This is a genomic window from Enorma massiliensis phI (assembly GCF_000311845.1).
GTDB lineage: Bacteria > Actinomycetota > Coriobacteriia > Coriobacteriales > Coriobacteriaceae > Enorma > Enorma massiliensis.
This window is the reverse complement of record NZ_HE978574.1, coordinates 1,078,919-1,136,589: the sequence shown is the minus strand read 5'-3', so window position 1 is coordinate 1,136,589 and position 57,671 is coordinate 1,078,919. Positions and strand designations below refer to the sequence as shown.

Genomic DNA, 57,671 nt, shown 5'->3' with positions numbered 1-57,671 from the left:
CCGTGCTCGTTCTAAACGCCCCGATATTGTTCAGCACCGCTTTGATGCATCAACACGTACATGCAAAGCGGGCTGCGTTAGGATTCGCAGCCCGCTTCAAAAAGATATGCAATACCTCATCGAATTGATGCACTACCAAGACCTGGCCACGCTCCAGCCATCCGACGCTTCAAGCTGCCTTGAAACGACACGGACAGGCTTGGCCGCCGGCACCCCCTTACGAGGAAGGCTCATCCTCACGCGGGCGCCTCTCTGCAAAGGGGGCGGGCGCAAGCTCCTCATGGCGCTCACGGAACCTGCGAGGACGCCGGTATGAGGCGCTTTCAAAGTCGACGTATTCGACCGAAGCAACTAGGCGGTCGATCATCTCATCGTGGTCGAAGGCCTCCCACGCTTCATGCACCTCATCAATGCGCGCATGGGTCTCGGGTGCGCGCGGCATGAAGAGGGTGCAGCAGTCTGGCGCGGTTTCGCACGAGATATCGTAGGTGCCGATTTGCTCGGCGCGCTCGATGATCTCCTGCTTGTCCGAACCGATGAGCGGACGGAGCACAGGCAGCGACACCACCTCGTTGACAGCAGCGATGTTCTCGAGCGTCTGCGACGCGACCTGGCCGAGCGATTCGCCCGTCACGATCGCCTTGGCACCTTCGATGCGCGCGATGCGCTCAGCGACCGCGTACATGATGCGGCGATATATGATGACCCGAAGTTTCCCGGGGCATTTGATTGATATCTCGCGCTGGGCATCGCCGAACGGGACCACGTAGAGCCTCCCGATCTGCACCGACGGGGCCAGCGCACGGATAATGTCCTGGCAAAGGTACTCGCTGGTATCGGCTGTCTGCGGTCGCCCGGAAAAATGAACCGGAACGCAGACGGCTCCGCGACGGGAAAGAAGCCACGTCGCTACCGGTGAATCGATACCCGAAGAGAGCAGCGTCACCACCTTACCGGCGCTTCCAACAGGAAGCCCGCCCACGCCGCGCTCAGAGCGCGCGTAGACGTAGACGCTCCCCTGCACGACGAGCACGTGAACGACGACGTCGGGATGATGCATTTGGACGCGCTTCTGAGGGAACGCTCCACAAAGCACCTCGCCCACCTGCGCGTTGAGCTCGAGCGAGCCGAGGGCGTAGTCGGTATTCGACCTCTTGGCTGCAACCTTGAAACTCTCGAATTCACCCGCCTCGCGAAGTGCCAAGACCGCGGCCCGGCAATACTCATCGGGATCGCGGTTGGTATGGAAGGCGAGCGACACCCGGGCGACGCCGGGGACGCGGCGAATCACGTCGAAGGCCCGCTCGGCCTCTCCCGGCACGGAAAACGTCACGAGAATATGGCCAGAGATGCGGGTGCAGCTCGCCAACGAAAAGGCGGCACAGGCCGCCTTGATGGAATCAATGAGGATGCGCTCAAAATGAGCCCGGTTCTTACCCTTCAGACCGACTTCGTGGTAATGAACGAGGCAAACGCGGCTCGCCATTCGCTAGTCCGAAAGCGAAATCGACTGGTAGGCCGTCGGCTGATGGCCCAGCGCATCATGATACTTCTCGTGGTCGAAGGAGATATCGCCGTTCACGATCTCCTCCATGGCCATGGAGATGGTGTCCTTGCCGGAAAGGGCGATCGTGATGTCGTCCACATCCTGAACGGCAAGGACGCGGCTGTGCTGGCCGCGGAGCATGTTGTTGATATCGCACGCGCGCTTAGACGCGAGCGAGGCGAGAAGGAACCGGTTGTTATCGGTCTTCTCGAGCAGATCATCGATATGAGGCTTAACGACAGACACGGGACCTCAGTTCCTTTCATACTTCTCGATGATGCCGACGAGCTCGGAGGTGGCGCGATCGAGGTCGTCGTTGACGATGACCTCATCGTATCTATCCGCAAGCTCAAGTTCCTGGCGAGCGTTTGCGAGGCGCAGCTCAAGCGACTCGGCAGACTCGGTTCCACGGTGAACCAAACGCTCGCGCAGAACATCGAGCGACGGCGGCTTGATGAACACGAGCACGGCATCGGGGTAGTGCTCGCGAACCTGCAAAGCGCCCTGGACATCGATTTCTAGGATGAGCGATGAACCAGAAGCGAGGTTGCGCTCAACCTCGCTCGCAAGCGTACCGTAGCAATGGCCATGAACGTGAGCCCATTCCACGAACTCCCCCGCCTGCACCTTGCGGTCGAACTCATCCTGCGAGAGAAAATAATAGCTCTTGCCGTCCACCTCACCCGCGCGCGGGGAACGCGTGGTAGCGGAAACCGTCAGGCCCAGGCGGGGCAACCGGTCACGCACCAACGCGACCATGGTACCCTTGCCCGCGCCTGACGGCCCGGAAACAACAAAGAGCTTTGCTACGCTGCAGCCCACTATTTGGTGAGCGCCTCGAGGAGCTGCTCGCGCTGACGGACGCCGAGGCCCTGAACGCGACGAGTAGCGGAGATGCCCAGCTCGTCCATGATCTTGGCGGCCTTGGCCTTGCCATAGCCGGGGAGCGACTCGATGAGGGTGGAGACCTTCATGCGGGACGCGATGGGATCATCGGAGTTCAGGACGGACTCGAGGGAAACCTCGCCCTTCTTGATCTTCTCACGAAGCTCGGCACGGGCGTGACGGGCCGCAGCGGCCTTCTCGAGAGCGGCCTTGCGCTGCTCGTCAGTGAGCTGGGGAAGCGCCATTAGAACCTCCTAGTAGTTAGGTTTCGACAACAAACGATTCGACGCATGCCGGTTTACCTCAGGAAATGATGACCGGCGATAAGTCCATTGCGATAGGTTAGTCGATACTGCTGCAAAGTTCAAGGGAATCAACCGAAAGTTTGTGGCCGTAAGCTGGTAATTCACAGAACGACCTCGAACGATGGCGGCATCGCAAGGGGCGGCAAGCGCTGGTTTACGCGCACATGAGGGTGCCGCCCCGTTCAGAAAACGATCTCTATGCGTCGCGCACAAGCTCTTCTACGATTGCCTCGTACGACGCCACGGGATCTAGGGCCCCCGTGATGGGACGACCGATGACCAGGTGGCTTGCGCCCGCGGAGATTGCCGCTGCGGGCGTGGCCACACGGCTCTGGTCTCCGAGCTCGGCACCGGCGGGGCGAACACCAGGGGTCACGATGAGCGCATCGGAACCCAGAAGTTCGCGCATCTCGGCAGCCTCGCGCGGCGAGCACACGATGCCATCGATGCCGCTCCCCTTTGCGAGCGCCGCAAGACGAGCGGCTTCATCCGCAATCGGGCAGGTAAGCCCAATCTGCTCCATAGCAGCCTCGTCCATGCTAGTGAGCACTGTGATAGCGACGAGCTTGGCGCGCTCGGCACCCATCGCCTCAGCCGCCTCCTCAGCGCCCTCGCGCGCCGCTTTAAGCATGGCACCGGCACCTAGGCCATGCACGGATAGAAGGTCCGCGCCCGCGCCAGCCGCAGAGCGCGCGGCCCCGCGCACCTGATGGGGAATGTCGTGGAATTTAAGGTCAAGGAACACCTTGAACCCGCGCTCCTTGAATTCCCGCACGATCGAGGGGCCTTCGGCATAGTAGAGCGTCATGCCCACCTTGAGCCACTTGGCATGCCCGGAGAGGGCATTCGCCAGCGAAAGCGCCTCCTCGCGGTCGCAATCGAGGGCTACAATCACGCGCTCGCGCGCCTCTGCATCTAGCATTCGAAGGCTCCGATCAGCTCGTTGATGCTCGAGACGCCCTGGGACTCGGCCCACTCCTCGAGCTCATGCAGGATACGAACGGAAGCGGCGGGATCGACGAAGCTCGCCATGCCGACCGCGACGGAGGTCGCACCCGCCAGGATGAACTCAGCGGCATCCTCACCGGTCATCACGCCGCCGACGCCGCAAACCGGGATATCGACCGCCTGGCAGACCTCCCACACCATGCGGACCGCGATGGGATGCAGCAAGGGGCCGGAGAGGCCGCCGGTCGGCCGGCTGATCTTTGAGCGGCGCGTGTGCACGTCGATCGCCATGCCAGGAATGGAGTTAATGACGGTAAGGCCGTCGGCACCCTCCGCCTCGAGGGCGCGGGCGATTTCGGGCAGGCGCACGGGAGCCATCTTGACGAGCAGAGGCTTCTTGGTCACTGGGCGGCACGCGCGCATGACCTCGGCCGCACCCTCAGGCGTGGAGCCCATGGCAGCGCCGCCGGCGGAGATGTTCGGACAGCTCACGTTAATCTCGAACGCCGCGGCCCATGGACAGAGCTCATCGAAGAGCTCGAGCGCAGCCACGTACTCCTCGACGGAATGGCCGGCTACCTGGCAGATGACCGCGGTACCTTTATCTGTGAGGTCGGCGAGATACGGGCCCGACTCCTCGGCGAACGCGCGAACGCCCGGGTTCTGCAGGCCCACGGAGTTCATCATGCCTCCGGGCACCTCAGTCATGCGAGGCTTGGGATTGCCAGGCCACGGCTCCGCCGCACAGCCCTTCGTGGTGATGGCGCCCAGCTCGGACACGTCCATGAAGTTCGTGAACTGCCAGCCCTGGCCAAAGGTGCCGGCAGCGGTGTTGATGGGGTTCTTGAGCTTGATGCCGGCGAAATCGACGGCCATGGATACCTTGCCCATTACCACACGACCTCCTCTGCATTGAAGACGGGGCCGCACATGCAGGCGCCCTTCATACCGCTCGTCGTCTCGACCGCGCAGGTGCTGCAGGCACCGAAGCCGCAGCTCATCATGCGCTCAAGCGAGACCTCGCACGGAACGCCCGCCTTTGCGGCAGCAGCGGCAACCTTAGCCATCATGGGCTCGGGGCCGCAAGCCGCCACATAGTCGAACTCCCCGCCCTCGAGCTCAAGCACCTGCTCAGCTGCAGCGGTGCAGAAGCCATGATAGCCGTAGGAACCATCGTCGGTAGAAACCGAAATGACAGGGGCCCCAGCCGCCTCGAATTCGTCTTCGCCCACGAGGCATCCCTTCGAGGCCGCACCGATGCTCACGGTGTAGGGAATGCCCCGGGCGGCGAGCTCGCGTGCCAGGCAGAGCACCGGCGGCACACCGATACCGCCCGCCACGAGCAGGGCGCGGCGACAGCCCTCGGGAATCGTCCAGCCGTTGCCGCCAGGGCCCAAAAGGTCAGTCTTGGCACCTGGCTTCATCTGTGAGAGGCGCTCGGTACCATCGCCCACCACGGCATACCAGATCTCGACGGTACCGGCCTCAGCATCGGCCGAGGCATAGCTGAGCGGGATGCGCAGCAAGCTCATGGCGTTGCCGGGAACCGCGATGTTCACGAACTGGCCGGGCTTAATGGTCTGCGCCAGCTTCGGCGCATTGATAACGAGCGCGTACACGCCGTCGGCGATGGGCTCGTTTGACACGACGGTCACATCGTGCATCCGAGCCGGTGAAGGTGTTGGCATAAGGCTCCTCTCGACGAGCAGGTGCTAGCTGCGTGGCAGCGTCATTCCTATTGTAGGAGAAACTGACGATGGGGACGGGTTCATATGGCAGAACCCGCCCCCATCACGTGCGACGGGCCAGGCACGACCCATCAACGTAGCGTTTTTAGCAAACGACGCCGTCGGCGAGTTTGCGCACGCCGGCAACGAAGACGTCAGTCGCGCAGCCGGTGAGCTCGGTACCCTCGAAGGCGCAGTTCACAGCCTTGGACTCATAGCCCTCGGCACCCACGGTCCAGGTGGCCTCGGGATCGATGATGGTAAGGTCGGCGATGGAGCCCACCTCAACCTTGACGGGGTCCAGGCCCAGGATCTCGCGCGGCTTCACGGCCATGAGCTCGACCATGCGGCCGAGGTCAATCTTCTCAGTCTTCACGAGATTCGTGAGCACGAGGCCAAGCGCGCACTCGATGCCGGTGGTGCCGAAGGGCGCCAGCTCGAACTCACGCGCCTTCTCCCACTCAGCGTGCGGGGCGTGGTCGGTCGCGATAGCGTCCACGGTACCGTCGATGACACCCTGGATGAGCGCCTCCGCATCCGCGGCAGTGCGCAGCGGCGGGTTCATCTTGAGGCGGGTGTCATAGGTGCCGTCGAGCGCATCCTCGGTAAGGAAGAGATGGTGCGGCGTGACCTCGCAGGTCACGGGCAGGCCCTCCGCCTTGGCGGCGCGCACCAGTTCAAGGCCGCGCGCGGTGGAGATGTGCTGGATGTGGAGCTTCGCACCGGTGAGGCGCGCAAGCGCGATGTCGCGAGCGATCTGCAGCTCCTCGCCCTCCGCGGGCCAGCCGAGAAGCCCCAGGCGGGTGGAGACGACACCCTCGTTCACCTGGCCGTCGCCCACGAGGTCCTCGTCCTGGCAATGGGAGAGGAAGGTCTTGTTGAACATCTTGCCGTAGTCCATGCAGCGGCGCATCATGCCCGCGCCCTGGATGCCGCGGCCGTCGTCGGTGAAGGCGACGGCGCCGTGCGCCACCATATCGCCCATCTCGGCGATGATCTCGCCCTTGAGGCCCTTGGAGCAAGCGCCCGCCGGGTACACGTGGCAGTGGCCCTCTCGGGCGGCCACGGACTTCACGTATTCGACCACGGTGCCGTTATCGGTCACAGGATCGGTGTTGGGCATAGAGCAGACGCCGGTGAAGCCGCCCTTCACAGCGGCGCGGGTTTCGCTCTCGATGGTGCCCTTGTGCTCGTAGCCGGGCTCGCGCAGGTGCACATGCATGTCCACGAGGCCGGGAACGAGGTACTTACCAGCAAGATCGATGGCTTCGCAACCGTCGGAGGATAGGTTCTCCCCCACCTCGACGATCGTATCGCCGTCGATTTTCACGTCAAAGCGCATACCGGTATGGGTCTGCGGGTCGACGACGTGTCCGTTCTTAAGCAGCAAGGCCATTATCGGCACCTCCAAGCAGCAGATACAAGGCAGCCATGCGCACGCAGATACCCGCGTACACCTGGTCGAGAATCACGGAGCGCTCCGGATGGTCGGCCATATAGGAATCGAACTCCACACCGCGGTTGATGGGACCGGGGTGGCAGATGATCGCATCGGGCTTCATGAGCTTCTCGCGCTTCTTGGTAAGACCGAAGAGCTCATGGTACTCGCGAAGGCTCGGGAAGGGCGCACCCTCCAAGCGCTCGCGCTGGATGCGAAGCATGTAGACCACATCGAGCTCGGGCAGGACGTCGTCCAGGCAATAGCTAACAAGGTCGGCGCCGAGCACCTCGGGCGCTGCGGGGATGAGCGTACCGGGGGCAACGACCGTGACCTCGGCGCCCATGATCTTGAGCGCAGGGATGAGCGAACCGCAGACGCGCGAGTGGGCAATGTCGCCCACGATGCCCACCTTGAGGCCGTTGAAGTCCTGCTTGCGCTCCCAAATGGAATACAGGTCGAGCAGGGCCTGGGTAGGATGGCCATGCTTGCCATCGCCGGCATCGATGACGACCGCAGGGCTCGCCTGGCTCACGATGTAGGGAGCTCCGGCGTGCTTGTCGCGCACAACGATGCAGTCGATCTTGTACGCATCGAGCGTCATGACGGTATCGATGAGGCTCTCGCCCTTCACCGTGGAGGTGGAAGAGCCGCCGAAGTTGAGCGTATCAGCGGAAAGACGCTTCTCAGCGAGCTCGAACGAGCTGCGTGTACGGGTAGACGGCTCGTTGAACATGTTGACGATCGTTTTACCCTTGAGCGTGGGGACCTTCTTGATTGCGCGCTCGTTGACCGAGGAGAAGGCCTTAGCGGTGGTGAGGATCGTCATGAGCTCGGAATCGGAATACTCCGAGATGTCGATCAGGTGCTTGTGGTTGTTGAACATGGGCTACTCGCCTCCCAGCGGCGCGGAGCCCACACGGGCGCCCGGCTCGACGTCGAAGATCTCGACGGTGCTGCGCCCGTCGACTTCCTGCAGATACAGGCGGACATTCTCCTCATGCGAGGAAGGAACGTTCTTACCCACGAAATCGGGGCAGATGGGGAGCTCTCGATGACCGCGATCGACGAGGACCGCGAGCTCGACGCGGCTCGGCCGACCAAGGTCCATGATGGCATCAAGCGCGGCGCGAATGGTGCGGCCGGTGTAAAGGATGTCGTCCACCAGTACGATGCGCTTACCGTCAACATCGAAGTCGATCCTGCTGGCATGGACTTCCGGCGCAAACGTGGCGAAGTCGTCGCGATAGAAGCTGATGTCGAGGCTACCGAGCGGAACCCTCACGCCCTCGATCTCCTCGATCTTGTCGACAAGCTGCTTTGCGAGCAGGTCGCCGCGTGTCACGATGCCCACGAGCGCAAGGTTGTCGCAACCCTCGTTGCGCTCGAGGATCTCGTGCGCGATGCGCGTGAGCGCGCGGTTGATGGCAGTCTCATCCATGATGACCGCCTTAGGCTTGGTGCCCATCGCTCTCCTTCCTCGGTCGATGCCACGTAAGCCCGAAGCGGGCACGCGCGGCAACAAAAAAGATGCCTGACCGCGGCGCGGCAAGACATCTGCAAGAAAGGCTGCGGAAATGCAGCTGTATGTTCACGTCCTTGCGAGTATCTCGTACCGCGCTTAAAGGTCGTGCTTAGTTTATCACGAGGACGCACGCACTCGGTCCATTCCCTCAATAGACGTCAAACATGTATGAAACTTCTTCGTTTCTGCATATTCAAAACGAAAGGGCACAGAATGCACCCGCGTGCGACGGAAAAGAGCCTAGCCGAACTGGCCCCGGTACGCCTCGCAAACCTCGGCAACGGGACCATCCATGCGAAGGTCGCCCTTCTCAATCCAGATAGCGCGCTGGCAAATACGCTCGACCTGCTCGATAGAATGGCTCACAAAGAGAACCGTCACATCACCGTTCTTGATGAAATGCTGGATGCGGTCTTCGCACTTCTGCTGGAAGAACACGTCACCAACCGAAAGCGTCTCGTCTACGATGAGGATATCGGGCTCAGTTACCGTCGCGATGGCAAATGCGATGCGGGCAACCATACCGCTGGAATAATTTTTGAGCGGCATATCGACAAAGTCGCGCAGCTCAGCGAACTCGACGATCTCATCGAAGTGGTCGTCGATGAACTGCTTGGTATAGCCCAGAAGCGCACCGTTGAGATAGATGTTCTCGCGTGCCGTAAGCTCCATATCAAAACCCGCACCGAGCTCGATGAGCGGCGCGATATTGCCTCGTACGATGCACTCGCCTTCGCTCGCCTCGAGAACGCCGGCGATGATTTTAAGCATGGTCGACTTGCCCGAGCCGTTGGTGCCCACGAGTCCTACGACCTCGCCTCGCCGCACCTTGAACGAGATATGCTTGAGCGCTCGAAACTCACTGAAGAAGAGCTCGTGGCGCATGATTTTAATGAAGTATTCCTTGAGGTTGTTCAACTGCTCCGATGCCATGTTGAAGATCATGGTCACATCATTGACCTCGATGGCGTATTCAGGCGTTGAAGTTGCGGTCCCTGCCATGGCGTTTGTCCTTCGCATGCGGCGTGCAGCGCGAACTGATGCGCCGCGACGCTTCGGTTAGATATAGAGGATGAACTTATGCTCGGTCTTATGGAAGACGAGGTAACCCGCCACGATGGCAAGCACAGCCCAGAATGCGCACATGCCGAGCGTGAAGGCGGTGGGATTCGTCTGGAACAGGAAGATATCGCGCATGAACTGGAGGTAGTTGTACATGGGATTTGCGTACATCACGAGCTGAAGGATGCGCGGCATCTGCGCGATGAAATCAGTGGTCCAGAAGATGGGCGTGAAATAGGTCCACGCAGTAATCACGACACTCCACAGATGACGGATGTCGCGGAAAAAGACGGTGAGCGCGCTCAGCAGCAGGCCGAGACCCATGCAGAACGTCACAAGCAAGATGAGCACCACCGGCAACCAGATGAGGTGCCACGTGGGCACAACGCGGAACCACAGCATAACGAGGGCGACGGCGACAAGAGAGAAGGCGAAGTTGACGAGCGAGAACAAAGCCTTCTGCACGGGGAACACAAAGCGGTGCACCTTAACCTTCTTAAGGAGCGACGAAGCATCGATGATCGAGGTCAGGGCAGAGCTTGTAGACTCCGACATGAGTGTAAAGGTGATGTTGCCCACGATAAGGTAGAGCGGGTACATCTCAGGAGTGATGGAACCATTTCTCCCCTGAGCGAAAATCGTGCTAAAGACAATCGCCATGACGATCATCATGAGCAGCGGGTTGAGAACGCTCCACGCAACGCCCAGCACCGAGCGACGGTATCTGATCTTAAAATCCTTGGTCACGAGCTGCTGGAGGATGAAGAGGTCTTTCTCCATCTCCGTGCGGGCATGTGCCGCACTCTGCGACTTGATGGCTACGGCCACGACAAGGCTCCCTACGGATAAAGCTTACGTTGACGGTGGTCATTCTATCAGAGCGTTACCCGCAACGGAATTTTTTCATTTTGAGTCTTGCCAATCGCCATGACTTTTGTATACTAGTTCCTGTTGCTTGAGAGCAGCCACATTCCTCGGTAGCTCAATGGTAGAGCACGCGGCTGTTAACCGCGCTGTTGTAGGTTCGAGTCCTACCCGGGGAGCCATTGATTCAAAGACCCTGTCAGTCCCCCTGACAGGGTTTTTTATTTTGTTCTGCGTATCGAAGCCTGCCCGGAGCTCCCCAATCGCGACAGGATGACCATAAAAACATCCCGCCTACACGACGGTATAGGCGGGATGCAATACTTAGCGCGTTTGACGAAAGCGATAAGGCTAGCTCTCGATGTAGTCCTTGAGCTTGCTCGAGCGGCTTGGATGGCGGAGCTTCGCCAGGGTCTTGCTCTCAATCTGGCGGATACGCTCACGCGTGACGCCGAATTCGCGTCCAACCTCCTCGAGGGTGCGCGGATGGCCGTCCACCAAACCGAAGCGAAGCTCGATAACCTTGCGCTCGCGGTCGGCGAGGCTGTCGAGCACCTGGCCGAGCTGCTCCTGCAGCATCGAAAAACTCGCCGCGTCGGGCGGCACCACGGCCTGAGAGTCCTCGATAAAGTCGCCGAGCTGCGAATCCTCTTCCTCGCCGATGGGCGTTTCGAGCGAGACCGGCTCCTGGCTGATCTTTTGGATCTCGCGAACACGGTCCGCGCTCATATCCATCTCAGCACCGATCTCTTCTGGGGTTGGGTCGCGCCCAAGGTCCTGAAGAAGCTGGCGCTGCACGCGGACGAGCTTATTGATCGTCTCGACCATGTGCACGGGAATGCGGATGGTGCGCGCCTGGTCGGCGATAGCGCGGGTGATGGCCTGACGAATCCACCAGGTAGCGTACGTAGAGAACTTGAAGCCCTTTTCGTAATCGAACTTTTCAACCGCGCGAATGAGACCGAGGTTGCCCTCCTGGATGAGGTCGAGGAACAACATGCCGCGGCCCACGTAGCGCTTCGCGATGGAGACCACGAGGCGAAGATTCGCCGAGATAAGCGCCTGCTTGGCATCGAGGCCAACCTGCTCGACACGCATAAGGCGGCGCATCTCGGCACGCGTAAGCTCGATCTCGCCGCGATCGGCGGCCTCGAGCTTCTCCGTCGCGTCGAGACCAGCCTCGATCTTCATTGCGAGGTCGACCTCGTCGGCAGCAGTCAGAAGATCGACCTTGCCGATCTCCTTGAGGTACATGCGCACCGGGTCCCCCGTGAGCATGACCGTCGAGGCATCGATGCCACGGGCACGGGACCGCGAGCGCGTCGTGCGGGCGCGGGGCTTCTTCTTGCGCGCGGACCCCATTTCGGACTCAGCGAGCTTGGCAACCTTGATGTCGTGGTCCTCGGAGCTTTCGTCCCCGAGGTCGTCATCCAGATCGTCGACATCGTCCACGTCGTCAACATCGATGGGGGCATCGTCGCCGTCAACCTGAGAGGTAACCTCGACACCATGGTCGCGAAGGGAACGGTAGATTGAGGTTAGCTGTGCATCGGAGACCTCGACGTCTTTCAGCACGACCTGAATTTCATCCTCGGTCACCGACCCGGACTTGGCACCCATATCGACGAGCTTGTCGATGTACGAATTGAGCTCGGTGCTGTTCTCGGACTTCTTGGGCACAGACTCTCCCTTCCTTCTTTTCACAGACCCAATACTTTAACACAGGTCACTATACCCAGCATGTGCGGAAATGAAGCAATAAAAATACCTTCTTGCACTTCGAAGGCGTATAGACAAGGCAGGCCGAACCGACCAAACGATCCGCTGCGCATCACTCCGTACGGAACGGATCGGCGATGCCGCCCACAGCCTTATGAAGCTCCCGCTGCCGCGCGGCATAGCGCGTCGCCTTGATGGTAAGCTCGCGCCGCTCCTCATGACTGAGCCCTCGCCCCTGCCGAAGCTGCGCCTGCGCCTCGCGCAGACGACGTTGCACGGTGTAGAGCTCGAGCGTGTCGATAAGAAACTCGATGTTCGTCTCCGTGGAATGACTGCTGGTAGACGAGATGAGCCCGCTCGACACAAGCTGGGGTGCCTCAGGACAAACGGCGAGCACGGCGTTCATCACATCTGCCGGGCTCGTCCCCTCCGGCGTAGCGAGAACCGCCCACGCAATGGCCTCATGTCGTGGATCGACCCAATCGATCTCGGTAATGCGGTCGGCAAACGACCGAAAGGCATCGGGCGAGCTCGTGAGCAGGGTGAGAAGCTCGCGCTCACCTGCCAGCGCACGCCGCTCAAGATCCGTGAGCACCACCGCGGGAGCTGCGGGAGCCGACGCATCGACGCCACCCTGGAAGCCGGATGCGGGATAGCCGTTCGCATCCTCGGGCCCAGCGGGCGCTACGCCCTCGTAGGCATCAAGCGGTACGTAGTCATACGGCACATCGACGTCTTCGCCGCCGTCGCGAACGGTTGGCAGCGCCCCCGAGGCGCCAGAGCTCCCCCGAGCTCCCCCTGTCGAGGAGGCAGCCGTACGATCCCACGCAGAAGCAGCACCGGCGGATTCGCGCGCCTGCTCGCGGCGTCGAGCGGTCGACTCTTCGGAGCGCACGGCACGGAAGACCTCCTGAGCAGCCGAGCGCACCGTATCCACATCCAAGCGCAGCCGGTCGGCGATCTGCATATAGTACGAATCGATGAGATAGCTCGCCCGCAGGGGATAGATAAGGCGACACGCCTCGTCGAGCGCCTTGGTGCGCCCGGCGGGAGTGGAAACATCGCTGCGCTCGGCAAGTTTCCCGAAAACGAAATCCATGAGCGGCTCAGCATCATCGAGGAGCGCGCGCAGCGCATCTCCCCCGCGTGCCGTAAGGAATTCCATGGGATCCATATTGTCTGGCAGCACCACGCACCGAAGGTCGACCGAACTCTGCTCGATGAACTGGATGGCGCGTTCAGCTGCCTTCTGGCCGGCGGCATCGCCGTCAAACAAATAGATGATCTGCTTCGAAAAACGCGTGAGCGTCTTCACGTGCTGCTCGGTGAGCGCCGTTCCAAGCGTCGCGACCACATTGCCGATACCTGCTTCGTAGCACGCGATGGCGTCGGTATATCCCTCGACCACCACCGCCCTCGCATCGGAGACGATATGCTGCTTCGCCCAGTTAAAACCATAGAGGTTGCGCTTCTTGTGAAAGATGGCGGTTTCGGCCGTGTTGAGATATTTCGGCTGGCCGTCCCCCATCACGCGGCCGCCGAAGGCGATGCAGCGACCCCGCTCGTCGAAGATGGGAAACATCACGCGATCGAAAAAGCGATCAGCAAGGCCACGGCCGCGCTTCACGGCGACGTTGGCATCGATCATCTCCTGCGCGGTGAACCCCGCCTCGCCCAGGTGGCGCACGAGCGCTTCATGGCCCGGGGCGAACCCCAGCCGGTAGCGACGGCATACCTCGGCCCCCATGCCGCGAGATGCGAAGTATTCGCGCGCGCGACCATCGTGGCTGCGCATGAGTTGCGTGTGGTAGAACGCGGCGGTCGCATCGCATACGTCCATGAGCCTCGTGCGTTTCGTCCCGCGGTTGCCCCCATCGTATGAATCATGTATTTCAATGCCTGCACGATCAGCAAGGTAGCGGATGGCCTCGGGAAACGAGAGGTTCTCACGCTCCATCACGTAGGTGAAGCAGTCGCCCCCCTTGCCGCATCCGAAGCAATGCCAAACCTGGGTCGCGGGAATGACATGAAACGACGGGGTCTTCTCGCCGTGAAAGGGACAGCACCCCCAAAGGTCCTGCCCCCGCGGCTTGAGCGGAACCGTCTCTTGCACAAGGTCCACAAGGTCGGTTGCCGCGCGCACGCGGTTCTTATCCTCATCGCTGATCATACGAGCGGCACCCCCTTCTCGCCAAAATCCGCTTTGACCGTCTCGATGTTGCCGAGCACCGTACGGATGAGCTCGTCAACGGAGGAAAACTTCACAAGCCCACGCAGGCGCCGGGCGAAGACGAGCGATATATCGTCATCGTAGATATCGCCTGAGAACCCAATGAGGTTGGCCTCGAGCGATGCCGATCGCGCGCGATCTTTGAACGTCGGGGGCACACCGACGTTGATCGCGGCGGGCCAGACCTCACCCCGCACGAGAGCGAGCCCCTCGTACACCCCCTCGGCGGGAAGCTGGAGCGAACCGTCCACCGCGATGTTTGCAGTCGGGAACCCCATACCGGTCCCCTCCCCTCGCCCGCTCTTAACGCGGCCACGCACAAGATAGCGGCGACCGAGCTCCCGCTCGACCGGCGCGAGGTCGCCCGCGCGCAGGCTGGCGCGAATGCGCGTGGAAGAAACGGGTTCGCCATCATCAAGGATAAGGTCGTGCCCGCATACGTCGATGCCCCTGCGGGAGCACCAGGTATCCATGTCGGCAACGGTCGCCGTACCGCCACGACCGAAGCGGAAGTTGCTCCCCACGTGAATGGAGCGCACATCGCAGACCATGCCGACCATGATGGAAAGAAACGCATCGAAGGAGAGCGATGCGAGGTCGCAAGTAAATGGAATCGAAGCCACGGCATCCACGCCGGAGGCGGCGAGCAGCGCATGCCGATCAGATGCGCAGGTCAGCCTACGTGCGGGACGTGGAGACACAACAACATCGGGATCCGGGTCGAAGGTGAACGCGACGGAGGCCATTCCCCGCACGTGCGCATCGCGAACCGCAGCATCGATGAGCGCGCGGTGCCCAGCATGGAACCCGTCGAAGGCGCCGATTGCGATCGTGCATGGGCCCAATGCGCGCAATGGCGCCACCGCTTCGTCCGGAAAGAAAGAGGCGCCTGCACCAGCAAGAGAATCGGGTCCAGACACCTCGGGAAGGCTCACGAGAGGGGCAACGTCGCGCGACGACGCGATGAAATCTCGACGAAGCTCGCCGATCGATGGCATCAAAGCGCAACACCTCCAATAGGCTGCGGAAACACATCACGCGGGGCAATCGCGCTGCCCTGAACCGCAGCGAGAGCAACAAGCGAACCGCCGGAAACGAGCGCGCACCGCTCGCCCTCGCCGAGCAGGCGGCCATCCGCTCCCACGGCAATGCTGCTCGAGAGCCGTTTTCCGCAGAGCACATCCTCTCTCAGCCGCTCCGGAAGCACGACGGCCGGCACATCGAGCACGCGAACGGGGTCGAGCATATGCTCGCATGCCGTCCGGACATCAAGGTCATCGAGCGATACGCATGAGCCGAGGCCGATCGAGCCGGAAGCGGTTCGGCGCAGCGCGCTCAGATGGGCTGCGGTACCGAGCGCGCGGCCCATGTCGCGGGCGAGGGCTCGAATATAGGTCCCCTTGCTCACGGTGAAGGCGATCGCCCAAACCGGAACGCCATCGCGGCAGGCAACCGCGATGGGATCTGCGGCGAGCACCTCGATGGGCCGCGCATCGAGCTCGACCTCCTCTCCGGCGCGGGCACGCTTGTATGAACGCACCCCGTTCACCGAAATGGCCGAATACGACGGTGGAACCTGCATCTGCTGCCCGAGGACGCTCTTGCACGCCGCCTCGGCAGCCGCATGCTCGAACAGGCCGGGGTGAACGTCGGCCTCACGCACGACCTCACCCTCGGCGTCGTCGGTAGAGGTCTCGGACCCGAAGGTGATCTCCGCGACATACGCCTTGGTGTCGAGCGTGAGCAACCCGAGCAAGCGTGTCGCCTGCCCGATGCCAACGACCATCACGCCCGAGGCGAGCGGATCGAGCGTGCCCGCATGCCCCACGCGGCGCTCCCCCAACGCCCTGCGCACACGGGACACGACGTCATGGGATGTGCACCCAACGGGCTTATCGACCGCGATGAGACAATTCAGTTGTGAGACGCGACGCTTTGCCATGCGCCACCCGCCTAGAGTGCCGGATCGACGGAGATGGGGCCAACCGACGCGGGATCGGCTCCAACCAGCTCCGCAAGCATCGGAAGTGCTGCGGCAAGGGTCTCTTCGATCGTTCCCTCATAGGTGAATCCTGCCGCCGCAGCGTGACCACCGCCGCCAAAAGAAGCGGCGACCCCCGAAACATCGAGCGGGCCCTTCGATCGCAGGTTGCCGCGCACCTTGCCGTCGCAACCGCATTCCTTGAGGAAGAGACAGACCTCCACACCGCCTACCGAGCGAACGATGTCAACGAGCCCGTCGCATTCGTCCTGCGACACGCCGCACCCTTCAAGGTCCTCCGCACGCGCGTAGCTGAAGGCCACGCGCCCATTCACAACCGTGCGGATCCGCCCCATGACGATTGATTCCAGATGCAGGTACTCGATGCGCTGGCTCTGATAGACCTCGAGCGAGATGCGCGAGGGCTCCGCGCCCGCGGCGACGAGCCGTGATGCAACCACGAAGCTCTCCGGGTCGGCATTCTGGTACTGGAAGCGCCCAGTATCGGTCACCAACCCGCAGAACAGGCAGTTCGCAACATCGGGAGAAATCGAAATGGTGCAGAACGAGAGGAACTCCTCGATGAGCACCGAAGCGGAGGCGGCATCCACGCGCCGAATCGAGGAGTCGGCAAACTCCTCGCGTGCAGGATGGTGATCGAAGCTCACCACGAATCGAGAGCGCTGGACGACCTCGCGAGCGTCCTCGAGCCGCTCCAGCACGGGGCAATCAACAGAAATGAACAGATCGGGGTCTTCGGCATAGCGGACGGCGGGAACGAGCTCTTCAGCACCGGGGAGAAAACGGTAGATCCGCGGGACGGGAGCATCATCCGCCATGAGGAAGGCGATCTCCTTGTTCGGGAAACGCTCACGCAGGGCAAGGCCCAACCCGAGCGTCGAGCCCAAAGCGTCTCCATCGGGAGAGGTATGGCCCGAGATGGCGATGGTCTGGGCATCCTCGATGACCTCAAGGATGCCCCAATATGCATCGGCCCGTTCAGGAGGGACCTCGGGGGCAGGAACAAGGGGAATCTTATCCATCGATGGCCCCGCTTTCCGAGGCATCGACAGATTCAGGGACATCGCCGGCAAGAGGCTCGCCGGCCTCTGCCTCCTCGCCGTCGCCATCAAGCTCCTGCAGAGGATAGCCAGCCTCGTCCTTCTCGACCCCGATCGTAGGCGGAACGTTCTCCAGCGCAAGCGCGATGCGCTCGGCCTCATCAGTGGATCGATCGATTCGGAAGTCGAGCTCGGGAACCACGCGCCAATCGAGCGCACGGGCCAAGAGGCTGCGGATGCGGCCCTTGGCCGCGCCGAGGGCGCCGAGGACCTCCTCGTAGCGCGCGCCCTCGCATGAGACGAAGATGCGCGCATACGAACGGTCCTGCGAGACCTCGACTCCCGTAATGGTCACAAGGTCGAGACGCGGATCGGCGATCTCGAACAGCAAGATGTAGCCCAGCTTCTCGCGGAGCTGCTCCGCGAGGCGACGCGTGACGTTGTTCTGCTTCATGGGAGCCTCCCCTCAACCAAGGCTACTCGGTACGTGCAACCTCGACGATCTTATAGGCCTCGAGCTGATCGCCAACATGGACGTCCTGGAAGCGCTCGATGCCGAGACCGCACTCATAACCGCTCTTGACGCTCTTGACGTCGTCCTTGAAGCGGCGCATCGACGCGAAGACGCCGTCGAAGACCACGACGCCGTCGCGGACGACGCGGACCTTGTCGGAACGCTCAATCTCGCCCTCAGTGACCATGCAGCCGGCAACCACGCCAACCTTGGGAACGCGGAACAGCTCGCGAACCTCGGCGATACCGGTCTGGATCTCCTCCTCCGTTGGCTTGAGCATACCGATGCGCGCGGCATCGATGTCCTCGATCGCCTTGTAGATGATCGAGTACGTCTTGATCTGCACGTTCTCGCGCTCGGCGAGATCGCGGGCCTTGGCCTGCGGGCGCACGCCAAAGCCGACGATGATCGCGTTCGACGCGGCTGCGAGGATGACGTCGGTCTCGGAGATGGCACCCACCGCAGAGTGGATGATGTTGATGCGCACCTCGGACTGGTCCATCTTGGCAAGCGAATCCGCAAGTGCCTCGATCGATCCCTGCACGTCTGCCTTGACCACGAGGTTGAGCTCCTTGAGCTCGTTCTCGCTCATCTCGTCGAAGAGCGTCTCGAGTGTCACGTGCTTGACCTTGTTCTGCTCCTCGATGCGGGCCTTCAGGGCACGCTCGTCGGCAAGCTTCTTGGCATCGCGATCGTCCTCGAACACGCGGAACTCGTCGCCCGCGGTGGGGACGGAGTCGAGGCCCAAGATCTCGACGGCGTCAGACGGACCGGCGGCATCCTGATGATTGCCGTGCTGGTCGAGCATGGCGCGCACGCGGCCGAAGCTCGTGCCGGCAACGAGGGCGTCGCCCACGTGCAGCGTGCCGCGGTTGACGAGCACCGTCGCCACCGGACCGCGGCCGCGGTCGAGCTTGGCCTCGATGATGTATCCGGAAGCGAACGTATCCGGGTTCGCCTTGAGCTCGAGCACGTCGGCCTGGAGAAGAATTGTCTCGAGCAGATCGTCGATACCCTGGCGCGACCGAGCCGAAACGTTCACGAACATGTTCTCGCCGCCCCACTCCTCGGGGATGACGCCGTGCTCGACGAGCTCCTGACGCACGCGGTCGGGGTTGGCCTCGGGCTTATCGCACTTGTTGACCGCGACCACGATGGGCACGCCGGCGGCCTTCGAGTGGTTGATCGCCTCGATGGTCTGGGGCATGACGCCGTCGTCGGCGGCAACAACGAGCACGACGACGTCGGTGATCTTGGCGCCGCGGGCGCGCATGGCGGTGAACGCCTCGTGGCCCGGGGTGTCGACGAAGGTGATCTGACGGCCGTTAATCTCGACCTGAGACGCACCGATGTGCTGGGTGATGCCGCCCGCTTCGTGCGCGGCGATACCGGTATGGCGGATGGCGTCGAGAAGCGACGTCTTGCCGTGGTCGACGTGGCCCATGACGGTAACCACGGGCGGGCGCGGCTTGAGGTCTGCCGGATCGTCGTAGAACGTGAAGGAGCTCTCCTCCTCGGGGCTGATGATCTTGATCTGGCGGCCGAGGTCGTCGGCAACGAGTTCAACGAGCTCGTTGGACATGGACTGCGTCATGGTGAGCGGGGTGCCCAGGAGGAACAGGCGCTTGATGATGTCGTTCGCCGGCACGTCGAGTGCCTCGGCGAGCTCGGCCACGGTCACGCCCTCGGAGACGCGCACGGCGTCGAGCTCCTCGACAGAGATGCCCTGAGCCTTGGCTTCCTCTATCTTCTGCTCCTGGCGCTTCTCCTCCGCCTCACGCTGGCGCTTCTCCTTGCGCTTCTTGCGGCGGCCGGTGGACTCGCGGCTCGCCTCCTCGACGGCGGCACGGGCCTCCTCGAGAACCTTCTCGCGGCTGTACTCCTCGGCCTCGCGGGCCATGCGCGTGTAGCGGTCCTCTTCGGTATGCTGCGCAGAACCCTTGCGGCCCTTACGGCCCTTGCCGGCCTTTTCAGGCGCCGGAACATCCATGCCGGCGGGCACCGACGGGGCATGCGAGGAACGACGGGGGTGCGTGGGCGCTGGGCGGTTGTCGTCGCGGCGGGCGGCCTGCCTGCCACCCCTGCGACCACGCCCGTTGGCGGCTTCGTCTCCCTGCTTGGCAGCCTCTGCCTTCTTACGCTCCTCGAGCACGGTCTCCTGCTCAGCGATCTGGTCGAGAAGCGAGCGCATGCGCGAGCCGGAATCCGAGGCCGGCACCGCACGGCGCTTCGCCTCGAGCTCTTCCTGCTTCTTGCGCTCGCGCTCCAAGCGCGCAGCCTCTGCAGCCGCGGCGCGCGCGGCCTCCTCGGCAGCGGCGGCAGCGGCGGCCTGACGGCGCTCCTCCTCGCGGCGTGCTTCGGCGGCCAGGCGCTCGGCCTCCTCCTCGCGGGCGCGCTCGGCCTCCTCGGCAGCGGCGGCCTCCTCCTCGGCACGACGCTTCTCCTCGAGCTCGGCGGCGCGCTCCTCCAGCACAGGCGCGAGCTTCTTGCGCACCATCTGGACGAACACGTCCTCGAGCGACGAAGACGGGGTCTTGCCGGTGATCTTCATGTCATCGAGATACCCGATGAGTTCCTTCGACGTCATTCCAAATTCCTTGGCAAGGCTTGAAACACGGGTTTTCGCCATTTGCCTTCACCTACCTCCCGGCGCTCGCGCGCCACAGCTTCCAACGGGTCGAATGGGTGGGGCGGGTCGCCCCCGACCCGCTAGATGAGGTCCTCCGCAGTCGCGATGGCATCGGACTCATGCACGCCGCAGAACCGCGAGCCCGGACGCGCCTGGTTGCGGCAGCGCACGCCGTCCTCGCTCACGTAGGCGCAGCGCCCCGGCTCGTCGTCATCGATGAGGTCGTCATCCGCGGGAGCGGGCACGTTCACATGGCTCAGGATGTCCTGGGCGAGCGTCTCGTTCTTGATGTCGATGTGCCAGCCCGTAAGGCGCGCGGCCAGGCGGGCGTTCTGGCCCTCCTTGCCGATGGCGAGCGAAAGCTGGTCATCGGGCACGATGACGCCTGCATAGCGCTTCTCCTCGTCGATGAGCACGCGATTCACCTTCGCGGGCGAGAGGGCGTTGGCAACGTAGCGGCCGGGATCCTCATCCCACAGGATGACGTCGACGCGCTCGCCGCGAAGCTCCGAGACGACCGTGCGCACACGGCTTCCCTTGGGGCCCACGCAGGCGCCCACGGGGTCGAGGCGATCGTCGAGCGAGCGAACGGCGACTTTGGAGCGCTGGCCGGGCTCACGTGCGATGGACTTGATCTCGACCGTGCCCTCGTAGATCTCGGGAACCTCGAGCTCGAAGAGTCGCCTGATGAGCGCGGGATGGGTTCGGCTCACCACGATCGGCGGGCGCGAATGCTCGCCGCGCACGGGGGGCTCGGTGGAGTTGGGGTCGCGCACGTCGATGATCACGGCGCGGATGCGCTGGTTATGCGAGTAGCGCTCGCCGAGCGGGCGCTCGTTGCGCTCGCCCTCGTGCCGGCGCAGGTCGAAGTGCGGGAGCTCGGCTTCAACGCCGTCGCGGATCTTCACGATGGTGAAATCGGGTGTGGACTGCAGCACCGTACCGGTGATGATGTCGCCGATGCGATCGCTGAACTCCTCGAAGATCTGCTCGCGCGCGCTCTTGCGCACAAGCGCGTTGATGGCCGCCTTGGCGTGCTGGGCGGCGATGCGGCTCGTATCTTTGGGAGTCACGTTCTTCTTGGTGTACTCGGTGTACTCGTCGGTCTCCTCGTCGTAGGATTCCTCGACGGGAACGCGCTCGTACACATAGACCTTGCCCGTAGCGCGGTCGATCGTGACCTCGGCGCCGAACGGAAGGTGCAGGACCGTAGCGTAGCTATCGGCGAGCGAATGCTCGAGCTCGTTGATGAGCGCGCCCTGGTCGATATGCTTCTCCTGGCAGAGCTCTGCCAATGCCTCCATCATCTGGGATGCCATGGTTTATTTCCCTTCCTTCCGGCCGAAGTCGATGACCGGCTTCAGCGTGCACTTCTTTACATCGGTATAGAGGATGCGAACGGGTTCCTCGCCCTCGAGCTCGAGCGTGACGGCGTCTTCGTCGGCCGTCATGATCGCACCCTTGAAACGGCGACGCCCCTCGGTCGCAGTGGTGGTGAGCTCGCAACGCTCGCCGACGAAACGCTGGAAGTCGTTCGGACGGCGAAGCGGGCGATCGATGCCGGGCGTGGAGACCTCGAGCGTGTAGGAGCCCGATACGGGGTCGATCGCCTCAACGACCTCGCTCACCCACGCTGTATGCGCGGTTACCTCGTCGAGCGAGAGCGCTTCCCCCTCGGCCCCCTCGATGCGAACACGCACGCACGGGGCCTTGGTGGCACCGGCGAGCTCCACGTCAACGATGTCGACGCCGTGCTCGGGCGCGAGCTTCTCGAGCTCGTCGATGATGAGCTGCTCCTGCTTGCTCTTGACCATGCGACACCTCCTCAATAAAAAAGAAGCGAGGCCGAAGCCCCACTCCTTTCTCATGCAGACTGATTACCGTGCTCAAGGATAGCACATGCAGGTCAGATAGGCTGTTGAGGTCATTCGAGGGTGCCCGTGCCCGCCATTTCCTCCTCAAATATCACACAATCCCTGTCGGCGAACGGTCAGGCGACGGCGGAAACGCCTCGAGCGGCCGCGGAGAAGCCAGATGTGGCAGTCGGGCGGCAGTCGGGCGGCAGTCGGGCGACATTGGTGCCAGGGGAAGCTGCCACACAGCCTCTTGCTCGCGATCGTCACCCTTTTGAAAAATTATCGTAAGAATTGTAGAAAGATGCCTACAGTTTTGGATATTTCTTTCGACAATTCTATTGCGGGCCACTTGGCAAGGGAAACCAAGAAACCGCAGACCGCCGCACACGGGGTACCTTACAGCGGCGACCGACGAGTAAACGGCAGGCAGGCACCCCCATCAGGTCGGCGAGGCCGATTCAGGTGTGCGAAGTTGACATGAAATGGGGGCGGGATAGCCCGAAGGTCATCCCGCCCCCATTGAATGGCAAGATCGCATGGCTAAATAAGCCGCAGCCCTATTTGACAACCAAATTGACCAGCTTACCGGGGACACAGATCGCCTTCACGACCGTCTTGCCGTCAATCCACTTGGCGGCAGCCTCCTCGGCGGCAGAGCGCATCTCGTCTTGCGTGGCCGTCGCGGAAATCTCCACGCGGCTGCGCAGCTTGCCAAGAACCTGAACGGCAATCTCGACCGTATCGGTCGCGGCCTCGGCGATGTCGAACTCCGGCCACGGCGCGGTGTAGACGCTCTCGGTGTGGCCGAGCGCCGAATGCCAGAGCTCGTCCGCCCAAAACGGGCAGATCGGCGCGAGCGAGCTCACGATATCCGTCGCGACAAGCCAGCACAGTGCGGCGTCGCGCGCCTCGGGCGCGGCGTCGGTCGCGTTGAGGTAGGCGCTCGCAGCGTTCACGAGCTCCATGATGGCGCTGATCGCGGTATTGAACTGCTGGCGATCGAAGTCCTCGGTGCACTTGGCGAGCGTGCGATGGCGTTCCCGATAGAGCTTCTTCGCAGCCGCATCGAGCGACCCCGGGATGAGCCTTGCTGAGGCGTCACCGGCGTTGGCGAGCTGCCACACGATGCGCCACGCGCGCTTGATGAAGCGGTTGGCGCCTGCCACGGCCTCTTCATCCCAATCGAAGTCCTTCTCGGGCGGAGCGATGAAGAGGATCGCCAGGCGCATGGTGTCTGCACCAAACGGATCGATGACGCTCGACGGCGGCACGACGTTGCCCTTGCTCTTAGACATGGTCTCGCCGTTGGCGTCTTTGACCATGCCCTGGCAGAGCAGGTTGGTGAAGGGCTCGTCGACATCGAGCATGCCAAGGTCGCGCAGGGCCTTGGTAAAGAAGCGGCTGTAGAGCAGATGCAGGATGGCGTGCTCGATGCCACCGATGTAGTTATCGACCGGCATCCAGCGGTCTGCGGCCTCCTTGGAGAAGGGGAGCTTTTCGTTATGCGGATCGCAGTAGCGCAGGTAGTACCAGCTGGAGCAGGTAAAGGTGTCCATGGTATCGGTCTCGCGACGAGCGGGACGGCCGCACACAGGGCAGGTCGTCTCGTAGAATTCCTTGCACTCGGCAAGGGTCTCGCCGGCGCCCAGATCGAGGTTCGCCGGAAGCCTCACCGGCAGCTGGTCCTCGGGAACGGGCACGATGCCGCAATGTTCGCAGTGCACGGCCGGAATGGGGTTGCCCCAGTAACGCTGACGGCTGATAAGCCAGTCGCGCAAGCGGAACTGCACGGAACGGCGGCCGGTACCGGCAGCCTCGAGGTCGGCCACGATCGCCGCCTCGCCCTCGGAGTGCTTGCCGCCACGCATGCCGGTATATTTGCCAGACTGCACGAGCGTGCCCTCGGCGGCGTGCGCGCTCTCCCAATCGACCGTCTCGGCATGATAGGTATCGATGGACTCGCCGGCCTCCTCAAGCGCCTCGCGCTCATCGTCCATGAGGATGATGGGGACGATGGGCAGGTCGTACTTGCGAGCGAACTCGAAGTCGCGCTGGTCGCCGCAGGGAACGGCCATGACGGCGCCGGTGCCGTAGTCGGAAACGATGTAATCGGCCACCCACACGGGAACCTTCTGGCCGGAAACCGGGTTCACCACGTAGCGGCCGGTGAAGGCGCCATGCTTCTCAAGCGTGCCCTGAGCGCGCTCCACGGCAGAAACCTTCTCGGCACCCGCAACGACCGCGCGCACATCGGCCTCGTATTCAGTGCCCTCGACGAGCTCCATGAGCCCCTTGTACTCAGGCGCGAGCAGGAAGAACGTGCAGCCGAAGAGCGTGTCGGCACGGGTGGTGAAGACGGTGATCTTGCCCTCATCGCCCTGAATGGGCTGCCCGTCCGCATCGCAAAGGGTGAAATCGACCTCGGCCCCCTCGGAGCGGCCGATCCAGTTAGCCTGCATCTGCTTCACGCGCTCGGGCCATCCGGGAAGTTTCTCGAGGTCATCCAAGAGCTCCTGAGCGTAATCGGTGATCTTGAAGTACCACTGTTCGAGCTCGCGCTTCTCGGGCACCGATCCGCAACGCCAGCAATGGCCTTCCGTAACCTGCTCGTTCGCGAGCACGGTGTTGCAGCCGGGGCACCAGTTGACCGGGCTCTTCTTGCGGTAGACAAGCCCGCGCTCCCAAAGCTTCTCGAAAATCCACTGACCCCACTTGTAATAGTCGGGGTCGCAGGTCTTCACCAGGCGATCCATATCGTAGGAGAAGCCCATGCGCTTCATCGTGGCGAGCGCCTGGTCCATGTTCTTATAGGTCCATTCCCCCGCCTGGGTATTGTGCTTGATAGCGGCGTTCTCCGCAGGAAGGCCGAAGGCGTCGAACCCGATGGGATGCAGCACATCGAAGCCGCGCATCCGCGCCTGCCGCGCCATGGCATCGCCGATGGTGTAGTTACGCGCATGGCCCATGTGGAGGTCGCCCGACGGATACGGGAACATCTCCAGTACGTACTTCTTAGGCTTCGACGGATCCTCGTCCACGGCGAAGAGGTTCTCGTCCTCCCAAGCCTTCTGCCATTTCGCCTCGATGGCATGGGCATCATAGGGCGGAATCTCGTTATGCGTTTGGGTGCAGTGGTCGCACATGCTCGCTCCCTGTGGTTGAACGTCGGTAACGTTCAACATTCTAGCAGCACTCTAGGCGAATAACAGGGTCGGATTGCCAAGGGCGGAAGCGCGCAGCATAGAGGCACGCCGCACAAATGCGCACAGCAAAAAACGTAGGCCGCACAAATGCGCGCCATGCCCAGAAACGCTAGGAGGCACGGTGCGGAAACGGATTTGCGTTGAGCCGGAAGCCCAGCCCAGGGCAGTCCTGAGCGGGTTTCATTTCGCAATTACTGCTCGGGAAGCGTCGCTTACCGCCTATGGGACGAAGCAGCGGAGGCCCAAGGGCAATGATCGACGTTTTCTTGGGGAGACGCTGATTATGGGGCTCCGGAGTCGTCCGTCCCGTCGAGGTTTCAACTTTTGGGCACTTCCTCGTGCGGCGGGCGGGTACGGGCGAGCGGGATGGAGAGAAAGGCGCAGTTCAGAGAGCCGGCGCCCTCCCGGCAGCGGCGCGGCTACCCGGACCCTCCGCCCCGAAGTTCCCAAAAGCTGCAATCCCAATCGCTCGAAGAAAAATCATCAGTTCCTAGGCACACGAATAGGTTATCGAGCAACCGCCCCGATAGCCGCTTTCGGGAAGAAGCTTGACGGAAAGCGTTCGCCGAGCAGCGGCATCGGCAACGGGCGTGGCGTATGAGAACGTACACATCCCCGTGCCCTGATCGTAGCTGAAGTTCGCGAGAGCCACGCTTGTCGCCTCGCCCTCACCAGTCGACTCGCTCAGCGCGAACTGCTCAGGGGCGAGCGGTGGATACCCCACCTCCGGCAGCACATCGACCCGCACGTGCACAACGATATTCGGAGCAGCCGACGTTGAGATGCCATCGATGCGGAGGCCGAGATGCGGCAGTTCGGCATGCTCAACGGGCAGAAGGTTCTCAGGAACCTCCCTCTCCTCGCTCAGAACCCCGCGATCATATGCGAACACACGCGTGAACGCGAAGGTCAAAGCTCCGATGACAAAGACCGATACAAGCGCGAACGCAATAATTGCCGAGGCCGTCTGATGTTCCATGACCAACGACCGGGCTTGCTGAACCGCACGGGCAGCGCGGCCGCGCACCCCTGAACCATCCGGTTCGCCGTCTTCTTCGACATCGCGGACAGGAAGCTCCTCCTCGTCGCCCTCGATATCGTCTTCTGCAAGGCTTATGCCCGCAGGAAATCCTTCATCCTCTTGGACATCATCCTCAGTACGCTCATCGTCCTCAAAGAAATCTGCATCCCAGGCATCGTCCTCGAGAGGCTCCTCACCAGGACCCTCGTGGTCTTTCGCCTCATGCACGGCGTGGCCAAGAGCATTCGGTTCATCTTCAGCGGCAAAGGAGGCCCCGTCCTCCCCTTCCACACGCGACACCCCGTCGTCGCCTTGCAAAGAGCGGTCAGGGTCGCCGAGCGTCAACATATCGCGCTCCACCAGTACCCCCTCCCCAAGATGCGGTCAAGCTCTGTAGTTGCGCAACACGAGTATACGGTTTCCTCACACAAGAAACACGCTAAACCCTGCCAAGGATGCGGAAAGGCGGCGCAGGCTGGAAAGAACGCACGTGAGACAGCCCTCCTGCCCGCGACGCTCACGGCAGCGCGCAGCCTCTGCAACTATTCGTTGACGCACCAACTAGGAACGGGGCGAGTGGCGCTTCTCTGATCAGAGAGCAAAAATCAGAACTACCCCTCGTCCGGACGATCTTCCTCGTTCACGAGAGGCAACCCATGTATACGCCCATGGTAGTCGGCAACATCGCCAACCTTCCCCATTAACAAAGAACAACCCCCTATGCGTGCGATGATCCGCGCGCTTTCTCGACGTTATGAATCGTCTCGACATTTTGCAGCTCAATATCGCTCAACGTGGGGTTCGCGTCGAACTCTTCGGGGGTACAGCGCTCGACGTACCACGACTTGCTGCCGAAATACTCCTGGAGGTCTTTATTCTTGAAGCCGCGCCCATGCCGCGCGTAGATCTCGTTCCGCGCGATGTAGAGCTCCCAATCCGAAAGGCCCTCAAGATCTTGCTCGGAGATGAGCTCGGTGGAGCTGTTTGGCAAAATATAGTCCTGGGAAGAGGAAGCATCGGAAGAGGGCTCATCGACACCGCCCGATGGGGATGCGCCTAGCGAGGAACCGGAATCCGTGCCGTCAGCCGAAGCGGCGTCGGCCCCGTTGCCCGTCGATATCGAATCGTCAGCCTCTGCATCGGTGCCTTCGGCTTGCGCGTCACCTTCCGCATCGGCGTCGCCGCTCGTCGCATCGTCTTTCGTCGTGGGCTGCTCAAGATCGACGCGCTCGATCGTCGACTCGCGCGCCGGAGCATTGAAGAAGAAGTGCCACGTGAGCACCCCTCCTCCTACCAGCACGGCCACGACGGCAATGGCTATCGCCGCAACGGCAGCCGGACGCATGCCCCTGCGCTTTGGCGCGGAAGCATCTTCCAGCTTCGTAGGCTCGTCCAGCGCGGAGACATCAACATCTACCGGCGCACCTTCTCCCGAGCCCGCCACCTCTTCATCGCCCAACACCGGTGCGGGGGCACCGCATGAAGTGCAGAACTTCGCATCATCGGGAAGGGCAGCGCCACAATTCGTGCAAAACATACCATCAGCTCCTCAAGCCCATGATAAACCAAGCCGAGGAAGTGCAGACGGAGCAGGCAAGCAGTAATCGATGCCCAGGACACATCAGGTAATCGATCGCCCCGAAAACCCATCGAGGGCCTACGAAGGCAGATCCGCCGCACAAGAATGGACGGCGACAAGCATTTGAGCGAGACGAAGACAGGCGGCCCGCATACACGGAAACCGCCTGTCATGTACATCGGGAACTATGTCGTCCTGCCGCAGCAGCGTCTCAGCTGCGGGGCCCTGGCCTCAGCTTAGAGCTCTCCTTACTGATAGCTCACCATCTGATGGTTGCGGTCCTTCACCACGACGTCGTGGGCGCCGCCCTCAACGATCGAAGTGGCCGAAACGAGCGTGAGCCTCGCCTTCTCCTGCAGCTCCTTAATCGTGAGCGCGCCGCAGTTGCACATCGTGGACTTGATCTTGTACAGCGTGGAGTTCACGCCATCCTTGAGCGAGCCGGCATAGGGCACGTAGGAGTCGACGCCCTCCTCGAAGGCGAGCTTAGCCGCGCCACCGAGGTCATAACGCTGCCAGTTGCGAGCACGGGCGGAACCCTCGCCCCAGTACTCCTTCATGTACTGGCCGTTCACGTTCACGCGAGCCGTGGGGCTCTCATCGAAGCGCGCGAAGTAGCGGCCCAGCATGAGGAAGTCGGCGCCCATGGCGAGCGCAAGCGTCATGTGGTAGTCGTAGACGATACCGCCGTCGGAGCACACGGGCACATAGATACCGGTCTCCTCGAAGTACTCATCGCGGGCGCGGCACACATCGATAAGCGCCGTGGCCTGACCACGACCGATGCCCTTGGTCTCGCGCGTGATGCAGATGGAGCCGCCGCCGATGCCGACCTTGATGAAGTCCGCACCACAATCGGCCAGGAAGCGGAAGCCCTCGGCATCGACCACGTTGCCAGCACCCACCTTGACGTCCTCGCCGTAGTTCTCGCGAATCCACGCGATGGTGCGCTTCTGCCACTCGCTGAAGCCCTCGGAGGAGTCGATGCAGAGGGCATCGGCGCCGGCCTCGATGAGCAGCGGCACGCGCCTCTCGTAGTCACGCGTGTTAATGCCCGCGCCCACCATGTAGCGCTTGTTGGCATCGAGCATCTCGTTGGGGTTGGTCTTATGGGAGTCGTAGTCCTTGCGGAACACGATACCGAGCAGGCAATCGTTCTCGTCAACGACAGGCAGGGCGTTGAGCTTCTTGTCCCAAATGACGTCGTTCGCCTTCTTGAGGGTGATGTCCTTGTCGCCCACGATGAGCTGCTCGCGCGGAGTCATGAACGTAGCGACCTTGGACGACGGATCATCGCGGCTCGGACGGTAGTCGCGGCTGGTCACGATGCCGAGCAGCTTGCCATGCGGCGTGCCGTCCTCCGTGACGGGCATGGTGGAGTGGCCGGTCTTCTCCTTGAGATCCATGACCTCCTGCATCGTCATTTCGGGCGTGAGGGTGGAGTCGGAGACCACGAACCCGGCCTTGTGGTCCTTCACGGCCTTGACCATCGCGGCTTCCTGCTCGGGCGTCTGCGAACCGTAGATGAAGGACATGCCGCCCTCAGTAGCGAGCGCGATGCCCATCTGCTCGCCCGAAACGGACTGCATGATGGCGGAAACCATCGGGACGTTAAGAGAAATCGAGGGCTCCTCGCCGCGCTTGAAGCGCACGAGCGGGGTCTTGAGCGATACGTTTGCGGGAACGCACTCGGAAGACGAGTATCCGGGCACCAGCAGGTACTCAGAGAACGTATGGGACTCACCGGGGAAAAACATGGCCATGGATACTCCTCCTTGTGGTTGGGTGCGATCCGTCCGCGGGCTCAGCGGCGCCGCGTCCTGCCGCACGTCTTCGCTTCGAACCGCCTGGCTGAGCGATTCGGCGTCCATTGTAGCGTATGCACCCTCCCCGTCCCCGGCGCGCCCGAGGCAGAACCGAATCAACAAAGATGCAAGCTGGCACTGTGAGACGATCCCCATCTAACCCGTTCTTCAGTCTCGCTCTTCGTCTCGAACGAGCAGGTTATGCCAAAGCTCATATTGGAGCGTTTTGAGAGACGCGGTAACGGGGCGGGCGCGGTCCACGGTCCCCCGAGCAAGCGAATCGGCGAGCGCGTTGAACACGTTCCAGGTATACAGCTGGGTTCTCGTCACGGTGCGCACGTCCACGCCAATGGCACGCAGGGCATTCGCCTTGCGAATGTCGCGATCGCGCTGTTCGCTATCGGAGTGATGCTGCTCGCTATCGTACTCGATGTTCCGACGGATGCCGGGGATATACAAATCACCCTCGACCGCGCGGCGACCAGCGATCACCTGAGCCTGCCGAGGCAGCTCAAAGACATGATTGAGCTCCATACCGCTGATACCACGTCCGCCGAGGCGACGGGGCAGTGCGAGGAGTGCCGCGAGCTGCGCTTCCTTGGGCGAACGCGCGCCACCGAGCACGAGCGAGGCCACACGGTGCGACAGCGACCTCGGTCCATGCCCGGCGCTCTCAACCACGGTCCGCAGCGCCTCGGGCGTAGTCAGCGGCGCACGCTCGAAGAGCGAATTCGAATCCCCGTCAGCTTGCTCGGACACGGAAAGCGAGCAATCAGCCTCCTCGAACCGTTTCGAGTGAGCCGCCGAGGCACGATGAATGTGTTGACGGGAAACCTCAGCCCTGGTGTCGAGGCCGTAGCGCGCGGTGAGCTCCGATGCGAGCATCCAGAGCTGGGCGACGTCCATCCCCCGGGAAAGCTGAAGATACAGCAGCTCGGGTGAAAGGAGATACAACCCCCGATCGAGCATAATCACATCGCCCTGACGCACGGGCCGAAGAATCTGGCAGCGCACCGCACCGCGCCGGCGGTCGCCCGTGTCCTCAACAACGCAGTGCAAAGGCGCGGAGCATTCGAACGCATCCAGTAGGCGCGCTGCCTGCCGTTGTGTCGGAGCTACGATCTTGCAAGCGAGCGCTCGCGCCGGCACCCGTTCAGAATAAGCAATGAGCGGAGCCAGGTCTTCGCGCCGTATGAGCTCCAGCGCCGTAGCTCCCCCGATGATGATCGCAGATTGCCCTTGGCAACCGAGTATCTCGCCACCCTTTGCCATCATATCCCCACCTTCGGTCATCCGCCCGCACGGCTGATGTGCTCCCCGCCTATGATGCGGAACTGCATCGGTAGGACGTTCTCACATACTACCGCTCTCGCAGCACGACGCAACACGCGCTATGCGCGCACTTTGCCGCACCCCGAAGAACATAGGTTACGATGCGCCCACGGGCAAGGGCGAGGCATGTCAATGGACGCCAAGGCAGAGGCCTGGACCATGCCAAGGGTTCACAAACGTGTCGAGTGCACCGCACAAACTTGCTGAAGTTCCGAGATTGCCGAATTTCAGCAAGTTTGTGCGGTGCACTCGACAAGAAAATGAACCCGCAGCGAATGATGGCGCAGCACCGCGACCGAAATATCCGAACGGAAGGCCCGTAGGACAGGATTGGGGGCTCCTGCGCTATATGGGAGCACGCGCAATATGGGCTCCTGCGCAATAAGAGCACGCGCAATAAGGACGACTGCGCTATAAGGACGCTCATGCATTAAAAGTGCTCATGCAACACGCGCTTGTCGCCCAGCACGCCTTCGCTCCAGGCCGCAGCGCACCCCGCTTATGATAAAAACGCCCTGAGGCCGATGATGATGAGCACGATACCGCCGGCAATCTCTGCCTTGGGTCCGAAATGCGCGCCGAGGCGCCTGCCTATGGCGAGCACGATGAGGCAGCACAAAAGCGTCGTCACGCCGATGGCGGCGCCGTAGAGCACGATGTTCGCGCCAGCAGCCGCAAGCGAGACGCCAACGATGAAGGCGTCGATCGAGGTCGCGATGGCCTCGAAGAAGATCGTGCCATACGTAAGCCGCGTGGCAGGGCATTGCTCGGGCTCATGAAGCTCGCGCACCGCCTCCCAAACCATCTTCCCGCCCACGAACGCAAGGATGACGAGCGATACGATGCCAGCATACGCCTCGATGAGCGGCGCCACGAGTGTGCCGCCGAAAAAGCCCGCGATGGGCATGGCCATCTGGAATAGAGCGAACATGACGGGCATCGCGAGCTTCTTGGACGCAGGCATATCCGGTTCGCAAAGCGAATTGGACAGCGTCACCGCCATGGCGTCCATAGCGAGCGCAACACCCAGAACGACCGCCTGAACAAGGTCGGCGGTGGAAAACAGGGGATCCATGACACCCTCCCCGATGTATGGATAAGCAGGTTATATGGCGAGACGAGAAGCGGCCAGAACCGCGCGCCCTTAGGGCTCGGGAGGGTTGCAGAAAAGACGAAGCGCCTGGTCCAGGCTGTCCACGATAGAAAGCGGGTGCTCGGCACCCATATAGAGCCTGAGGCAGCAGGTCTTGGAATCGGCTGTGGGCACGATGCGCGTCCGGCGCGTCTTACCAAAGGCCGATGCCGGCGCGTCGGACACCACGGATTCTCCTGTGGAAGCAGCCGCGAAAGACTCGGCAGATGCGACGTGCGCTTCCTCGAACAGGGCAGCGAAGCGCGTCGCCCGCGCCCGCATGCTCTCAGCAGGAGCACCCCTCAAACAAAACGACACCACAGGACCGAAGCCATGCTCGAGGACCGTAGGCGCGAGCAGGCGATCGGGGTGCGTTGCGAGCGCGGGATAGCGCACGCAACCAACAGCGGCATGGCAGGAAAGATATGAGGCGATCGCGTTCGCACCGTCGAAACGGGGCTGCATACGGGCAGCGAGCGAATCGAGAGCGGCATCGATGGCGGCGAGGTCCTCCCCCGCCGGAGCACTCTGGGGCTCCACGGCATCAGGGGATCCAAATCCGAACGAGAGCAGGCGATGTGCATCCTCGGCACGTGGATCGGCGAGGTGGCGGCGACCGCGGCGGGCAAGGGAGCGGGCCACCGAAACGGCGACAACAGGCTCCTCGAGCGGCGCGTCAACCATAGCATCGAGATTCTCGATGCAGATATGCGCACCCTGCATCAACGGATGGCACCCGTAGACCGTCATGAGCGTATTGTCCACGATGAGAAGCGCGCCGGCCTCCTGCGCCGCACGAGAGAAGGCGCGGAGGTCGGCCGTGCGAAGCTGCGGACCCCCCACCGAAGGGACGAGCCAGAACAGGCGATCGGCAGCCATTCCCGCAGGATGAGCATACGAGGCGGGAGAGCCCTCAGGCACGAGCCGCGCGCGCTCCACCTCCTCGGCGTGCGGCATGAAGCCCGCCTGCACGAAGGCATCGCAGGTGAGCTCTTCTACAACCGAAACGTTCTGCCACGGATGGACGTCCAGGCAGCGGTCCAGCACCGTATCTCCATAGACCACAAGGCGATCGTGTGCACCGACCATGCCCGTCCTGGCAATGACCTCGAAGGCGTTGCGAGCACGCACCAGCCAGGTAGCACGCGCACCTGCAGCTTGCGCATAAGCGGCGGCAACCTGGGAATATGCTGGTCTACTATTCACGGAACCCCCTCGCTGGCAACTAATCTTCAACAGTATACCGATATCGGCCCACCCATCTCGGTAAAAGCTCAATGGAAAAAGCGGGTTGCAACAAATCGTTGCAACCCGCTTCGACCGAAGAAAACCCCTCTGCCGACGCTCCGCCTAGCGACGCTCGTCGATCTCCGCGCGCACGCGCTCGATGAAAGCCGCAAGCTCTTCGGCATGCGTCTCGTTGGAGCGATCGCGCACCGAGATGTTACCGGCCTCGACCTCCTGCTCGCCGATGATGAGCATGTACGGCGGACGGTCGATGTTGCGCGCCTCGCGAATCTTGTAGCCGATCTTCTCGTCGCGCTCATCGAGCACCGCACGGATGCCAGCCGCCTCAAGCTGCTCGGTCACGCCGCGCGCGTAGTCGCGGCTCTTCTCGGACACGGGCAGCACCTTGACCTGGCAGGGCGCGAGCCACGTGGGGAACTTGCCCTCGAAGTGCTCGATGAGGATGCCGATGAAGCGCTCGATGGAGCCGAAGCACACGCGGTGCAGCATGATGGGGCGCTTCTTGGAGCCGTCGGCGTCCACGTACTCCAAATCGAAGTTCTGCGGCATCTGGAAGTCGAGCTGCACGGTGCCGCACTGCCAGGTACGGCCCAGGCAGTCCTCCAGGTGGAAGTCGATCTTGGGACCATAGAAGGCGCCGTCGCCCTCGTTGATCACATAGTCCTTGCCCAGGCGCTCGAGTGCCTCCTTGAGGCCAGCCTCGGCGCGCTCCCAATCCTCGTCGGAGCCCATGGAATCCTCGGGACGGGTGGAAAGCTCGAGGTGATAGGTGAAGCCGAACTTCTGGTACACGGAGTCGATGAGGTTCACCACGCCCACGATCTCGTCGGTGAGCTGCTCCGGCGTCACAAACAGGTGCGCGTCGTCCTGGTTGAAGCAGCGCACGCGGAAGAGGCCGTGCAGCGCGCCCCTCATCTCGTGACGGTGCACGAGGCCGATCTCGCCGGCGCGAATGGGCAGCTCGCGATAGCTATGCGGACGGCTCTTGTACACGAGCACGCCGCCCGGGCAGTTCATGGGCTTAATGCAGTACTCCTCGTCATCGATGATGGTGGAGTACATGTTGTCCTTGTAGTGGTCCCAGTGGCCCGAGGTCTCCCACAGATGCTTGCTCATAATCTGCGGCGTGGAAATCTCAACGTAACCGGCCTTGCGGTGGATCTCGCGCCAGTAGTTCAAGAGCTCGTTCTTGAGGATCATGCCGTTGGGCAGGAAGAACGGGAAACCGGGGGCCTCATCGCGCATCATGAAGAGGTCCATCTCGCGGCCGATCTTGCGGTGGTCGCGGCGCTTGGCCTCCTCGAGCATCTTGAGATGCTGCTCGAGCTCGTCCTTCGTGGCGAACGCGGTACCGTTCACACGGGTGAGCATCTTGTTCGAGCTATCGGCCTTCCAGTAAGCACCCGATACGCCCGTGAGCTTGAAGGCCTTGAGCCCCTTGGTGTAGGTAAGGTGCGGGCCCACGCACATGTCGATGTAGTCACCCTGCTGGTAGAAGGTGATGCGGGCTTCTTCGGGCAGGTCGCCGATGTGCTCGACCTTGTACTTCTCGCCCCGCTCCTCCATGAGGGCGATGGCTTCTTCGCGCGGCAGCTCGAACACGGAGAACTTCAGATTCTCCTTCACGATGCGACGCATCTCGTCCTCGATGGCGGGCAGATCGTCCTCGGAAAGGGTCTTGTCGCCCAGATCGACATCGTAGTAGAAACCGCCTTCGGTAGCGGGACCGTAGGCGAAGTCGGCTTCGGGGTACAAGCGCTTGATGGCCTGCGCCATGATATGCGCGGCGCTGTGGCGCACGACGTGCGTGACCTCGTCTGCCGGGCACTCATCCACGTGGCCGTCGTTATAGAGAACCTTCATAGGAAACCTCTTCCTTTGCGTTACGTAGCAACCATATCAGGCGGGCTACTCGTGTGAATACAAAAACGCTCGCACCGACCCGAAGGCGGCTGCGAGCGATATGCGGCGCCTGTCCGTGGCCTGCCGGCCATGGGATGGACAGACGCCTAGATAGTCTGCGTTCGATAGCTATGTCCAAGCATGCGATGCATTACGCGCTCGGCCCCTTCTTCCGCGGTCTGGTAACAGGTTTACCACAATCAGGCTGCGTTGCCCATACAGAATTGCTCGCAACACGGTGTCGGCAAACACTTGCTAACAAACGCGGCTACAAAAAGAGCCAGGTGCGAAGCCGCCATCTCGGCAAGCTTGCACCTGGCACCAATCTTACTACTGAATATGCGTGCGGCAGTACGGGCAGACCTTCCAGTGCGCGTCGAGCGGCCTATGGCAGCTCGGGCAGACGTTGCGCACCTGGGTGTTGCAGACCGGGCACACCACGAAGTCCTTCTCGATGGGGCCGCCGCAATGCGGGCAGGTGCCGTACTGGGCAAGCTGGCGCTCGCGCAGAGCCATGTCGAGCTCCTGCTCCTCGCGGTCGGCGAGGTAGGTGTTCGGCCTCAGGACGTTGTATGCGATAAGGCCCACAAAGGGCAGAAGGGCAAGCAGACCCCATGCCCAGAAGTATTCGGACCCGCGGCGGCGCGCATCGATGAACACGTATACCACCGAGAGGACATACAGCGCGATGATGAACGCGATGAAGAGGTAGATGACGAACATCACCTGCGGCGACATGAGCTCTTGGATGTACTGCATCATACGCGATCGAACCTTTCAGTCGAGAACCCGAGCAACATAAACCGGGTATTCAGGCAAAATCGTCAAACATTGTATACCGTCATGGCAAATCTTCCAAAAAAGACACAGCAACGACGTGGCAATAGGTCTGGACGAGGCGCTTCGGGTGGCGCACAATGAGCGCGAGCGCGCAGGCGGGCCGCACAGCGAGCCCGGCGGCCTTGCGATGCAGGCCCTGTTGGACAGCGCTGCGGACTCGATACCCCGCAGGCAGCGCAGAGGGGCCGCACGGCGAGCAAGCAGCCCTGGTGCGGCGAGCAGGCACCCTTGCGGCGCTCGCACGCGTATCGGACGGACCTACAAAAGGCACGAAGATGCTCCAGAGCATCTAGGCGCCTACATCCGACGCATTCAGCGGCGCCTCGCAGCGCTCGGATACGAGAGCTTTTGCACGTTCGAACATGGAGAGCCGCACTTCCATAAGCTTGAGGAATAGCGCGGGCGGGCAAGCGCGATCATTTAGCGACGAATGCGGCCACCTCGCCTGCAAGCGTGATGGTTCCCGCCGCAACGACCGCCTCGCCCGCTCGCTCGAGCGCGCCGAGTGCCTCGGGAACGCACGGGTAGACGGCAACGAGGTCCGTGGCGGGCCGCCCCTCCCGGTCGAGCTCCGCCCGCACCAAGGTTGCCAGATCGCAGGCGGGAAGCGCTCGCGGCGAATCGGTCTGCGTCACCACGACGCGCGGGAACGCAGGCACGAGCGACTGCACGATGCCGGCAGCGTCCTTGTCGGTGAGCGCGGCGATGAGGAGCGTCGGCCTGGCGCTGCGCTCGGGCGCGATCTCCCCCACCGATCCCACGAACGCGTCGCACGACTGCGGATTGTGGCAGGCGTCGATCATGAGAAGCGGGTTGCGCGCGAGCACATCGAAGCGCCCGTGCGTGGGGCACGCGGCCAGGCTCGCATTGAGCAGCGTTTCGTCGAGGGGTCGCCCGAGATACTCCTCGGCCATATCAACGGCGCAGGCGACGTTCTGCGCTTGGTAAGCGGGCTTAGGGAGGCGCACCGTATAGGCCGCGCGCGGGGCGGGACAGCGCACCGCCAGATCGTCGCCCATGAAGCACGGAAGTGAAATGACCTCGTGGCGGACAACCACGGGCGTCACCCCGCAGGCGGCACAGCGATCATCCATCACCTGTTGCACCTCCGGCTCGTGCGTTCCTTCCCCGAGCACCGCGAAGCGCCCCGGCTTGATCACGGCAGCCTTTTCTGCGGCAATCTCCGCGAGTGTGTTACCCAAGATGCGCATATGGTCGAGGCCGATTCCCGTCACCGCAACGCCCACCGGGTTCGTGGCGCTCGTTGCATCCCATCGGCCACCGAGGCCGACCTCGAGGACCGCCACCTCGACGCCCGCCTCGGCAAACGACACGAGCGCGGCTACGGTGAGCAGATCGAACGGCGTGATGGTATAGCGCTGCTGCCCTTCTTTCACACGACGGGCGTTCACCCTGCGACCCGCCTCGGCCGCTGCGGAGACGCCGTGAGCGAACACGTCATCGGCAACCACGCGGCCGCAAATCTCCATCCGCTCCGGATAGCGAACAAGGTGCGGCGAGGTGTAGAGCGCCGTCCGGCACCCCTCGCCGCGCAAGATCGCCTCGGTGAAGCGCACGGTCGAGCTCTTCCCGTTGGTGCCCGCCACCTGAAGCACATCAAAGGCCTGATCGGGGCGCCCAAGTTCATCGAGCATATCGACAACGGTCTCGAGAAGGGGGCCTGCATCCCCGGGAATGGTCCCGGTATCGGCAGCGAGGCGCACCGCCTCGTCAAACGCGAGCTCGGGAACATCGAAGGGGATGCGGTAGGGTTCAGTATGGTGAAGGGGCATGAGCATGGTTCCTTTGATCTTGAGGACAACCGCGCCATCGTACGGCATCGGCGTGAAAGATGGTAGCGCAGCCCGATCGCCGAGGTATAAGAAAACCGGCGGTTATGTCCAACTTTCCGCAAGGAAGCATGAAAGTGGACATACAACCGCCGGCTCAAAAAGGCGCTTTCGATGGCTGGCTAGCGCTCCATAGCCTCCTTCTGGGCACGGGACGCGGCGAGCACGGCAGAGAGGCCCACAGCCGTCTGAAGCAGGTTGGGCCAGACGGCACCAGAACCACCGGTGATGATCATCGCAAGACCGAAGAGATTCACAAAGGTGAAGATCGTGGCAAGCACGATGAAGGGCATGAGCTTTGAGGGACGGTTGGCGCCGCGGGCGCCCACAAAGCCGGTCACGATGAGGAACACGCCCGAGACAGCGAGCACGACGCCGAGCACCTGGGCGGTAATGACCGGGTCGTCGATCCCCACCATGCCGGCCACGTCCGCGGCCCCGAAGAAGCATATGGCTCCCACGACAATCTGCACGATACCGTACACGATTCCAAGCAGGCTCAGGCCTTTGACGATTTTGCAGTTACCAGACATCTCAAACATCCTTTCTGAGGGTTGAGGGCTGCTCAAGAGCGCAGCCGTTGAACGCGAATGCCCCCGCAAGCGCGAGGGCGGTACGGGAGCGAGCATATCGGCGCAGGCCGCATGTGCGCGAAGGGCACGGCCCGGGACGGCGAGCGACAACTCGAACCCATCCCCGGCACGCACCATGCAGGTAGTTTACTCCTGCGTCGAATAATACCCCTTGAACAGAGCGAAGATGGCCGCCGCGATGCCCGCGCCGACGAGGGGAGCGAAGATGAAGACCCACACCTGCTCGAGCGCCAGCGTATTGCCCTGCACCGCCATGGCAAGGGCGGGACCGAAGCTGCGAGCCGGATTCACCGAGGTGCCCGTCAGCGGGATACCCATGATGTGCACGAACGTGAGGGTGAGGCCGATCACGATGCCCGCGAAGCTAGAGGTCTTCTCGTTCGCCGTAACGCCCAAGATGGTGAGCACGAAAACGGCGGTAAGAATCACCTCGACCGCAAACGCGCCGACCATGCTGATGCCCGTGGTCGATGCCTCGCCGAAACCGTTGGTGCCAAGCCCCGTCGCGGCGACGCCGCCGAGCGCGTCGCAGCTATTGATAATCAGCATGAGCACGAAAGCGGCCACGATGCCGCCAGCGAACTGACCAATCCAATACCCGAAAAGGTCCTTCAAGGAGATGCGCTTATCGGCATAGAGGCCGAAGGTCACAGCAGGGTTGATGTGACAGCCCGACACGTTTCCGATGGCGAATGCCATGGCCACGATCGAAAGACCGAAAGCGAACGCGATACCGAGCGTGCCCAGGGTGGCGCCGGCAATGGCGGCGCTGCCGCACCCGAACAACGTGAGCGTGAAGGTACCGATTGCTTCGGCAACGTACTTCTTGATGGAATCCAATGCTTCCTCCTATTCCCTCGCCCCGAACCCCCAGCGAGTCCGGGCGCGGCCGCGGATCCATCCGCGGCAAACCAGGACAATCTAAAGGAAGCCTCGTTTGACCGCAACGAAAACCAGGGACTTCAATTTGAAGTTGAACCATGCGCGGTGCATACGAGCCACGCGCGAGCTCACGTATAGTGAGGGCATGTGTGCCGGGATACCCGGCAAGACCATCCAGGGAACTTCGACCATAACGAGGTGAGACGTGAACGTATCGCGCAGAACCCTTTGCGCCCTCGCGCTCTCCGCGCTTCCGATCGCCGCGCTGGGCGGATGCGCCGGCCAGGGTGCTCCCGCATCGGGCAGCACGGGATCCGGCAGCCCGCGCGCAGCCAGCACATCCACGGCAAACGGCACGCTTCGAGCCGGCGTCAGGGCCGACGTCATCGGCTTCGGATATCTCAACGAGACGACCGATAACTACTACGGACTTGAGATCGATATCGTGAACGATCTCGCAGAACGCATGGGCATAGACGATGTGGAGTTCGTCACCGTCACGCCCGACGACCGGAAAGAAATGCTTCTCGCGGGCACCATCGACCTTGTAGCCGCCTGCTATTCCATCGCCGAGACCCGGCTTGAGAACTTCGACTTCTCCCCCGCTTATTACGAGGATGCCGTCATCGCCGTCGTCCAGAACTCGTCGATGATCGCCTCCATCGATGACATGCGCGGCCGCACCTTCGGCACCATGTCTGGATCGAACGCCGCACCGCTCCTGAGCCAGAAGCTCTACGACATCGGATTCTCATCCGGCGTGGTGGAACAGGCGAACGACGACAACTCCGATGTCTCCTTTGATACCTGGCACCTGCTGCAATTCCCGAGTTACGAAGAGCTCTCGGACGCACTCGAAGTGGGAACGGTCGATGCCATGGTGCTCGACGGAGCTATCGCGCATACCTATATGGACGACAAGCGCACCATCATCGAAGGTTTCGAGGTCGCCGAGCAATCATACGGTATCGCGACGCAGAAGGGCTCGGACCTGAGCGATTCGGTGTCGTCCACCCTGCAGGATATGCTCGACGATGGCACGATCGCCGCGCTCGTAGACAAGTGGGACTAGGAGATGAAGATGCCCCGTACGCTGTTCCGCAAAACGAATGTGAAGATCGCGCTCCTTCTCGCGATCGTAGCCGTAAGCATGGTCGTCATGGGCGTCCTGCTCTCCGGCATGCAAGAGAGCCTCTCCCGCTCAAGCTACGACACCGAGATGGAGGAAGAGGCAAGCGAGCTCAAGGAGCTCCTCGCCAGCGCAGAAGAGGAGGCCTCGCAGAACAAGGAGACCTTCGATGCCATCTATCAGTCGAAGGCGATGAGCGTCGCCTTCATGGCAGCAAACGACGCCGGGTTCGAGGCAACGGATGCCAAGATGGCCGAGTACCGCCAGCTCTTGGACGTCGATAACGTGCTCGTCGTCAAGTCGGACGGCACCATCGTGGCAAAGGCAGCCGAAACGAAGGCGAACTTCTCGTATGCGCGCTTCAACTATCTGCGCGAATGCCTTGCCACGGGCGAGCCGTCGCGCGCCGTCGAAATCGAGCTTCCCGGCGAGGACTGGCTGTGCCGGTACTACGCAGCGTGCCTCGACGCCGACACGATGGTCGTCATCGAGCAGAACCCCGAGGAGCTGCGCCTCCTCGATGCCGAGACGAGCTCCACGGAAAGCGTGCTCCGCAACATCTCCGTAGGGCAAAACGGCTATGTGTTTGCGCTCTCGGCGCAAACCTACCTCATCGAATACCATCCCGACGCCGACCTTGTCGGTCGAGACGCGCTCGACGCGGGAATCGATGTAGCCAAGCTCGAGGACGGCGCCGTAGCGCAGCTCACCTTGGACGGAGAAGAACTCTACTGCCGCGTGAGCCTCATCGGCGACACCTACTATGTTTGCGCCGTGCCCGAAAGCGACATGGCCGCATCGCGCATGGTGACCGTAGCCGTCATCCTCTTCGTGTTCTTTGCCGTCATCGCGACCGTCACGCTCTACGGCATCTTCGTCATGCGCCAGGAGGAACGCGACGGCCATGCGAACGATCACCTCGTTCGCGTTGGACGCCTTCGCTACAATCGCGAAGTCGGCAAGCGCGCAGCGATCTTCACGCTCGTCGGCTTCATCGCCATCGTCGCCGTCTCCTTCTACATGCAGACGCTCTTCGCCCTCTCCACGCAGTCGGTCGTTAACAAGGAGCGCGCTTCGTCGATCGCCGAGACCATCGACCGCGTGAACGATCGCGCCGACGAGCTTACCGTGCAGTATGACGAGCGCTACCTATCCAAGGCACGCGTGGCGGCCTACATCCTCGAGGAGAACCCCGCCCTCGCGACGAAACCCAAGATGCAGGAACTTGCCGACGTGCTCCAGGTGTCTGGCGTGTACCTGTTCGATGGAAGCGGGTCCATGATGGTTTCGAACGCTCCATATGAGCACTTCTCGCTCTCGACCGACAAGACCGACCAGTCCTTCGCCTTCTGGCAGCTCCTGCAGGGCGTAGATAGCTACGTCCAGGAGCCCACAGAAGACGAGATGACCGGGGAGCTCGTTCAGTACATCGGCGTGGCAACCTACGACGATGCGGGCTACACCAACGGATTCGTGCAGGTCATGGTTCATGCCGGAAGGCTCGAGGAGCTGCTCAGAAGCGTGCAGATCGATCACGTGCTCGACGGCGTGAAGGCGGGCTCCGGCGGCTTCGCGTTCGCGGTGAGCAAAGCCGATGGCACCATCTCCTACTATCCCGACGCTTCGATTCAAGGCAAGCAGGCCACTGAGGTCGGGCTCAAGGAGAGCCAGATCCGCGGAGGCTACGACGACTACATCACGATCGGTGGCGAGACGTTCTACGCCTCCTCAGTCGAGACGCCCGATTGCTTCGTATACGTTGCGGGCCCCGAAGGCGAGCTCATGGCCCAACGCCTCCCGCTCACCCTCGCCACCGGGCTCATCGCGCTCGCCTGCCTTGCCGTCGTCTTCTGCCTGATCGCCTTTGAGCCCGAGCACATGCCCGCCCCTCTCCGCTCCATGACGGAAGACCCCAGCGCGGACCGCGTCTTCGAAATCGAAACGCCCTCGGGTCGTCGGACGAGGACGGAGTCTGCCGCGAGCCGTTGGCTCAACCGCTCCCTCGATTGGAGCCACATGACACCCGAGCAGAAGCTCGGCTATGTCTTGCGCCTCTTCGTTGGCGTGGGCGTGGTCGCCGTCTTCTTCTCGGTACTGTTCAAGGACCAGATCTTCGGGACGAACTCCGTCTTCGGATACATCCTCGGCGGGGGCTGGGAACGCGGCCTCAACATCTTCGCGCTCACGGCAAGCGTTATGACCGCATGCGTGATCTTCACCCTGTCGTGGGTGGTGCAGAAGGTGCTGCACCTGCTCTCCGATGCCCTCTCGGCGCGCGGCGAGACCGTATGCCGCCTGCTCGTGAGCCTCACCAAGTACGGCGCAATCCTGGGAACGCTGTATTGGTGCTTGGCGACGGTGGGCGTGGACACAGGCACGCTTCTTGCAAGCGCGGGACTCCTCACCCTGGCCATCAGCTTCGGTGCGAAGGACCTCGTCACCGACCTGCTCTCGGGCCTCTTCATCATCTTCGAGGGCGAGTTCCGCGTGGGCGACACCATCTCCGTGGGTACCAACACCGGAACCGTCATGGAGATCGGCATCCGCACCACCAAGATCAACGACGGCAACGACAACGTCATCGTGCTGAGGAACAGCGCGATCTCGAACGTGGTGAACCGCACCAAGCTCGATTCCTTCGCCACCATCGACGTCGAGGTCTCCGTGGGCGAGGACCTGCCGCACCTCGAGAACGTGCTCAAAGAGGCGCTTCCGCGCATCGCCGAGCGCCAGCCCATGATCTTGGACGGCCCGTTCTACCGCGGCATCGTCGCACTCTCCACGAGCACGATGACCATCCGCGTGATCGCGCGCTGCTCGGAGAAGAACCGCTCCGCACTCGAGCGGAACCTCAAGCGGGAGATGCGCCTTCTGCTCACGCGGCACGATATCGCACCCTACCAGCTCCAATTCGAGCACGATGAAGACGACCGCTCGCCTCTGAGCGAGGGCGAGGCCGATGAGCTCGAGGGAGCCGACAGCTTCGTTGAGAGCCAAGACGCCTCCATCGGCAAGTACGATGAGAAGCGGGCCAAGAAGGACAAGGACCCCGACGCGCGCCCAGAAGCCTAGCCCCCCATCCAACGGGCCGCCTCCATCGCAATCGGTGGAGGCGGCCCGTTTTTCATAGCTATGGCGTTGAGGTCTATTGTTGAGATGCCGAAGCGTTCGAAACGTCCGAGTGGCGGCAAGCACTTCCAAGCTATGGCAAGCGATGCCGGGGCGTGGCGCATGTGCGCTATGCGCCAAGAAGCGAGAGCACGCGCGGGAAGCCCTTGAGCATGAAGTGCTCGAAGGCGAGGTACTGCTCGGATTTATGGTCCTTTGCGCTCACGGCGCAGACCGACACGGGAATGTCGTCCTCGGGCACGAAGCGCAGCATCGACCACGATGGAGAGATGGAGAAGGCGGGAATCCCCACTCCCATGGTGTAGCCATGCTCTTCCATCACGAAATGCTTGACCTCATCCTGCGTGCGGATGGGGACCACCTTCGACGCAAGCCCGCAGCGAAGGTACAGGTTCAAGATCGTCTCGTTGAAATCGTCGAGACCTTCGGCATGGCAGACGGGATACGGCGCGAGGTCGCTCATGGTGACGAGCTTTTTCTTGCGGAGCGGGTGCTTGCTCGAGAGGAAGACGCCTACCGGCAGCGTGCCCACACGAACGCTGTCGCAGAGCGGATTGGAATACTCCCCGATGGTAATCAGCGCGTCAAGGTCGCCGGAAAGCAGCTGTGGGACTGCCTCGTAGCCCATGCAAAGCCCAAAGCTCACCTTCGTACCCAGCTGCTTGGAAAGGAAGCGCTCCAACCCCGCGCAGACGATACGATGGTTGCTGAAGAACGGCACTGCGAGCAAGACGCGAAAGGTATCGCCCGCCTTCACGGCATCCGTCCGGCGCGCCTCGAACATATCGCCGACCTTATCGAAGGCCTCGAGGGCCTGCTGGGCGTACCGGCTCAGCTCAAGGCCGAAAGCGGTGGGAACGGCACCCTTGCTTCGTCGCACGAACAGAGGCTCCCCCAGCTCGGCCTCCAGCTCACCGATCGCCTTGGAGACCGCTTGGACCGTCACGTTCGCCTCGCGAGCAGCCCCCGAAAAGCTGCCGGCGTTCATAACGGAGCAGAAATATCGAAGTTGTTGAATATTCACACCAGCACCCCACAATGCCGCCCATTGCAAAACAACGGTCTGCGAGCGGCATGGTGCCGTCATCGCGTCATGTACGCCTTCCATTGTACAAATGGCACCGGGGCGGCAACGCATGTCGAGGGGGCGTCAACCAACAATTGAAGTTGGCGAGGCGCTGCTAACCATACGCTGCTCGGTAACCACGAAGTCGACGCGTCGATCGTGGGGATCGATCACCCCTAGATCGTCCAGGCTCGCACAGAGCTGTCGCTCACGGCACAACCCGATGGAGACGCCCGGGAAACCAGCAAGAAACACGTCGTAGAAGCCTCCGCCGTAGCCCAAGCGAAACCCCTGGCAGTCGAACGCGAGTCCAGGAACGATGGCGACATGCCCAGGAGCCGGGCCGGGGACGACCTCCCGATTCTCATGGGGAGGGGGCTCCTTGATGCCGAACGAGCTCACACGAAGGCCGTCAAGGCTGTCGACGCGATACCACCGCAGGCTGCGCGCAGCGCAGACACGCGGGAGCGCCACGGCCTTCCCCAACTCCCAAGCAGCGCGGATGATGCCGCGCGTCTCGACTTCAGACGCGAAGGACAGGTAGATGAGCACCGTCTCCGATTGCACAAACTCCGGTGCGGCAATGACGCGATGCGCGATGAGGGTGTCTATAGATGCCCGCTCGTCTGGCGTTTGCTCCGCACGCTCGCGAAGCAGGAGCTTGCGCAGGGCACGCTTGCGCGGCTGGCAGGCTCCTTCCGGGCAGCAGGCTCCTCTGGCACCAACGCCCGCGACGGCGGCATCAAGCGCCCTGTTGTCTACAGACTCTTCGGCAGCGACCCCATCGACAACCTCGGCGAAAGCTTCCTCCAGCCTCATCGCTGCCGCTTATAGGCAAACCAATATGCCGCGCCGACGAGAGCGCCGCCCACGATGTTGCCAGCCGTCACAAAAAGCAGATTTAAACCCACACCGGCAACCGTGAGCACACCCGCACCGGCAACTCCCGCACCCTCAGCGAGGAAACCGAGCGGGAGGAAGAACAAATTGGCGATGCTGTGCTCGAAGCCGAGGACGACGAATGCGACGACTGGCAAGATCGCCGCAGCCAGTTTGTCGCAGGCGCTTTGCCCGGCGAACCCCATCCACACGGCCAAGCACACAAGAATGTTGCAGAGGATACCGCGCACGAACGCCACGCCCGGGGCAAGCCCCGCCTTGGTGAGCGCCACCGAAAGGGCAATCTCCCCCACCGCACCGTGATTCGAAGCAAAGATACCCGCCGCCCAGAACATCACGGCGATGCAAACGGCACCGATTGCATTTCCCACGTAGACGATCACCCAGTTGCGCAGCACGCTCGTCCAGGCGTAGCGTCCGGAAAGCGCACCCGCCACCATGAGGCAGTTGCCGGTGAAGAGCTCGGCGCCCGCAACGAGCACGAGAAAGAGCCCGAGCGTGAATACAAGACCGCCAAGCAGCTGCGAGGCGGCAAAGCCAAGGCTCGCATCGGAGCGAACCAGGAGCATGAAGGACCCACCGAACGCGATGAACGCTCCGGCAAGGATGGCGAGAACCAGGAGGCGCAAAGCGGGAAGCGATGCCTTGGCCTCTCCCGCTTCCTCGGCCTTGGCCTCTATCTCAGCGGGAGTAAGCAGCGGCCGCATCGTAGGAGTATCTGATGCCATGGAAAACCTTTCATACAGAAGTCAAGGGTGAGCTGGCAGATGAGACAGTTGTGCCGGGTTAATCTGTCTCATGAGACAGATTAACCCGGCACAACTGTCTCATACCGCACCCAACATGCCTACAGGCCAAGGAGGCGGAGCGCCTCCTCGCGCGTACGGATATCGGAGCGGAACGTACCCCGCACGGCAGAGGTCGTGGTGAGCGCGCCGGCTGCGCGCACGCCGCGCATGGTCATGCACATGTGCTCCGCCTCGAGCACCACGAGAACGCCGCGCGGCCTGAGCTCTGCCATCATCGCGTCCGCGATCTGGGCCGTGAGTCGCTCCTGCAGCTGCAAGCGGCGCGCATAACCGTTCACGCAGCGGGCGATCTTCGAGAGCCCGGTGATGCGCCCTTCATGTGGAATATAGGCCACATGCGCCTTGCCGGTAAACGGTAAGATATGGTGCTCGCAAAGCGACGAGAAGGGAATGTCGCGCACGATGACCATCTCTTCGTTATCGTTCTCATGGAATTGCTTGCGAAGATGCAGCGAAGGGTCCTCGTCGTACCCCCCGAGCACCTCCTGTGCCGCACGGGCCACACGGTCGGGCGTCTCCAAGAGACCTGGACGGTCCGGGTCCTCGCCCACCGCAATCAAGAATTCGCGAATCGCTGCTTCCGCGCGCGCCTTATCGACCGCCATCGCCGCCCCTCTCGTGCGCCCGAACCCGCAGGCGCCATTCAATGAACCCCGGCAACTCCTGTGCCGGATATGGCTGTTCATGCCCAATCTGCCGAAGCATGGTACCAGATACCGGGCACATCGAGTGCTTCGCGGGCCATTCCGCACGACAACACCCCGAAGCATGCGACAAGCAGGCTGAGGCAGCACGCGGCGGCTGGAATCTGCGCAGCTGCGCAAAAGCCATCAAGCTGATGCACGTTCCGCGGCCTCGACCACGTGCTTGGCGAGCACGGCCGTCGTGACCGCGCCCACTCCACCCGGAACCGGGGTTATCGCTCGCACCAACGGCTCGACCTCCTCGAAGGCCACATCGCCCACGAGTCTTCCCGCCTCGTCGTCCCAATTGATGCCCACATCGACCACGACCTGACCCGAGGAGACACAGTCCGCGCCAATCGTGCCCGCATGCCCCGCCGCAACCACGAGCACATCGGCACGGCGGCACTCCTCCGCAAGATTACGCGTGCGCGTGTGGCACATGGTCACAGTCGCGTTACGGTCCTGCAGCATAAGCGACACCGGCCTGCCGATCACGAGCGAACGACCGACCACGCAGACGCGCGAACCCTCGAGCGCGACGCCGGAGCGCTCGAGCAGCTCGACCACCGCCTCGGCGGTGCAGGGCGCGAAGCCGACCGCTTCGCGCGCGTAGAGACCGAAGAGCGATCCCGGTGTTATGCCGTCAACATCCTTGGAAGCATCGAGCGCGGCCCGAGCCGCCGCCTCATCGAGATGAGGGGGAAGAGGACTGAACATGAGGCAGCCGTGGACAGAGGCGTCGGCATTTACGCGCTCGATGGCAGCGATGAGCTCATCCTGCGCGCAATCCGCGGGAAGGAGGACCCTCTGGACCGTCAGCCCCACGCGCTCCGCCCGCTTCAGGGCGCCCCGCTCATAGGCAAGGTCGTCGGAACGCTCCCCCACGCGAACGATCGCGAGGGTGGGCTCGATCCCGCGCGACCGAAGCGCACGGGTGCGATAGCTAAGCTCCTCGGTCAGGGACGCAGCGACCGGGGCGCCACGCAATAGCTCCGCCATGATCAACCCCTCCTCAGATGGGCGCGCATCGCGTCGACCACCGCCTGGGCACGCGGTGCGTATTCACCGATGAGGGCGTCGGCCTCGGCTTCGAGCTCCTCGGCGAACTCACGATCGCCGAGCGTGCCCGTATTAACGTAGACGTTCGCACTCGATGCCACGAGAGCTGCGCCGCACAGCGCCGCACCGCACAGCACGTCGGAGAGGAGCAGACGGCTGCCCTTCTCCGCCAGCTCCTCCAAAAGCGGCACCGCGCGTGCGCACTGGCGCATCATCTCGATGGGAGCGGAGCAGGCCGTCTTTGTAGCGAGCTCTATGGTACGCGCACGCGCCGGATCGCTCTTCGGAATGCTATAGGCGCGCGCGAGCGGCTCAAACGCCTCGGCGTCGGCGTTGATGAGCCCCATGAGATTCTCGCGCACATCCTCTGCCTCAATGAGAATGCGCTCGATATCGTCCTGCACGGAGGCGTAGGCCTTTTTCCCCACGGTATAGTGAGCCACCATGGAGCAGAGCGCGGTGCCGAGCGCTCCGGCGAGCGCAGCCGCACCCCCGCCGCCGGGAACCGATTGCTTCGCGGCGAGCGCAGCGGCAAAATCAACGCAGGAGCGTTCGGTCAGCTTCTGTTGCGTATCACGGTTGTCACGCATGGCAACCTCCTTGTCTCCATCTTGCTGCAAAAGTGCCTTCAGCAACTGGTCTATCCTGCCACAGAAGCACCCGCCCCGCGCGCCGGCAGGGACATCTTAAAAAATCTTTCAGTGCCGGCAACCGTGCGCACAGACCGTCTTTACCAAGAGGGATGCCCTAGAATTCCAAGCAGACGACCATGTCCAATAGCGAGCAAGCGCAGCGATGCTCGCCCACGTGGCCCGGAGGGTGTTTCCGCAGGGCGTTTCCCGCAGGATTTCGACTCGGTCGAAATCCGAGGACTACGCCCGAAGGAAACACCCTCCGGGCCGAAAAAGCACTAGAACAAACCGGTGATCACGCCGTTCTCATCGACATCGATCCGCTCCGCAGCCGGCGTCTTGGGCAGGCCGGGCATCGTCATGATGTCACCAGTGAGCGCCACCACGAAACCGGCACCCGCCGAGACGCGAAGGTTGCGCACCGTGATGCGGAAGCCCTCGGGCGCGCCGAGCTTATGCTGATCGTCCGTGAAGGAATATTGCGTCTTCGCCACGCAGACAGGAAGGTTACCGAACCCGTTCGCCTTGAGCTGAGCAAGCTGGCGCTTGGCGGCAGGCGTGTAGTCCACGCCGTCCGCATGGTAGATCTTGGTCGCGATGGCATCGAGGGCATCCTCGATCGAGGAGCCGGTTTCGTACGAATAACGGAACTCGTGGGGCTCCTCGCAGAGACGCATGACCTCCTCGGCGAGCGCCTCGCCGCCCTCGCCGCCCTTCGCCCAAACCTCGGAGAGGGCGACGTTCACGCCGAGCTCCTGGCACTTGCGCTCCACCAGGGCAAGCTCAGCCGGGGTGTCCGTGGGGAATGCGTTGATGGCGACCACGCAGGGCAGACCGTAGACGTCGCGGATGTTCGAGACGTGGCGGAGCAGGTTGGGGATGCCCGCCTCGAGCGCCTCGAGATTCTCGCTCGTCAGCTCAGCCTTGGGCACGCCTCCGTTGTACTTGAGCGCGCGCACCGTGGCCACGATCACCACCGCATCGGGGTCGAGGCCCGCCATGCGGCACTTGATGTCGAGGAACTTCTCGGCACCCAGGTCGGCACCGAAGCCTGCCTCGGTGACCACGTAATCGCCCAGCTTCAGCGCGGTCTCGGTCGCCTGGACCGAGTTGCATCCATGCGCGATGTTCGCGAAGGGGCCTCCGTGCACGAACGCCGGCGTATGCTCGAGCGTTTGCACGAGGTTGGGCTTGATGGCGTCCTTGAGGAGCGCCGCCATGGCGCCCTCGGCATGCAGGTCGGAGGCCGTGACGGGCTCGCCGCCGTAGGTGTAGGCCACGACCATGCGGCCCAGGCGCTCCTTCAGGTCCATAAGGCCGCTCGCGAGGCAGAACGCTGCCATAACCTCAGAGGCCACGGTGATGTCGAAGCCGTCCTCACGGGGAACACCCTGCGCCTTTCCGCCAAGACCGTCCACGATGTGGCGCAGCTGGCGATCGTTCATATCGACCGCGCGCTTCCACACGATCTGCTTTGGATCGATGCCAAGGGCGTTACCCTGCTGGATATGGTTGTCGAGCATGGCGGCAAGAAGGTTGTTGGCAGCACCGATGGCATGGAAGTCGCCCGTGAAATGCAGGTTGATATCCTCCATGGGAACCACCTGGGCATAGCCGCCGCCAGCCGCACCGCCCTTGATGCCGAAGACCGGCCCGAGCGAGGGCTCGCGCAACGCCAGCACCGCCTTCTTGCCCAATCGCGTGAGGGCGTCCGCCAAACCAACGGAGGTCGTGGTCTTGCCCTCGCCCGCCGGCGTGGGGTTGATTGCCGTCACAAGCACGAGCTTGGCCTTACGGGGCAGGTCGCGCAGAGCGTGGATATCGACCTTCGCCTTGTACGTACCATAATGCTCGAGCTGCTCGTCAGTGAGGCCGACCGCCTCGGCGACCCGCGTGATGGGCCACATCTCGGCTTCCTGGGCAATCTCGATATCGGTCTTGTACTCTGCCATGCTGTCCCCTCTCAACAAGCCTGTCGTGCCCCGAATGGAGCACCCATCTAGTGTATGGGATTCAGGCCCCGCGAGAGAGCAGAACTACGCAAACGGTCAAGAAGAGCCCTGCACGAGCTTGAGCGCAAGGTCGCTCGAATCGGCGCGCCCCTCCTCCATGGCCTCGACCACTCGATCGGTAAGCGGCCAGTACCGCTTCCCGTAGGGCGCGTAGCCCTCGAGCCATACGAGCTCGCTTTCCACCATGTTCCGCGCGTGAACGATCTCTTCGGGCAGGAGCGCGCCATACTCCGTCATCCAGCGCCCCAGCAGCGCCCATTCGCGCTCGTTCGCATGAGCGAGGCCGTCCTCGAACGATTCTGCGAGCACGGACCCCTGCTCATAGGTCTCGTCCCGCGCAGCGAGATCGTGATCGAGGAGCGAAAGCAGTTCGCGCTCGGTCGACAGAATCGCTTCGAGCGACCGCTTGCGCTGCGGCGCGAAGGGCTCTTCAAGCAATGCCGTGCGCGCGGCTACCGCATCCCCAAGCTCACCGATCTTGCGTTCCCGCACGTCGAGCTTAGCTTGGATGTCGGCGATCTTCTGATCGATCTTGTCCAGCTCGTCCCTCATCCGAAAGCTCTTGAAAAACCAGAGCTTCAAGCGCCTCCAGGGGTGCGCGATCCATGGCGCCCGGCGCGCCTCATCCTGCTCGTAGGGTTCCACGAACTTCTTGCGCTGCTCGTTCATGCGGGCGAGCTCTGAGCGCTCCTCGGCGTCGGCGGCAGCATAGTCCCTTAAGGTCGAGCGGTCGCGCGCAAGTTCCTCGTCCCCATCCAGCGCCCGCTGCGTATCGGCCGCGACGGCTGCGAGCTCGGCGATGCATGCGGCGCGCTCGTCGAGCAACGACCGCTCGTCGATGACGGCGCGCCAAGCGTCATAGGCGAGCCACCAGTTCCATTGGATGCCCTCATCGACGCGATAGCCGAGATGCGCGCCGTCCGGCCCGAGCGCCCCAGCGAGCGCACGACGATCGTAGACGGCGGCGGTGGAAAACGCGAACGGCGGGAGCCGACGTTCCCTTGCGCCCAGGCCCGAGATATCGAGGGGGAGCTGCGTGCACAATCGGGCGAGGGTGCGCTCTTCAGCGCAGTAGCTCGTCCAATGCCTCTGAAAGGTGCGCATCGCTTCGAGATTAGCCATGGAAGCCTCCATCGCTCAACGGCATCAGTGGTTCGTGTTCGGTGCTCAGCCGCTCCACCATACTAGCACGCGTCGACGCGGATTGGCGTGCCAGGCCGCCCTCCGAAACGCTGCAAGCAAAAGCGTCGCACAACTCGACGGTGGAGCGGCATTCAAGCCTCCGCCATCGAGCTATGCGACGCTTTCCTAGAACATCAAATGAGGGGCTGTCACCTATTTAACATCGGCGAGCTGTGCGGTGAGCGCCCCGATCTCGGCCTTGAGCTCCTCGGCGCGCTCGCGCTTCTTCGCCACGACCTCGGGCGCCGCCTTGGCGATGAAGCCCTCGTTGGCAAGGGTCCGCTCGGCGCCGGCAAGCTCCTTCTCGGCCTTGGCAATGGATTTCTCGATACGAGCGCGCTCGGCAGCGAAGTCGACAAGGTCGCCCAGCATGATGCAGGCATCGAAGTCGGCACCGGCAAGGACGATGGAGCCCTCGGGCTTTTCCGTGGCCTCACCCGTGGTGATATCGAGCGGGCTCACGCGCGCGAACGCGCAGATGAACTCCGCCATGCCGCGGATGGCCTCGGCGACCTCATCCGAGTTGGCGCGAATGCTCACGCCAAGCTGCTCCTTGGGGCTGATGCGATAGCGGGCGCGCGTGGAGCGCACATCGGTCACCACGGCGCGGGTAAGCTCGAAGGCGCGCTCTGCGGGCTCGTTTACCCAGCGCTCGTACGCCGCTGGCTCGGGCCAATCGGCGACCATGAGCGCCTCGGCGCGCTCGCCGTCTGCATCAAGCCAGCTCGCGGGCATGGTGTCCCAAATGGCCTCGGTCGCGAACGGCATGAGCGGATGCATGAGGCGCAAGCTCGTATCGAGCACGAAGATGAGGTTGCGCTGCGCCTGCAGGCGCGCCTCGGCATCGGAAAGACGGGTCTTCGTGACCTCGATGTACCAGTCGCAGACCTCGTTCCAGAAGAAGCTCTGCAGGCTGCGCGCCACATCGCCGAACGCATACGATTCGATGCCCTCGGTAACCTGCCCCACCGTCTTTGCGAGGCGGCTGAACATCCAAGCATCTGCCGCGGTCTCGGCGACCGGCTCACCCGGCGTGTAGCCCTCCATATTCATGAGCAAAAAGCGGCTCGCGTTCCAAATCTTGGTGAGGAAGGCCTTTGCCTGCTCGGTGCGTGCGCTCCCCAGGAAGTTCTTCTGCTTGTCGAAATCTGCGTCGAAGCGAACGTCTTGGTTGTTCGTGAAGAGGCTCAGCAGGTTGAAGCGCATGGCGTCGGCACCGTATTTGTCCATGAGGTCCATGGGGTCAACGCCGTTGCCCTTCGACTTGCTCATGCGGCTGCCGTCCTTGGCGAGCACGGTGGGATAGATCACCACGTCGTGGAAGGGAATCTCGTCCAGGAAGTAGAGCGAGCTCATGATCATGCGCGCCACCCAAAGAGCGATGATGTCGCGCGCCGTCACGAGCGCCGTGGTGGGATGATGCCCCTCAAGCTGCTCGGGGTGCTGCGGCCAGCCCTGCGTAGCGAAGGTCCACAGCTGCGAGCTGAACCAGGTGTCGAGCACGTTCTCGTCCTGGTGCACGTGATGCCCGCCGCACTTGGGGCACACGTCTACGTCCTCCATGAGGGCGTCTTCCCAGCCGCAATCCTCGCAGTAGAAAACGGGGATGCGATGGCCCCACCACAGCTGGCGGCTGATGCACCAGTCTTTCAGGTTCTCCATCCAGGTGAGGTAGGACTGCTTCCAGCGCTCGGCGTTGAAGCGGACCTTACCCGAGGTCACCGCCTCCATAGCCGGCCCCTTGAGCTTGTCCACGGCGACGAACCACTGCTCGGAAAGCCAGGGCTCGAGCGTGGAGTCGCAGCGGTAGCAATGCATGACGGAGTGGTCGTGCTCCTCGATGTGATCGAGCAAGCCGTGCTCCTCGAACCAGGCGACGACCTTCTCACGGCACTCGTCGCGCGTGAGCCCAGAGAACTCACCGTAGCCATCAACCACCACGGCATGCTCGTCGAAAATATTGATCTTCTCGAGACCGTGCGCCTCGCCCATGGCGTAGTCGTTGGGGTCGTGAGCCGGCGTGACCTTCACGAAGCCCGAGCCGAAGCCCGCATCCACGTGCCAGTCCTCGAAGATGGGGATCTCGCGGTCCACGATGGGGAGCTTCACCGTCTTACCCACGAAGGCAGCCTTCTCCGGATCCTTGGGACTCACGGCCACGCCCGTGTCGCCGAGCATGGTCTCGGGACGCGTGGTGGCGACAACGATGTACTCCTGGCCGTTCACCGGCTCGGTGAGCGGATAGCGCAGGTGCCAGAGGTGGCCCTTCTCGTCCTTATACTCCGCCTCGTCGTCCGAGATGGCCGTGGTGCAGCTGGGGCACCAGTTGACGATGCGCTTGCCGCGGTAGATGAGCCCGTCGTGGTACCAGTCGCAGAAGACGCGGCGCACGGCCTCGGCGTAATCGGGGTCCATGGTGAAGCGTTCGTCCTCGAAGTCGATGGAGCAGCCCATACGACGAATCTGCTGCTGGATGATGCCACCGTACTCGTGGGTCCAGTCCCAGCACGCATCGATGAACGCCTCGCGGCCCATCTCAAGGCGATTCTTGCCTTCGTCCTTGAGCTTCTTGTCCACCTTGGTCTGCGTGGCGATGCCGGCATGGTCGGTACCGAAGATCCAGCGCGTGGAGCGGCCGCGCATGCGCGCCTGGCGCACGATGGCGTCTTGGATGGAATCGTCGAGCGCGTGACCCATATGAAGCTTGCCCGTGACGTTCGGCGGCGGGATGACGACCGTGCAGTCGCCAGCGCCGGGGCGCTTTTCTGGCTTGCGCTGGTAGTAACCGCCTGCGAGCCATTTCTCGAGCACCTGGGGCTCGGTGGCCGCGGGGTCGTAGGTTTTGGGCATCTCTTCCATTTCCATGGGCACCTCTATGCTTGCATCTCTACTCGGATTTCACGCGATACACGTATTGCAAGAGGATAGCACAGGAGGTGCGACCGCAAGACGCAGGCCGCCACGAGGACGCTCTTTGTTTACGGGCGATATTTGAACACGGCGGGCGTTCTCGGGCAAGATGTGTACAGGATTAGGCATCTGGGCGTCCATATTTCGCCCGAGAACGCCACACGGGGCGCGGCAGGACCCATCCGCCGGCCTTGCCATGACGGCGCGCCACGTCGCAGCCGACGCAGAGAGAAGTTCGTTCCCCGTCTCGGCGGACGCAGCAATGAGCGCGTCCTCGTCGTGATTGGTACGGCGAGAACGCACCCATGACCGGACAGGCGGCCGTGCTACCGCTCCCACCGGCATTGGAACAGGTTCGTGAGCCGGCGGCCTGCGACGAGTTCCCCGTCCTTCACGAAGCCCTCCTCGCGCCCCGCAAGCTCGGCGATGAGCACGGAGCGCAGCTCCGCCACGCGCTGCGCGCAGGCAGGGTCGTCGATGGCATCATGCGACTCGCGCGGATCGGCGGCGAGGTCGAAGTACTGCTCGCGTCCCGTCTGGCTGAACCAGATGTACTTATCGCGCGACGTCACGATATAGTGGTTCGATTGCTCGCGATCCCGCGCATGCTCTCCGTGGATGTAGGTGCGCTGCAGGCTCCCCCGCCCCAGCACCTCGCTCGCAAGGGACGAGCCATCGACCGTGTCGGGCACGCCCGCACCCGCGAACTCCAAAAGCGTCGGCATGATGTCCATGAGTTCGACCACCTGCTCGGAGCGCCGCCCGGCATAGCCCTCCCCTGCGCCCATCGCCGCTGCCGCCTGCTTGCCAGCGCGGACGATAAACGGTATGTGCGCGGACCCCTCATAGGGCAGCACCTTGCGGAACAGGGAGTGGTCGAAGAGCATCTCCCCGTGATCCGAGGTGAACACCACGATCGTGTTGCCATAGGTCCCGTCGTTCTCGAGGGCAGTGATGAGGCGTCCCACCTGATGATCGATGTGCGTGATGCATGCATAGTACCCTGCCATCGCCTGACGACGAAGCTCCGCATCGCGACAACCGTGAACGCTGTCGAGGACCATGCCGTCGCGCTCGGTCGCCTCGACGTCGTCCCAGTCTCCCGAAGCGGGCGGGCGCAGGTCGCACCCGTCATAGAGGTCAAAGTAGCTCTGGGGGGCATCGAATGGCGGATGCGGGCGCACGAAGCTTGCGGTGAGGAAGAACGGCCGCGTGCGGTCGCGCGTCTCGAGGAAGCGGATGGACTCATCGACCACCCAGTTCGTGGGATGGTAGCGCTCCTCGTAGATCCAGGGATGCGTGATCCAGGAATTGTTCTCGACGCCCGAGCCGTTCACATCGAATGAAGCGCCCAAGCGGTCGCGCATGTCGCGCATGTAGTCATCGGAAACCGCTTGATGCTGCCAATACGGCGTATCGGCATGGCGATAGTGGCCGATGTATCCGTCATGCAGCTTGAGCGTCTGGAAGCCGCAGGCGAGACGGGGCGGATGCACGTGCATCTTGCCCACGCATGCCGTCTGATAGCCGGCGCAACCGAGTTCCTCGGCAAGATAATGGTCGTACTCCCAATCTACGCCATCCTGATAGCCCACACGGCCATGGGAGGAAGGGGCCTGGCCGGTGAGGAGCCCTGCGCGCGCCGGAATACAGCTCGGACAGGCGGAGTAGGCGTTCTCGAAGAGCGTTCCCTCCGCAGCAAGCGTATCGAGGTAGGGCGTCTTCACGTCCGGATGCCCGGCGGCTCCCAGGCAATCGCCGCGCAGCTGGTCGCAGACGATGAGAACGATATTAGGTTGAGCAATCGGACGAGCCATGGCTCTCCTTCCCTAGATGCGCCAACCGCCCTGCGTGACAGCGGTGCCAGGGGAAGCTCTCACGCAGGGAGCCGGAACCGTTCAGTGAATCTTGCGCATATCGGCGAGAAAAGCCTCGACCGCGCCAGCATCGGCCCCGAGCAGAACGAGCTCGCGCTCGGCACCGCGCATCGTGTAGCGCACGGACACGCCGCCCGCGACCGCAACGGATTCGACCCGCTCGATGCGATCCCAGCCCACGCGCATGCCGCCCTGATAGATCCCGTGCGGCCCCATGCCGGAGCGCACGAGGGCAAGCGAAGCACCCACCGCGACGAGGACGCAGCACGCGGAGAAGTCGTCGGGCTGCGCGCCCCGCACGACGAAGTACCCGATACCGAGGACGGCAACCGCAGCCGCGACGACCGCGTTAACCGGCGCGCGGGGTACCGCGAACCTCAACGAGCCCCGCTGGTCGATGGCGAGGTACACGCTATAGCAGACCAGCAGGGCGGCCACGATGACAAGAGTCCACTCGAGAACGCCGAAGCTTGAGAAAAACGCGGGCATGAACTCATCCCTTCACGGGCGTGCGCATGTGCTTCTCGGAGCGCTTGAGATAGCGCTCACTTGCCGCGCCATCGCCCTTGTTCTCGTATTGCAGGGCCAGCAAGAGCTCGAGGA

At 62.7% G+C, this 57,671-nt stretch carries 47 protein-coding genes and 1 tRNA gene (1 of these 48 cut by a window edge); 3 read left to right on the top strand and 45 right to left on the bottom strand.

The genetic code is table 11. The annotated features are described in order from the left end of the window. Positions 1-217 precede the first annotated feature (217 nt). The 12 genes from thiI to HGEM_RS04675 form a co-directional block, all read right to left on the bottom strand. Positions 218-1,486, bottom strand: coding sequence for a tRNA uracil 4-sulfurtransferase ThiI (gene thiI, locus HGEM_RS04730; RefSeq protein WP_019128264.1), 1,269 nt, complete (start codon positions 1,484-1,486; stop codon positions 218-220). 3 nt (positions 1,487-1,489) lie between these two features. Beyond that, positions 1,490-1,792 carry a DNA-directed RNA polymerase subunit omega gene (locus tag HGEM_RS04725; protein ID WP_019128263.1) on the bottom strand — a complete coding sequence of 101 codons (303 nt, stop codon included), beginning with the start codon at positions 1,790-1,792 and terminating at the stop codon, positions 1,490-1,492. A gap of 6 nt (positions 1,793-1,798) precedes the next feature. Beyond that, the gene (gene gmk, locus HGEM_RS04720; protein ID WP_035100695.1) at positions 1,799-2,368 is read right to left on the bottom strand and encodes a guanylate kinase; all 570 of its coding nucleotides are present in this window, start codon (positions 2,366-2,368) and stop codon (positions 1,799-1,801) included. After that, the gene (gene mihF / locus HGEM_RS04715) at positions 2,368-2,676 is read right to left on the bottom strand and encodes an integration host factor, actinobacterial type (protein ID WP_019128261.1); all 309 of its coding nucleotides are present in this window, start codon (positions 2,674-2,676) and stop codon (positions 2,368-2,370) included. Before mihF ends, gmk begins: the two co-directional genes overlap by 1 nt. Before the next feature lie 256 nt (positions 2,677-2,932). Continuing rightward, entirely contained in the window at positions 2,933-3,658 is a 726-nt protein-coding gene (gene pyrF, locus HGEM_RS04710; RefSeq protein WP_019128260.1) for an orotidine-5'-phosphate decarboxylase, read from the bottom strand. Then, positions 3,652-4,575 (bottom strand): dihydroorotate dehydrogenase, encoded by a 924-nt coding sequence (locus HGEM_RS04705; RefSeq protein WP_019128259.1) that lies wholly within the window; start codon positions 4,573-4,575, stop codon positions 3,652-3,654. The genes pyrF and HGEM_RS04705 overlap by 7 nt, the downstream gene beginning before the upstream one ends. Further along, complete coding sequence (locus HGEM_RS04700) at positions 4,575-5,372, bottom strand: dihydroorotate dehydrogenase electron transfer subunit (RefSeq protein WP_230197221.1); 798 nt, start codon at positions 5,370-5,372, stop codon at positions 4,575-4,577. Before HGEM_RS04700 ends, HGEM_RS04705 begins: the two co-directional genes overlap by 1 nt. Before the next feature lie 145 nt (positions 5,373-5,517). Continuing rightward, positions 5,518-6,807 carry a dihydroorotase gene (locus HGEM_RS04695; protein WP_019128257.1) on the bottom strand — a complete coding sequence of 430 codons (1,290 nt, stop codon included), beginning with the start codon at positions 6,805-6,807 and terminating at the stop codon, positions 5,518-5,520. Further along, entirely contained in the window at positions 6,791-7,735 is a 945-nt protein-coding gene (locus tag HGEM_RS04690) for an aspartate carbamoyltransferase catalytic subunit (RefSeq protein ID WP_019128256.1), read from the bottom strand. Before HGEM_RS04690 ends, HGEM_RS04695 begins: the two co-directional genes overlap by 17 nt. A gap of 3 nt (positions 7,736-7,738) precedes the next feature. Continuing rightward, positions 7,739-8,317 carry a bifunctional pyr operon transcriptional regulator/uracil phosphoribosyltransferase PyrR gene (pyrR, locus tag HGEM_RS04685; RefSeq protein WP_019128255.1) on the bottom strand — a complete coding sequence of 193 codons (579 nt, stop codon included), beginning with the start codon at positions 8,315-8,317 and terminating at the stop codon, positions 7,739-7,741. Positions 8,318-8,614: 297 nt separating this feature from the next. Then, entirely contained in the window at positions 8,615-9,376 is a 762-nt protein-coding gene (locus HGEM_RS04680; RefSeq protein WP_019128254.1) for an ABC transporter ATP-binding protein, read from the bottom strand. A 57-nt stretch (positions 9,377-9,433) separates the two neighbouring features. Further along, positions 9,434-10,264 carry an ABC transporter permease gene (locus HGEM_RS04675; protein ID WP_019128253.1) on the bottom strand — a complete coding sequence of 277 codons (831 nt, stop codon included), beginning with the start codon at positions 10,262-10,264 and terminating at the stop codon, positions 9,434-9,436. Between the two features lie 143 nt (positions 10,265-10,407). Here HGEM_RS04675 and HGEM_RS04670 point away from each other — a divergent pair. Next, positions 10,408-10,482: transfer RNA gene (locus tag HGEM_RS04670), tRNA-Asn, on the top strand. Between the two features lie 169 nt (positions 10,483-10,651). On the opposite strand, the gene rpoD is transcribed toward HGEM_RS04670, so the two are convergent. The 21 genes from rpoD to HGEM_RS04565 form a co-directional block, all read right to left on the bottom strand. Continuing rightward, positions 10,652-11,980 carry an RNA polymerase sigma factor RpoD gene (gene rpoD / locus HGEM_RS04665; protein ID WP_019128252.1) on the bottom strand — a complete coding sequence of 443 codons (1,329 nt, stop codon included), beginning with the start codon at positions 11,978-11,980 and terminating at the stop codon, positions 10,652-10,654. Positions 11,981-12,131: 151 nt separating this feature from the next. Then, positions 12,132-14,189, bottom strand: a complete 2,058-nt coding sequence (gene dnaG / locus HGEM_RS04660; protein ID WP_019128251.1) for a DNA primase — start codon at positions 14,187-14,189, stop codon at positions 12,132-12,134. Continuing rightward, positions 14,186-15,247 carry a bifunctional riboflavin kinase/FMN adenylyltransferase gene (gene ribF, locus HGEM_RS04655; protein ID WP_019128250.1) on the bottom strand — a complete coding sequence of 354 codons (1,062 nt, stop codon included), beginning with the start codon at positions 15,245-15,247 and terminating at the stop codon, positions 14,186-14,188. The genes dnaG and ribF overlap by 4 nt, the downstream gene beginning before the upstream one ends. Beyond that, positions 15,247-16,191 (bottom strand): tRNA pseudouridine(55) synthase TruB, encoded by a 945-nt coding sequence (gene truB, locus HGEM_RS04650; protein ID WP_035100692.1) that lies wholly within the window; start codon positions 16,189-16,191, stop codon positions 15,247-15,249. The genes ribF and truB overlap by 1 nt, the downstream gene beginning before the upstream one ends. A gap of 11 nt (positions 16,192-16,202) precedes the next feature. Further along, positions 16,203-17,273, bottom strand: coding sequence for a DHH family phosphoesterase (locus tag HGEM_RS04645; protein ID WP_019128248.1), 1,071 nt, complete (start codon positions 17,271-17,273; stop codon positions 16,203-16,205). Next, positions 17,266-17,745 (bottom strand): 30S ribosome-binding factor RbfA, encoded by a 480-nt coding sequence (gene rbfA / locus HGEM_RS04640; RefSeq protein WP_019128247.1) that lies wholly within the window; start codon positions 17,743-17,745, stop codon positions 17,266-17,268. Before rbfA ends, HGEM_RS04645 begins: the two co-directional genes overlap by 8 nt. Before the next feature lie 22 nt (positions 17,746-17,767). Next, positions 17,768-20,434, bottom strand: a complete 2,667-nt coding sequence (gene infB / locus HGEM_RS04635; protein WP_081580809.1) for a translation initiation factor IF-2 — start codon at positions 20,432-20,434, stop codon at positions 17,768-17,770. A gap of 80 nt (positions 20,435-20,514) precedes the next feature. Next, complete coding sequence (nusA, locus tag HGEM_RS04630; protein WP_019128245.1) at positions 20,515-21,753, bottom strand: transcription termination factor NusA; 1,239 nt, start codon at positions 21,751-21,753, stop codon at positions 20,515-20,517. Positions 21,754-21,756: 3 nt separating this feature from the next. Further along, positions 21,757-22,248, bottom strand: coding sequence for a ribosome maturation factor RimP (locus HGEM_RS04625; protein ID WP_019128244.1), 492 nt, complete (start codon positions 22,246-22,248; stop codon positions 21,757-21,759). Positions 22,249-22,847: 599 nt separating this feature from the next. Further along, complete coding sequence (gene leuS / locus HGEM_RS04620; protein WP_019128243.1) at positions 22,848-25,433, bottom strand: leucine--tRNA ligase; 2,586 nt, start codon at positions 25,431-25,433, stop codon at positions 22,848-22,850. Positions 25,434-25,983: 550 nt separating this feature from the next. Continuing rightward, positions 25,984-26,874: a hypothetical protein gene (locus tag HGEM_RS04615; RefSeq protein WP_019128242.1), complete on the bottom strand. Its 891-nt coding sequence runs from the start codon at positions 26,872-26,874 to the stop codon at positions 25,984-25,986. A 358-nt stretch (positions 26,875-27,232) separates the two neighbouring features. Next, entirely contained in the window at positions 27,233-28,051 is an 819-nt protein-coding gene (locus HGEM_RS04610) for a YARHG domain-containing protein (RefSeq protein ID WP_019128241.1), read from the bottom strand. Between the two features lie 290 nt (positions 28,052-28,341). After that, entirely contained in the window at positions 28,342-29,856 is a 1,515-nt protein-coding gene (locus HGEM_RS04605; RefSeq protein ID WP_019128240.1) for an IMP dehydrogenase, read from the bottom strand. A 210-nt stretch (positions 29,857-30,066) separates the two neighbouring features. Continuing rightward, positions 30,067-31,173: a hypothetical protein gene (locus HGEM_RS09715; protein WP_019128239.1), complete on the bottom strand. Its 1,107-nt coding sequence runs from the start codon at positions 31,171-31,173 to the stop codon at positions 30,067-30,069. A gap of 556 nt (positions 31,174-31,729) precedes the next feature. Then, positions 31,730-32,305, bottom strand: a complete 576-nt coding sequence (locus tag HGEM_RS04595; protein WP_019128238.1) for a manganese efflux pump MntP — start codon at positions 32,303-32,305, stop codon at positions 31,730-31,732. A gap of 69 nt (positions 32,306-32,374) precedes the next feature. Continuing rightward, positions 32,375-33,568: a PLP-dependent transferase gene (locus HGEM_RS04590; protein WP_035100690.1), complete on the bottom strand. Its 1,194-nt coding sequence runs from the start codon at positions 33,566-33,568 to the stop codon at positions 32,375-32,377. 144 nt (positions 33,569-33,712) lie between these two features. After that, positions 33,713-35,473 carry a threonine--tRNA ligase gene (gene thrS, locus HGEM_RS04585; protein ID WP_019128236.1) on the bottom strand — a complete coding sequence of 587 codons (1,761 nt, stop codon included), beginning with the start codon at positions 35,471-35,473 and terminating at the stop codon, positions 33,713-33,715. Between the two features lie 369 nt (positions 35,474-35,842). Next, on the bottom strand, positions 35,843-36,274 hold the full coding sequence (locus HGEM_RS04580) for a double zinc ribbon domain-containing protein (protein WP_019128235.1): 432 nt from the start codon (positions 36,272-36,274) through the stop codon (positions 35,843-35,845). Positions 36,275-36,768: 494 nt separating this feature from the next. Then, positions 36,769-38,145 carry a bifunctional folylpolyglutamate synthase/dihydrofolate synthase gene (locus HGEM_RS04575; RefSeq protein ID WP_035101308.1) on the bottom strand — a complete coding sequence of 459 codons (1,377 nt, stop codon included), beginning with the start codon at positions 38,143-38,145 and terminating at the stop codon, positions 36,769-36,771. Positions 38,146-38,324: 179 nt separating this feature from the next. Continuing rightward, positions 38,325-38,735: a hypothetical protein gene (locus HGEM_RS04570; protein WP_019128232.1), complete on the bottom strand. Its 411-nt coding sequence runs from the start codon at positions 38,733-38,735 to the stop codon at positions 38,325-38,327. A 186-nt stretch (positions 38,736-38,921) separates the two neighbouring features. Further along, a complete protein-coding gene (locus tag HGEM_RS04565; protein ID WP_019128231.1) occupies positions 38,922-39,635 on the bottom strand; it encodes an aquaporin in 714 nt (237 codons plus the stop codon). A 247-nt stretch (positions 39,636-39,882) separates the two neighbouring features. Here HGEM_RS04565 and HGEM_RS04560 point away from each other — a divergent pair, with 247 nt between their 5' ends. Next, positions 39,883-40,749 (top strand): transporter substrate-binding domain-containing protein, encoded by an 867-nt coding sequence (locus HGEM_RS04560; RefSeq protein WP_019128230.1) that lies wholly within the window; start codon positions 39,883-39,885, stop codon positions 40,747-40,749. Between the two features lie 9 nt (positions 40,750-40,758). Then, entirely contained in the window at positions 40,759-43,878 is a 3,120-nt protein-coding gene (locus HGEM_RS04555) for a mechanosensitive ion channel domain-containing protein (protein WP_230197220.1), read from the top strand. Between the two features lie 166 nt (positions 43,879-44,044). On the opposite strand, the gene HGEM_RS04550 is transcribed toward HGEM_RS04555, so the two are convergent. The 12 genes from HGEM_RS04550 to HGEM_RS04495 all read right to left on the bottom strand — a co-directional run. Continuing rightward, positions 44,045-44,959, bottom strand: a complete 915-nt coding sequence (locus tag HGEM_RS04550) for a LysR family transcriptional regulator (protein ID WP_035100688.1) — start codon at positions 44,957-44,959, stop codon at positions 44,045-44,047. 126 nt (positions 44,960-45,085) lie between these two features. Beyond that, the gene (locus tag HGEM_RS04545; RefSeq protein WP_019128227.1) at positions 45,086-45,820 is read right to left on the bottom strand and encodes a 5-formyltetrahydrofolate cyclo-ligase; all 735 of its coding nucleotides are present in this window, start codon (positions 45,818-45,820) and stop codon (positions 45,086-45,088) included. Then, positions 45,817-46,629: a formate/nitrite transporter family protein gene (locus HGEM_RS04540; RefSeq protein WP_019128226.1), complete on the bottom strand. Its 813-nt coding sequence runs from the start codon at positions 46,627-46,629 to the stop codon at positions 45,817-45,819. Before HGEM_RS04540 ends, HGEM_RS04545 begins: the two co-directional genes overlap by 4 nt. A gap of 119 nt (positions 46,630-46,748) precedes the next feature. Further along, positions 46,749-47,315 (bottom strand): GTP cyclohydrolase I FolE, encoded by a 567-nt coding sequence (gene folE / locus HGEM_RS04535; RefSeq protein WP_019128225.1) that lies wholly within the window; start codon positions 47,313-47,315, stop codon positions 46,749-46,751. Positions 47,316-47,540: 225 nt separating this feature from the next. Further along, positions 47,541-48,395 (bottom strand): bifunctional 5,10-methylenetetrahydrofolate dehydrogenase/5,10-methenyltetrahydrofolate cyclohydrolase, encoded by an 855-nt coding sequence (locus HGEM_RS04530; RefSeq protein WP_019128224.1) that lies wholly within the window; start codon positions 48,393-48,395, stop codon positions 47,541-47,543. Between the two features lie 2 nt (positions 48,396-48,397). Beyond that, entirely contained in the window at positions 48,398-49,045 is a 648-nt protein-coding gene (locus tag HGEM_RS04525; protein ID WP_051008438.1) for a cyclodeaminase/cyclohydrolase family protein, read from the bottom strand. Between the two features lie 320 nt (positions 49,046-49,365). Next, entirely contained in the window at positions 49,366-51,039 is a 1,674-nt protein-coding gene (locus tag HGEM_RS04520; RefSeq protein ID WP_019128222.1) for a formate--tetrahydrofolate ligase, read from the bottom strand. 96 nt (positions 51,040-51,135) lie between these two features. Further along, complete coding sequence (locus HGEM_RS04515; protein WP_019128221.1) at positions 51,136-52,221, bottom strand: hypothetical protein; 1,086 nt, start codon at positions 52,219-52,221, stop codon at positions 51,136-51,138. Between the two features lie 213 nt (positions 52,222-52,434). Further along, on the bottom strand, positions 52,435-55,140 hold the full coding sequence (locus HGEM_RS04510; protein ID WP_035101294.1) for a valine--tRNA ligase: 2,706 nt from the start codon (positions 55,138-55,140) through the stop codon (positions 52,435-52,437). Positions 55,141-55,517: 377 nt separating this feature from the next. After that, positions 55,518-57,008, bottom strand: coding sequence for an arylsulfatase (locus HGEM_RS04505; RefSeq protein ID WP_019128219.1), 1,491 nt, complete (start codon positions 57,006-57,008; stop codon positions 55,518-55,520). Positions 57,009-57,089: 81 nt separating this feature from the next. Further along, positions 57,090-57,557, bottom strand: a complete 468-nt coding sequence (locus HGEM_RS04500; protein WP_019128218.1) for a hypothetical protein — start codon at positions 57,555-57,557, stop codon at positions 57,090-57,092. Between the two features lie 4 nt (positions 57,558-57,561). Then, positions 57,562-57,671, bottom strand: the 3' end of a protein-coding gene (locus HGEM_RS04495) for a hypothetical protein (RefSeq protein WP_019128217.1). Its footprint extends 499 nt past the window's final position; the window shows 110 of its 609 coding nt (coding positions 500-609); its start codon lies beyond the right edge, outside the window; the stop codon is at positions 57,562-57,564.

Bases quoted from the DNA above. Each gene is read 5' to 3' on its own strand.
- nusA (WP_019128245.1), bottom strand. From the start codon at position 21,753: ATGGCATCCCAGATGATGGAGGCATTGGCAGAGCTCTGCCAGGAGAAG.
- HGEM_RS04525 (WP_051008438.1), bottom strand. From the start codon at position 49,045: ATGCGTGACAACCGTGATACGCAACAGAAGCTGACCGAACGCTCCTGC.
- infB (WP_081580809.1), bottom strand. From the start codon at position 20,434: ATGGCGAAAACCCGTGTTTCAAGCCTTGCCAAGGAATTTGGAATGACG.
- truB (WP_035100692.1), bottom strand. From the start codon at position 16,191: ATGGCAAAGCGTCGCGTCTCACAACTGAATTGTCTCATCGCGGTCGAT.
- thiI (WP_019128264.1), bottom strand. From the start codon at position 1,486: ATGGCGAGCCGCGTTTGCCTCGTTCATTACCACGAAGTCGGTCTGAAG.
- HGEM_RS04680 (WP_019128254.1), bottom strand. From the start codon at position 9,376: ATGGCAGGGACCGCAACTTCAACGCCTGAATACGCCATCGAGGTCAAT.
- HGEM_RS04695 (WP_019128257.1), bottom strand. From the start codon at position 6,807: ATGGCCTTGCTGCTTAAGAACGGACACGTCGTCGACCCGCAGACCCAT.
- HGEM_RS09715 (WP_019128239.1), bottom strand. From the start codon at position 31,173: ATGATGGCAAAGGGTGGCGAGATACTCGGTTGCCAAGGGCAATCTGCG.
- HGEM_RS04580 (WP_019128235.1), bottom strand. From the start codon at position 36,274: ATGATGCAGTACATCCAAGAGCTCATGTCGCCGCAGGTGATGTTCGTC.
- folE (WP_019128225.1), bottom strand. From the start codon at position 47,315: ATGGCGGTCGATAAGGCGCGCGCGGAAGCAGCGATTCGCGAATTCTTG.
- HGEM_RS04645 (WP_019128248.1), bottom strand. From the start codon at position 17,273: ATGGATAAGATTCCCCTTGTTCCTGCCCCCGAGGTCCCTCCTGAACGG.
- HGEM_RS04605 (WP_019128240.1), bottom strand. From the start codon at position 29,856: ATGGCCATGTTTTTCCCCGGTGAGTCCCATACGTTCTCTGAGTACCTG.
- HGEM_RS04530 (WP_019128224.1), bottom strand. From the start codon at position 48,395: ATGGCGGAGCTATTGCGTGGCGCCCCGGTCGCTGCGTCCCTGACCGAG.
- HGEM_RS04700 (WP_230197221.1), bottom strand. From the start codon at position 5,372: ATGCCAACACCTTCACCGGCTCGGATGCACGATGTGACCGTCGTGTCA.
- leuS (WP_019128243.1), bottom strand. From the start codon at position 25,433: ATGTGCGACCACTGCACCCAAACGCATAACGAGATTCCGCCCTATGAT.
- HGEM_RS04500 (WP_019128218.1), bottom strand. From the start codon at position 57,557: ATGCCCGCGTTTTTCTCAAGCTTCGGCGTTCTCGAGTGGACTCTTGTC.
- pyrF (WP_019128260.1), bottom strand. From the start codon at position 3,658: ATGCTAGATGCAGAGGCGCGCGAGCGCGTGATTGTAGCCCTCGATTGC.
- HGEM_RS04510 (WP_035101294.1), bottom strand. From the start codon at position 55,140: ATGGAAGAGATGCCCAAAACCTACGACCCCGCGGCCACCGAGCCCCAG.
- HGEM_RS04575 (WP_035101308.1), bottom strand. From the start codon at position 38,145: ATGCCCCTTCACCATACTGAACCCTACCGCATCCCCTTCGATGTTCCC.
- HGEM_RS04570 (WP_019128232.1), bottom strand. From the start codon at position 38,735: ATGTCTGGTAACTGCAAAATCGTCAAAGGCCTGAGCCTGCTTGGAATC.
- HGEM_RS04595 (WP_019128238.1), bottom strand. From the start codon at position 32,305: ATGGATCCCCTGTTTTCCACCGCCGACCTTGTTCAGGCGGTCGTTCTG.
- HGEM_RS04515 (WP_019128221.1), bottom strand. From the start codon at position 52,221: ATGGCTAATCTCGAAGCGATGCGCACCTTTCAGAGGCATTGGACGAGC.
- HGEM_RS04505 (WP_019128219.1), bottom strand. From the start codon at position 57,008: ATGGCTCGTCCGATTGCTCAACCTAATATCGTTCTCATCGTCTGCGAC.
- pyrR (WP_019128255.1), bottom strand. From the start codon at position 8,317: ATGGGCACCAAGCCTAAGGCGGTCATCATGGATGAGACTGCCATCAAC.
- rbfA (WP_019128247.1), bottom strand. From the start codon at position 17,745: ATGAAGCAGAACAACGTCACGCGTCGCCTCGCGGAGCAGCTCCGCGAG.
- thrS (WP_019128236.1), bottom strand. From the start codon at position 35,473: ATGAAGGTTCTCTATAACGACGGCCACGTGGATGAGTGCCCGGCAGAC.
- HGEM_RS04625 (WP_019128244.1), bottom strand. From the start codon at position 22,248: ATGGTCAAGAGCAAGCAGGAGCAGCTCATCATCGACGAGCTCGAGAAG.
- HGEM_RS04705 (WP_019128259.1), bottom strand. From the start codon at position 4,575: ATGGGCAAGGTATCCATGGCCGTCGATTTCGCCGGCATCAAGCTCAAG.
- mihF (WP_019128261.1), bottom strand. From the start codon at position 2,676: ATGGCGCTTCCCCAGCTCACTGACGAGCAGCGCAAGGCCGCTCTCGAG.
- dnaG (WP_019128251.1), bottom strand. From the start codon at position 14,189: ATGATCAGCGATGAGGATAAGAACCGCGTGCGCGCGGCAACCGACCTT.
- HGEM_RS04610 (WP_019128241.1), bottom strand. From the start codon at position 28,051: ATGTTTTGCACGAATTGTGGCGCTGCCCTTCCCGATGATGCGAAGTTC.
- HGEM_RS04520 (WP_019128222.1), bottom strand. From the start codon at position 51,039: ATGGCAGAGTACAAGACCGATATCGAGATTGCCCAGGAAGCCGAGATG.
- HGEM_RS04690 (WP_019128256.1), bottom strand. From the start codon at position 7,735: ATGTTCAACAACCACAAGCACCTGATCGACATCTCGGAGTATTCCGAT.
- HGEM_RS04555 (WP_230197220.1), top strand. From the start codon at position 40,759: ATGCCCCGTACGCTGTTCCGCAAAACGAATGTGAAGATCGCGCTCCTT.
- HGEM_RS04540 (WP_019128226.1), bottom strand. From the start codon at position 46,629: ATGGCATCAGATACTCCTACGATGCGGCCGCTGCTTACTCCCGCTGAG.
- HGEM_RS04545 (WP_019128227.1), bottom strand. From the start codon at position 45,820: ATGAGGCTGGAGGAAGCTTTCGCCGAGGTTGTCGATGGGGTCGCTGCC.
- ribF (WP_019128250.1), bottom strand. From the start codon at position 15,247: ATGCCATCGATCGGCGAGCTTCGTCGAGATTTCATCGCGTCGTCGCGC.